48 protein-coding genes are annotated in these 44,491 nt (G+C 67.3%); 23 read left to right on the top strand and 25 right to left on the bottom strand.

All coding sequences use genetic code 11. The features are described 5' to 3' along the window. Positions 1 to 393 (top strand): MspA family porin (locus ACNJ7E_RS28325; protein ID WP_418341550.1); only part of this gene is annotated, 393 nt, incomplete at its 5' end. 65 nt (positions 394 to 458) lie between these two features. Continuing rightward, positions 459 to 1,154: an MspA family porin gene (locus tag ACNJ7E_RS28320; RefSeq protein WP_418341549.1), complete on the top strand. Its 696-nt coding sequence runs from the start codon at positions 459 to 461 to the stop codon at positions 1,152 to 1,154. A 31-nt stretch (positions 1,155 to 1,185) separates the two neighbouring features. On the opposite strand, the gene ACNJ7E_RS28315 is transcribed toward ACNJ7E_RS28320, so the two are convergent. From ACNJ7E_RS28315 to ACNJ7E_RS28305, 3 genes are all read right to left on the bottom strand, one after another. Continuing rightward, entirely contained in the window at positions 1,186 to 1,599 is a 414-nt protein-coding gene (locus ACNJ7E_RS28315) for a heme-binding protein (protein ID WP_418341548.1), read from the bottom strand. A gap of 36 nt (positions 1,600 to 1,635) precedes the next feature. Beyond that, positions 1,636 to 2,550, bottom strand: a complete 915-nt coding sequence (gene kdgD / locus ACNJ7E_RS28310; protein ID WP_418341547.1) for a 5-dehydro-4-deoxyglucarate dehydratase — start codon at positions 2,548 to 2,550, stop codon at positions 1,636 to 1,638. 180 nt (positions 2,551 to 2,730) lie between these two features. Further along, complete coding sequence (locus ACNJ7E_RS28305) at positions 2,731 to 5,070, bottom strand: transketolase-like TK C-terminal-containing protein (RefSeq protein ID WP_418341546.1); 2,340 nt, start codon at positions 5,068 to 5,070, stop codon at positions 2,731 to 2,733. Positions 5,071 to 5,404: 334 nt separating this feature from the next. Between ACNJ7E_RS28305 and ACNJ7E_RS28300 the strand changes: the two genes are divergently transcribed. Continuing rightward, positions 5,405 to 6,487 carry a M48 family metallopeptidase gene (locus ACNJ7E_RS28300; RefSeq protein WP_418341545.1) on the top strand — a complete coding sequence of 361 codons (1,083 nt, stop codon included), beginning with the start codon at positions 5,405 to 5,407 and terminating at the stop codon, positions 6,485 to 6,487. A gap of 51 nt (positions 6,488 to 6,538) precedes the next feature. On the opposite strand, the gene ACNJ7E_RS28295 is transcribed toward ACNJ7E_RS28300, so the two are convergent. Then, positions 6,539 to 8,902: an arylsulfatase gene (locus ACNJ7E_RS28295; RefSeq protein WP_418341553.1), complete on the bottom strand. Its 2,364-nt coding sequence runs from the start codon at positions 8,900 to 8,902 to the stop codon at positions 6,539 to 6,541. Positions 8,903 to 9,223: 321 nt separating this feature from the next. Between ACNJ7E_RS28295 and ACNJ7E_RS28290 the strand changes: the two genes are divergently transcribed. Then, positions 9,224 to 10,369, top strand: coding sequence for an FUSC family protein (locus tag ACNJ7E_RS28290; RefSeq protein WP_418341544.1), 1,146 nt, complete (start codon positions 9,224 to 9,226; stop codon positions 10,367 to 10,369). An 8-nt stretch (positions 10,370 to 10,377) separates the two neighbouring features. Here the strand turns inward: ACNJ7E_RS28290 and ACNJ7E_RS28285 are convergent, their stop codons facing one another. Further along, positions 10,378 to 10,773 (bottom strand): VOC family protein, encoded by a 396-nt coding sequence (locus tag ACNJ7E_RS28285; RefSeq protein ID WP_283333154.1) that lies wholly within the window; start codon positions 10,771 to 10,773, stop codon positions 10,378 to 10,380. A 38-nt stretch (positions 10,774 to 10,811) separates the two neighbouring features. Here ACNJ7E_RS28285 and ACNJ7E_RS28280 point away from each other — a divergent pair, with 38 nt between their 5' ends. Continuing rightward, the gene (locus tag ACNJ7E_RS28280; protein ID WP_418341543.1) at positions 10,812 to 11,648 is read left to right on the top strand and encodes a nucleotidyltransferase domain-containing protein; all 837 of its coding nucleotides are present in this window, start codon (positions 10,812 to 10,814) and stop codon (positions 11,646 to 11,648) included. A gap of 12 nt (positions 11,649 to 11,660) precedes the next feature. Here ACNJ7E_RS28280 and ACNJ7E_RS28275 read toward each other — a convergent pair whose 3' ends face one another. From ACNJ7E_RS28275 to pdhA, 7 genes are all read right to left on the bottom strand, one after another. Continuing rightward, positions 11,661 to 12,095, bottom strand: coding sequence for a VOC family protein (locus ACNJ7E_RS28275; protein WP_418341542.1), 435 nt, complete (start codon positions 12,093 to 12,095; stop codon positions 11,661 to 11,663). A gap of 99 nt (positions 12,096 to 12,194) precedes the next feature. Then, positions 12,195 to 12,611 carry a TIGR03667 family PPOX class F420-dependent oxidoreductase gene (locus ACNJ7E_RS28270; RefSeq protein ID WP_418341541.1) on the bottom strand — a complete coding sequence of 139 codons (417 nt, stop codon included), beginning with the start codon at positions 12,609 to 12,611 and terminating at the stop codon, positions 12,195 to 12,197. 116 nt (positions 12,612 to 12,727) lie between these two features. Beyond that, entirely contained in the window at positions 12,728 to 13,870 is a 1,143-nt protein-coding gene (locus ACNJ7E_RS28265) for an RNA-guided endonuclease InsQ/TnpB family protein (RefSeq protein ID WP_418341540.1), read from the bottom strand. A gap of 145 nt (positions 13,871 to 14,015) precedes the next feature. Next, entirely contained in the window at positions 14,016 to 15,389 is a 1,374-nt protein-coding gene (gene lpdA, locus ACNJ7E_RS28260) for a dihydrolipoyl dehydrogenase (RefSeq protein ID WP_418341539.1), read from the bottom strand. Then, positions 15,389 to 16,621 (bottom strand): dihydrolipoamide acetyltransferase family protein, encoded by a 1,233-nt coding sequence (locus tag ACNJ7E_RS28255; protein ID WP_418341538.1) that lies wholly within the window; start codon positions 16,619 to 16,621, stop codon positions 15,389 to 15,391. The genes lpdA and ACNJ7E_RS28255 overlap by 1 nt, the downstream gene beginning before the upstream one ends. Then, positions 16,618 to 17,622: an alpha-ketoacid dehydrogenase subunit beta gene (locus ACNJ7E_RS28250; RefSeq protein WP_280779501.1), complete on the bottom strand. Its 1,005-nt coding sequence runs from the start codon at positions 17,620 to 17,622 to the stop codon at positions 16,618 to 16,620. The genes ACNJ7E_RS28255 and ACNJ7E_RS28250 overlap by 4 nt, the downstream gene beginning before the upstream one ends. A 4-nt stretch (positions 17,623 to 17,626) precedes the next feature. Beyond that, positions 17,627 to 18,763 (bottom strand): pyruvate dehydrogenase (acetyl-transferring) E1 component subunit alpha, encoded by a 1,137-nt coding sequence (gene pdhA, locus ACNJ7E_RS28245; protein ID WP_317569379.1) that lies wholly within the window; start codon positions 18,761 to 18,763, stop codon positions 17,627 to 17,629. A 135-nt stretch (positions 18,764 to 18,898) separates the two neighbouring features. On the opposite strand from pdhA, the gene ACNJ7E_RS28240 reads away from it, so the two are divergent. Together ACNJ7E_RS28240 and ACNJ7E_RS28235 are read left to right on the top strand one after the other, a co-directional pair. Beyond that, positions 18,899 to 19,375, top strand: coding sequence for an Lrp/AsnC family transcriptional regulator (locus ACNJ7E_RS28240; RefSeq protein WP_280779499.1), 477 nt, complete (start codon positions 18,899 to 18,901; stop codon positions 19,373 to 19,375). Between the two features lie 21 nt (positions 19,376 to 19,396). Then, positions 19,397 to 20,065, top strand: coding sequence for an AIM24 family protein (locus tag ACNJ7E_RS28235; protein ID WP_418341537.1), 669 nt, complete (start codon positions 19,397 to 19,399; stop codon positions 20,063 to 20,065). Between the two features lie 30 nt (positions 20,066 to 20,095). Here ACNJ7E_RS28235 and ACNJ7E_RS28230 read toward each other — a convergent pair whose 3' ends face one another. The 4 genes from ACNJ7E_RS28230 to ACNJ7E_RS28215 all read right to left on the bottom strand — a co-directional run bounded on the left by ACNJ7E_RS28230 (position 20,096) and on the right by ACNJ7E_RS28215 (position 24,693). Further along, positions 20,096 to 21,556, bottom strand: a complete 1,461-nt coding sequence (locus tag ACNJ7E_RS28230) for a PepSY-associated TM helix domain-containing protein (RefSeq protein ID WP_418341536.1) — start codon at positions 21,554 to 21,556, stop codon at positions 20,096 to 20,098. Between the two features lie 215 nt (positions 21,557 to 21,771). Continuing rightward, a complete protein-coding gene (locus tag ACNJ7E_RS28225; protein WP_418341535.1) occupies positions 21,772 to 22,302 on the bottom strand; it encodes a hypothetical protein in 531 nt (176 codons plus the stop codon). Beyond that, the gene (locus ACNJ7E_RS28220; protein ID WP_418341534.1) at positions 22,299 to 23,333 is read right to left on the bottom strand and encodes a hemolysin family protein; all 1,035 of its coding nucleotides are present in this window, start codon (positions 23,331 to 23,333) and stop codon (positions 22,299 to 22,301) included. Before ACNJ7E_RS28220 ends, ACNJ7E_RS28225 begins: the two co-directional genes overlap by 4 nt. Then, entirely contained in the window at positions 23,326 to 24,693 is a 1,368-nt protein-coding gene (locus ACNJ7E_RS28215) for a hemolysin family protein (protein ID WP_418341533.1), read from the bottom strand. The genes ACNJ7E_RS28220 and ACNJ7E_RS28215 overlap by 8 nt, the downstream gene beginning before the upstream one ends. 418 nt (positions 24,694 to 25,111) lie before the next feature. On the opposite strand from ACNJ7E_RS28215, the gene ACNJ7E_RS28210 reads away from it, so the two are divergent. From ACNJ7E_RS28210 to ACNJ7E_RS28175, 8 genes are read left to right on the top strand one after another with little or no spacing between them, the layout of a single operon-like run. After that, a complete protein-coding gene (locus tag ACNJ7E_RS28210; RefSeq protein ID WP_280779493.1) occupies positions 25,112 to 25,636 on the top strand; it encodes an MSMEG_0572/Sll0783 family nitrogen starvation response protein in 525 nt (174 codons plus the stop codon). 10 nt (positions 25,637 to 25,646) lie between these two features. Then, positions 25,647 to 26,705 carry an MSMEG_0568 family radical SAM protein gene (locus tag ACNJ7E_RS28205; RefSeq protein ID WP_418341532.1) on the top strand — a complete coding sequence of 353 codons (1,059 nt, stop codon included), beginning with the start codon at positions 25,647 to 25,649 and terminating at the stop codon, positions 26,703 to 26,705. Position 26,706: 1 nt separating this feature from the next. Further along, entirely contained in the window at positions 26,707 to 28,140 is a 1,434-nt protein-coding gene (locus tag ACNJ7E_RS28200) for an MSMEG_0567/sll0787 family protein (protein ID WP_418341531.1), read from the top strand. Then, on the top strand, positions 28,137 to 29,093 hold the full coding sequence (locus tag ACNJ7E_RS28195; RefSeq protein WP_280779490.1) for a carbon-nitrogen hydrolase family protein: 957 nt from the start codon (positions 28,137 to 28,139) through the stop codon (positions 29,091 to 29,093). The genes ACNJ7E_RS28200 and ACNJ7E_RS28195 overlap by 4 nt, the downstream gene beginning before the upstream one ends. Beyond that, the gene (locus tag ACNJ7E_RS28190) at positions 29,086 to 29,388 is read left to right on the top strand and encodes an MSMEG_0570 family nitrogen starvation response protein (protein ID WP_280779489.1); all 303 of its coding nucleotides are present in this window, start codon (positions 29,086 to 29,088) and stop codon (positions 29,386 to 29,388) included. The genes ACNJ7E_RS28195 and ACNJ7E_RS28190 overlap by 8 nt, the downstream gene beginning before the upstream one ends. Beyond that, on the top strand, positions 29,388 to 30,644 hold the full coding sequence (locus ACNJ7E_RS28185; protein ID WP_418341530.1) for an MSMEG_0569 family flavin-dependent oxidoreductase: 1,257 nt from the start codon (positions 29,388 to 29,390) through the stop codon (positions 30,642 to 30,644). The genes ACNJ7E_RS28190 and ACNJ7E_RS28185 overlap by 1 nt, the downstream gene beginning before the upstream one ends. Positions 30,645 to 30,649: 5 nt before the next feature. Then, positions 30,650 to 31,498, top strand: a complete 849-nt coding sequence (locus ACNJ7E_RS28180; RefSeq protein ID WP_418341529.1) for a carbon-nitrogen hydrolase family protein — start codon at positions 30,650 to 30,652, stop codon at positions 31,496 to 31,498. Between the two features lies 1 nt (position 31,499). After that, positions 31,500 to 32,579, top strand: a complete 1,080-nt coding sequence (locus tag ACNJ7E_RS28175) for an MSMEG_0565 family glycosyltransferase (protein ID WP_280779486.1) — start codon at positions 31,500 to 31,502, stop codon at positions 32,577 to 32,579. Position 32,580: 1 nt separating this feature from the next. Here the strand turns inward: ACNJ7E_RS28175 and ACNJ7E_RS28170 are convergent, their stop codons facing one another. Continuing rightward, positions 32,581 to 33,021, bottom strand: coding sequence for an Lrp/AsnC family transcriptional regulator (locus ACNJ7E_RS28170; protein ID WP_005254660.1), 441 nt, complete (start codon positions 33,019 to 33,021; stop codon positions 32,581 to 32,583). 77 nt (positions 33,022 to 33,098) lie between these two features. Between ACNJ7E_RS28170 and ACNJ7E_RS28165 the strand changes: the two genes are divergently transcribed. The 3 genes from ACNJ7E_RS28165 (at position 33,099) to ACNJ7E_RS28155 (ending at position 34,488) form a co-directional block, all read left to right on the top strand. Continuing rightward, positions 33,099 to 33,842 (top strand): AzlC family ABC transporter permease, encoded by a 744-nt coding sequence (locus tag ACNJ7E_RS28165; RefSeq protein WP_280779485.1) that lies wholly within the window; start codon positions 33,099 to 33,101, stop codon positions 33,840 to 33,842. Continuing rightward, positions 33,835 to 34,164: a branched-chain amino acid transporter permease gene (locus ACNJ7E_RS28160; protein WP_280779484.1), complete on the top strand. Its 330-nt coding sequence runs from the start codon at positions 33,835 to 33,837 to the stop codon at positions 34,162 to 34,164. Before ACNJ7E_RS28165 ends, ACNJ7E_RS28160 begins: the two co-directional genes overlap by 8 nt. 87 nt (positions 34,165 to 34,251) lie before the next feature. After that, the gene (locus ACNJ7E_RS28155) at positions 34,252 to 34,488 is read left to right on the top strand and encodes a hypothetical protein (RefSeq protein ID WP_005254663.1); all 237 of its coding nucleotides are present in this window, start codon (positions 34,252 to 34,254) and stop codon (positions 34,486 to 34,488) included. Positions 34,489 to 34,519: 31 nt separating this feature from the next. Here the strand turns inward: ACNJ7E_RS28155 and ACNJ7E_RS28150 are convergent, their stop codons facing one another. Next, positions 34,520 to 35,650, bottom strand: coding sequence for a helix-turn-helix transcriptional regulator (locus ACNJ7E_RS28150; RefSeq protein WP_418341552.1), 1,131 nt, complete (start codon positions 35,648 to 35,650; stop codon positions 34,520 to 34,522). Between the two features lie 102 nt (positions 35,651 to 35,752). Here ACNJ7E_RS28150 and ACNJ7E_RS28145 point away from each other — a divergent pair, with 102 nt between their 5' ends. Together ACNJ7E_RS28145 and ACNJ7E_RS28140 are read left to right on the top strand one after the other, a co-directional pair. Then, the gene (locus tag ACNJ7E_RS28145) at positions 35,753 to 36,223 is read left to right on the top strand and encodes a grhN (protein WP_280779483.1); all 471 of its coding nucleotides are present in this window, start codon (positions 35,753 to 35,755) and stop codon (positions 36,221 to 36,223) included. Between the two features lie 11 nt (positions 36,224 to 36,234). Then, entirely contained in the window at positions 36,235 to 37,038 is an 804-nt protein-coding gene (locus ACNJ7E_RS28140; RefSeq protein ID WP_418341528.1) for an MBL fold metallo-hydrolase, read from the top strand. Positions 37,039 to 37,223: 185 nt separating this feature from the next. Here the strand turns inward: ACNJ7E_RS28140 and ACNJ7E_RS28135 are convergent, their stop codons facing one another. From ACNJ7E_RS28135 to ACNJ7E_RS28110, 6 genes are all read right to left on the bottom strand, one after another. Continuing rightward, positions 37,224 to 37,871, bottom strand: a complete 648-nt coding sequence (locus ACNJ7E_RS28135; protein WP_418341527.1) for a CG0192-related protein — start codon at positions 37,869 to 37,871, stop codon at positions 37,224 to 37,226. A gap of 53 nt (positions 37,872 to 37,924) precedes the next feature. Continuing rightward, positions 37,925 to 38,455, bottom strand: coding sequence for a pyridoxamine 5'-phosphate oxidase family protein (locus ACNJ7E_RS28130; RefSeq protein WP_418341526.1), 531 nt, complete (start codon positions 38,453 to 38,455; stop codon positions 37,925 to 37,927). A gap of 113 nt (positions 38,456 to 38,568) precedes the next feature. Further along, on the bottom strand, positions 38,569 to 39,453 hold the full coding sequence (locus ACNJ7E_RS28125) for a carboxymuconolactone decarboxylase family protein (RefSeq protein ID WP_283333177.1): 885 nt from the start codon (positions 39,451 to 39,453) through the stop codon (positions 38,569 to 38,571). Then, complete coding sequence (locus ACNJ7E_RS28120) at positions 39,450 to 40,685, bottom strand: RNA polymerase sigma factor (RefSeq protein ID WP_418341525.1); 1,236 nt, start codon at positions 40,683 to 40,685, stop codon at positions 39,450 to 39,452. The genes ACNJ7E_RS28125 and ACNJ7E_RS28120 overlap by 4 nt, the downstream gene beginning before the upstream one ends. Further along, complete coding sequence (locus ACNJ7E_RS28115; protein ID WP_280779756.1) at positions 40,682 to 41,059, bottom strand: YciI family protein; 378 nt, start codon at positions 41,057 to 41,059, stop codon at positions 40,682 to 40,684. The genes ACNJ7E_RS28120 and ACNJ7E_RS28115 overlap by 4 nt, the downstream gene beginning before the upstream one ends. Positions 41,060 to 41,203: 144 nt before the next feature. Further along, positions 41,204 to 41,911, bottom strand: a complete 708-nt coding sequence (locus ACNJ7E_RS28110) for a TetR/AcrR family transcriptional regulator C-terminal domain-containing protein (protein WP_280779477.1) — start codon at positions 41,909 to 41,911, stop codon at positions 41,204 to 41,206. A 225-nt stretch (positions 41,912 to 42,136) separates the two neighbouring features. Between ACNJ7E_RS28110 and ACNJ7E_RS28105 the strand changes: the two genes are divergently transcribed. From ACNJ7E_RS28105 to ACNJ7E_RS28095, 3 genes are read left to right on the top strand one after another with little or no spacing between them, the layout of a single operon-like run. Continuing rightward, entirely contained in the window at positions 42,137 to 42,331 is a 195-nt protein-coding gene (locus tag ACNJ7E_RS28105) for a CsbD family protein (RefSeq protein ID WP_280779476.1), read from the top strand. Between the two features lie 51 nt (positions 42,332 to 42,382). After that, positions 42,383 to 42,538 (top strand): DUF6131 family protein, encoded by a 156-nt coding sequence (locus ACNJ7E_RS28100; RefSeq protein ID WP_280779475.1) that lies wholly within the window; start codon positions 42,383 to 42,385, stop codon positions 42,536 to 42,538. Between the two features lie 42 nt (positions 42,539 to 42,580). Next, positions 42,581 to 43,783 (top strand): fatty acid desaturase family protein, encoded by a 1,203-nt coding sequence (locus ACNJ7E_RS28095; RefSeq protein ID WP_418341524.1) that lies wholly within the window; start codon positions 42,581 to 42,583, stop codon positions 43,781 to 43,783. Between the two features lie 41 nt (positions 43,784 to 43,824). Here ACNJ7E_RS28095 and ACNJ7E_RS28090 read toward each other — a convergent pair whose 3' ends face one another. After that, complete coding sequence (locus tag ACNJ7E_RS28090) at positions 43,825 to 44,064, bottom strand: WhiB family transcriptional regulator (protein WP_418341551.1); 240 nt, start codon at positions 44,062 to 44,064, stop codon at positions 43,825 to 43,827. Between the last annotated feature and the right edge of the window lie 427 nt (positions 44,065 to 44,491).

Genomic DNA, 44,491 nt, shown 5'->3' with positions numbered 1-44,491 from the left:
GGCCGCGTCGCATGGGTGTCGGGTGACGTGTTCGCCGAGCTCGGTGGCGAGGTTCCGGAGGAAGGCGCGACGCTGACCACCGGTTACATCGTGGGCTGCCAGGCCGACATCACCGGTCTCGAGGGTGGTCTGAGTGCCGATCTCGGTCTCGACTCGCTCGGCCTGGGTGGTTCGCTGTCGATTCCGATCAGCGCCGGTGAGGTGAAGTTCGCGAAGGTCAAGTCCAAGACGGACCTGAAGCCGGGCGTGTCTGCGATTCAGTACCGCGACCAGCAGATCGAACTCCAGGGTTGCGGCGGGTATGCGCAGGCTCGTGCGTACACGGTCCTCGAAATTCCGGGGAACCACTACGTCAAGTCGACCCTCTACGGGCAGCCGTTCAGCATCGGCTGATTGCTCGTAAGCAGATCCCACTTCACGACTTCTCGCATAAGCGACATTCACCCTAGAGGGGAACAATGAACAGCAAGACCCTGCGCCACGGCGCCAAGGCTGCCGGCGTGGTCGCCGCGGCCACCGTCGCGATCGGCCTTTTCTCCACCGGTGCGGCCAACGCCGACACCTTCGTTCCGTTGCAGGACGGGACCGTCACCCAGACGCTGCTCGACGGCACCGTGGTGACCGTGCGTCAGACCGGAAACACCGCGAACATCAGCCCGTCGATGGGTTCGACCCCGCTGCACCGCAACGTGTGGGCGTCGGGCACCATCGACGTCTCCATCGACGGCGGCACCGCCAAGGGTGGAAACATCGACGCCGGTTACATCGTGGCCTGCCAGCTCGACTTCGGTGGCGAAGCCAGCGGTGGCGCCGCGGCCAATGCGGGCTGGGACGCGATCCAGGCCGGTACCGTCGGCAACCCGATCAGCACGGGTGACACGGCCGTCGGCGGCGGACTCTCCATCGCCCCCGGCCAGGCCGTCAGCGTCCCGATCCTCGACGTCGAGTACACCGACAGCTACGGCGCCGAGGCGCACACCAGTGACTTCGATTTCGAAGGCAACAGCGGTGGATTCACGTACTCGGACGAGACGTTCGGTGTCTCCGGTTGCGCCGGCTACGCGCAGGCACGCTCCTACGCGACCGTTTCGGTCTCGACCGACTCGGTCGACGGCACCGTCACCCTGTGGGGACAGCCGTTCAGCCTCGGCTGACCGCCGGGCACGGTCGCTGTCGGGGCCGGTGTCACGAAATGTTGCGGCGGTGTCGCTCGTCGAACCGGTGGATCTCGTCGATGACGGTCGCGACGATGCGTGGCCCGGCACCACTGACGGAGGTCGCGACCGCGAGTATGCCGACCGCACTGGGTTTGTCGGCCGGGTGGGGTGTCCACGCGGGGACCATCCCGCAGTCGACCGTCGCCCCGGGCACCGGCTCTACCCCGCGCCCATCGGTCGTTCCCGACATTCGCCGGGCGGTGCCGAGCGCAGTACGGGTCGCGGAGTCCAGCAGTTCCGCGGCGGCGCCGTCGGTCCGGGAGCAGCACATCAGATCTCCGGCGTCGTCGGCAACGCTGACGGCGACGGCCGTGTCGAGTGTCGCGGCATGGCGCCGCGCGAGGTCGAGGGCGAGTTGTGCACGTGCTGCGGTGAGTGTCATGGCGTTCTCCGATGATGAATCCGCGGACGGTGCGGCTCAGCTGACCTTCTTGATCAGGTCGGCGAGTTCGGCCAGTTCGACGGCGTCGAGGTCGGTCAACGGCGCGCGGACCGGGCCGGCGGGTCGGTCGATCACCGTCATGCCGGCCTTGATGATGCTGACCGCGTAGCCCTGTTTCTTGTTGCGCAGGTTGCAGTACGGGATCACGAACTCGTTGAGCGCGTTGATGACGAATGCGTTGTCTCCGCTGCGGAGCGCGTTGTAGAAGTCGAGCGCGAACTTGGGCACGAAGTTGTAGATGGCCGAGGAGTACGTGGTGACGCCCAGCGCGAGATACGGCAATGCGAACATCTCGGCGGTGGGCAGTCCGCCGACGTAGGTCAGCCGGTCACCGAGACTCGCGTAGATGCGGGTCATCTGCTCGATGTTGCCGACCCCGTCCTTGAACCCGACCAGGTTCGGGCAGCTGTCCGCGAGCTCCGCGACAGCGGCCTCGGTGTAGACGGCGTTGGCGCGACTGTAGATCGTAACCCCGAGAGTGGTTGCGGCACACACTTCTTTGACGTGGGCGACGAGTCCGTCCTGGCTCGCCTCCGTGAGATACGGGGGCAGCAGCAGGATGCCGTGCGCGCCGACGTTCTCCGCCGACCGGGCCATCTGCACGGCCGTGGCCGTGCCGTAGCCGGCGGGCGCGATCACCGGGAGACCGTCGGGTGCCTCCTGCACCGCTGCCCGGACCACCTGCTCCACCTCCGGCGGGGTGAGCGAGAAGAACTCGCCCGTGCCACCTGCGGCGAACAACCCGGAGGCGTCGAACTGCCCGAGCCAGCCGATGTTCTCGCGATACGCGGCCTCGTCGAACGAGTGGTCATCCTTGAAGTGGGTGACCGGGAACGACAACAGACCGGAACCGAGTTTGTGAGCGATCTCGTGGGGGGACGCAGTGGCCATGGGTTTCGTTCTCCTCGTTCGCAATCGCGCCGCCGTCGGTGCGCGCTGTGTCCACAAGGCTAGGAGCGTCAACCATTCAAGTCCAACACTAGTGATGGATCTTCTGATACCCAAAAGGTATTGCGCTCCCTGGACCAACGGGACGCTCGTTCGATCTGACGCAACGAGCGTCCCGTTCGTTCAGGAGAGGTCGAGTGCGGCGCGGACGATGCTGTCGGTGTCGATGCCGTGGTAGCGGTAGACGTCGTCGAGGGAACCGACCTGCCCGAACTTGCTGACACCGAGCGCAGCACCGGGAACGTGGTTGATCCCGGTCAGGAATGCGAGGGTGTGCGGGTGGCCGTCGAGGACGGTGACCATCGGTGCCGCCCGGTCGGCGGGGAACACCTGGTCGAGGATCCAGGACGGGCCGTCGGCGAGGCCGCGGCGCGCCTGCACTGCCTCGAACAACAACCCGGGACTGGTCACGCACACGACGTCGGCGGCAATCCCCTGCTCGGCCAACCGGTCGGCGGCGGTGAGGGTTTCGGTGATCACCGCCCCCATGCCGACCAGCGTGACCGCCGGGGTGTCGGTGTGCCGGAGGGTGTAGGCCCCGGCGACGACCTGACGGCGGCGACGTTCCCGAGCGGCGGGATCGGTGGGGACGGCGGCAAGGGTCTGATCGACCGGGCGGGTCGAGAGCCGCAGATACGACGAGGAGCCGTCCGGGCGGCCCAGCCGGGAGATGCTGTCGAGCAGCGTCCACTCGACGTCGATCGCGAAGGCGGGCTCGTAGCTGACACAGCCGGGTTGCTCGAGGCCGATCGACGGGGTCTTGATCGACTGGTGCGCCCCACCCTCCGCGGCGAGGGTGACCCCGGACGGGGTGCCGACCAGGATCGACTGCCCGCCCGCATAGATCCCGTACGACCACGGCTCGAGGGCGCGTTCGACGAACGGGTCGTACATCACCCCGATCGGGAACAGCGGCTGGCCCCAGCGACTCCAGGTGGCACCGAGTTCACCCATCAACCCGACCAGGTTCGTCTCCGCGATGCCCAGTTCCATGTGCTGCCCGGTGGGCTTTTCCCGCCAGTGCATGATCGTCTCGGCGTCGTCGTCGAACCAGTTGCGCCGCTCGTTCGGTGACCACACCCCCACCTTGTTCAGCCACCCCGCCAGGTTGGTAGTAGAGCTGACATCGGGGCTGACCGTGACCACCCGCTTCGCCGCCTCCGGGGCCTCCCTGGACAGATCCAGCAACACCCGACCCAAGGCGGCCTGCGTTGTGGACGTCCCGGACGGGGTGCGGCCGATGTCAGCCGGCACCGCGGGCGGCGTGCCCAATTCGACCGTCTTCCGCCGCAACCGGTCCGCGGTCGCCGCACACACCCGGCCCGCCGCACTGTCGGCGTCGAACCTAGACCACGGATTCGCCGGGTCCATGCCCAGTTCCGCGGCGAGTTGCTCGTACTGCTCCACGGTCAGCAGCGACGAATGATTCTGCGGATGCCCCTGCGTCGGCAGGCCGCGGCCCTTGATCGTGTAGGCGATGATCACAGTCGGGCGGGTGTCGTCGATCTGCCCGTACGCGGCGCGCAGTGCGTCGAGGTCGTGCCCGCCGAGGTTCCGGATCGCCCGCAGCAGGGTGTCGTCGTCCAACTCGGCGATCAGCGACGCGATCGCGGCGGCGTCGGGGCCGTCGCCGGGCAGCCGCACCCGCACCTGCTCGGCGTCGCAGCGCAGCAGCCGCTGGTATTCGGGGTTGGGCATATCCAGGATCCGGGTCCGCAACGCCGGCCCACCGGTCCGGGTGAACAGCGACTCGAGCAGGGTCCCGAATTTCACGGTGATCACCTGCCAGCCGGCGGCCGAGAACATCGCCTCGAGCCGGCCGGCGGCGATGTTCGGCACCACCCGGTCCAGGGACTGCCGGTTCAGGTCGACGATCCACACGATCTCGCCGAGTTCGGAGACGGAGGTGTCGAGGATCGCCTCCCACACCGCGCCCTCGTCCAGTTCGGCGTCACCGACGAGGGAGTACTGCCGACCCGTGCCCGCCGAACCGATCTGGGTGTTCACGTAGCGGCGGGCGATGGCACCCCAGATCGGGGCGGTCGCGCCGATGCCGACCGAACCGGTCGAATAGTCCACCGGATCCGGATCTTTCGACCGGCTGGGGTAGGACTGCAGACCCCCGAACTCCCGCAGCGTCGTCAGATACTTCTCGTCCAGCTCACCGAGCAGGTAGTTGATGCCGTGCAGCACCGGCGAGGCATGGGGTTTCACCGACACCCGATCCCCCGGCCGCAACTGCTCGAACCACAACGACGTCATGATCGAGACCATCGACGCGCACGACGCCTGATGCCCACCGACCTTCAACCCCGTCGGATTCAGGCGAACCCGGTTGGCGTGGTGGATCATCGACGTCGCCAACCAGAGCACACGCTTCTCGATATTCACGAGCGCTTCCGGAGTGGCCGCGCGCGGGGTGAGCTGCGCCGTGTGGTCGTCGATCGTGCGGGCGTCGTTCATCGTTTCGTCCTTGCCTGTGAGTTCCTGGCACCGAATCCGATCCTCCTCGGCCCAGTTCGTGAGCGAGGCGGATCGGCGGTGACGGGCAGGCGGACCTGTGGGAACCGACCTCACCGCATCTTCGAGGTCTCGTGTGCAGATCTCGCACAACAGTCGACCACCGGAACGCACTTTGAGCAATACCGAGCGTCACGTTTGAGCATCGTGCGCATGTTCGGAGCAGCCGCCGTGGTCGGCGGTTGGCAAAATGCCCAGCACGACCGCCGCCGCTACCCTCCGGCGCTACCCTGACCGGGAGGGCTCTGCACCGCGCACACCGACCCAGGGGGAAAGCTTGACCACCACACCAGACCGCGTTCGCACGGCGTTCCCGGACATCAGCTCGCGTGCGTGGGAGCATCCGGCGGATCGCGCGGCGCTCGTCACCCTGCGCACCTTGAAGGGGTTCGACACAGTCTTCCGAACCATCTCGGGTCTGTTGCAGGAGCGCCAGCACCGGCTGATGTACCTGGCCACGTCCGTGCGCGTCGACGAACGGCAGTTCAGCGATCTCCACGACCTCCGCAGCGACTGCGTGCGGATTCTCGGCGCCGACGAGACGCCCGAGCTGTTCGTGCTACAGACCCCGGTCGTGAACGCCTTCACCATCGGCATGGACCGTCCGTTCATCGTGGTCACCACCGGAATGCTGGACGTGATGAATTACGAGGAGCAGCGGTTCATCATCGGCCACGAGCTCGGGCACGCGCTCTCGGGGCACGCGGTGTATCGCACGATCCTCATGCATCTGATGCGCCTGGCCGGGACCATCGGCTGGATCCCGATCGGCGGGTGGGCGCTGCGCGCGATCATCGCCGCGCTCATGGAATGGCAGCGCAAGTCGGAACTGTCCGGCGACCGTGCCGGTTTGCTGTGCGGGCAGGACGTCCACACCGCCCTCCGCGTTCAGTTGAAGCTGGCAGGCGGCTCTCGGGTGAGCGAAATCGATACCGACGCCTTCCTGGCCCAGGCCGCGGAGTACGACGCCAGCGGCGACCTGCGCGACGGCGTGCTCAAGCTCCTCAACATCGAATTGCGCACCCATCCGTTCTCGGTGCTGCGCGCCGCCGAGTTGAAGAAGTGGGTGGACAGCGGCGCCTACGCAGCAATCCTCCGCGGGGAGTACCCGCGCCGCGGCGAGGACGACGACGCCAAGATCAGCGAAGAATTCCGTAAGGCCGCGAAATCGTACAAACAGAATTTCGACACCTCGAACGACCCGCTGATCCGCATGCTCCGTGAGATCGGCAGCGGACTGGGCACCACCGTGGACGCCGTCGGCAACGGCGTCGGCGACGTCGCGGCGGACATCAAGGAGCGCTTCACCCACTGGCGCAGAAATTCCGACGGCAAGAAGGATTCCGACGGCGACAGCTGACCGGTAACCCAGCGGAGGTCGGGCGGGTTCTCGCGCGCCCGACCTCTTCGGTCAGTCGGCCATGGCCTCGGCCAGCTCCTCGACCTCCTGGATGACCGGTTCGGGCACCCGCACGGGCCCGGGGGTGTAGGTGACCGACCGCAGCCTGCCGGTGAATCGGAACGTTCCGCGGCGTTCACGCAGATCCCACACGACGGGTCCGCGGGCGTCGACGCCCACCGAGATCCCGGTCCACGGCGCCATGCCGACCAGCTGGAACTGGTCGACGAGGGTGGCCACGTCGGTGCTGACCCCGGCCGAGTCGGTGAGGGCGACGGTGAAGTTCCACCGGACGGATTCGGTGGCGTCCGCCCGCACCTGCACACCCACCACATCCGTGCCGAGGGGCGCGGAGGTGTGCGCGACGCGGCCGTAGCTGTTGACCGCGAGCACGATCCGGCCGTCCTCAACGTAGAGCACGTATCCGCCGTGGGGGTCACCGTGCGCGACGAGGACACCTTCGTCGCCTGCGGCGATCGGGTGGGTGGCGACGTCGATGGTGAAGTCGCGGTACTGGATCAGCACACTGGACCGATAGCGTTCCAGCGTCGGCGTGCCCGCGAGGATCTTCACCGGCTCCGCGAGGCGACGCTCGTCGGGTCGCCGCTGCACGGCCTTGCGGTCGTTGAGGATCGGGAACACGGTGTTGTGCCACGCCGCCCGATCCCACGCCTCGGCGAGTTCGCGGACCTTCTCGGGGAAGAGAGGCGCGACGTCCGTGGTCTCGGCCGGGTCGGATTCGACGTCGAACAGCTGCCATTGTGGATCGTCGACCCGGGTCGGATCCGTGTGCAGCGACAGCAGTTTCCAACCGTCTCGGTAGAACCCGCGGTGACCACCGAACTCGGCGTACTGCTCCGTGTGCGGGGTGGGCTGTGCGGCGTCTCGCAGAACGTCGGCGATACTGACACCGTCACGCTCCTGGGCGGGAAGCCCGTTCCGGTGGCTCGGAGTTTCGAGTCCGGCGAGATCCAGGAGCGTCGGCGTGATGTCGGTGACGTACGAGTACTGCTTGCGCAGTCCGGTGTCGCCGTCGGCACGCCCGAGTCCGGCCGGCCAGGACAGCAGGAACGGCACCCGGACACCACCGGCGAACGTCTGGCCCTTGTAGAACCGGAACGGGGTATTCGACGCCTGCCCCCAGCCGCGCGGGTAGTGGACGCCGATCCTCTCCGAGCCGATCAGTTCCTCGTCGTGCGGAACGTCGCGCACCCAGTCCGACGGGACCGGTCCGTGCACGAATTGGCTGAAGTACGACCGCGTTCCCGCCGCGCCGCCCTCGGCGGTGCCGCCGTTGTCGGACGTGAACACGATGATGGTGTTGTCGGTCTCGCCGAGTTCGTCGAGGGTGTCGAGCACCCGCCCCACGCTCTGGTCGATGCTGTCGACCATCGCGGCGTAGACCTCCTGGTACCGGGCGAACCGCAGCTGCTCCTCTTCGGTGAGCTCGTCCCACGGCGGCGCGTCGTAGCCGGGTTCGGTGTTGCGTTCGGCCATCTGGGTGCCGGGCGGGAAGAAGCCTGCCTCGAGCTGCGCGTCGAAGCGGCTGCGTCGCACTGCGTCCCAGCCCTCGGTGTAGCGGCCGCGGTACTTGGCCAGGTCTTCGGGCTTGGCCTGGTGCGGTCCGTGCATTGCGATGTGCGAGAAGTACAGGAAGAACGGCTTGTCGGCGTCGTGGGCGCGCAGGCTCTTGATCCGCGAGACGGCCTTGTCCGTGATGTCATCGGTGACGTAGTAGTCCGACGGATACTCCTCGACGTCGACCACGGAGTTGTCCGAAATCAGCTCGTTCGGGTAGTAGAACGAATTCAACCCCTCGAGCGAGCCGTAGTAGCTGTCGAATCCACGCTGCAGGGGCCAGGAATCGCGGGTGCGACCCGGCGCGAGGTTGGTATCGCGCGCGAGATGCCATTTGCCCACCGCGTGCGTGGCATAGCCGTTCGCGCGCAGAATCTCCGCAAGGCTGAGCGCGTCGTCGGCGAGTTCCATCCGCAGCCCGGGGAAGCCGGGATCGAAGTTGGCCACGCTGCCGTAGCCGGCGCGGTGCGGGTTCAGGCCGGTGAGCAGCGCCGCGCGAGCCGGTGAGCAGACCGAGGTGGTGTGATAGTTCGACAGCCGGTAGCCGCTGTCGGCGAGCCGGTCCAGGTTGGGGGTGTCGATCTCGGAGCCGAACGGCCCGATGTCCGAGTAGCCCATGTCGTCGATGAGGATGACCACGATGTTCGGCGCACCGGCGGGGGCTTTCGTCTCCGGCGCCCACCACGGCGTCGACTCCGCACTCGTCCGCCCGATATGTCCGCCGAATCCGTCGTACCCTCGCGCGCCCGGAGGGATCTGCTGCTCGCTGTCGATACCGCCGGTTCCGTTACTTCCCACTTCGGGCACGCGCGCAAATCCCTTCACTCACGGGGAGGGTTTCCCCATGCATTTAGGGAAATAGTACGGTCGCCCGCGAGACCTTCGAGTGGTTTGAATCACGTGGATTTCAAAGCATGTTCGGCAGGGACGGTTGTGACCTGCGTCGCGCCGAGGAGGCCTCGGAACGTGATCTGCGCTATGAAAGCGGCGACTTTTACACGGGCGTAAGAAATCCAGGACAAGCTTTGCGGAGGCTTGTCCACCGGCGATCGTCGACCGCGGCGGGCTCTACAGAATGTGCTCCTGCCCACGTGTGACCGTCCAGAAAGCTGTACCACTGTGCTCCAGCTCATCTCGATACTCGCCCTTCTCAGGAAGGTCGGTTCCACCGCACTGCCGTCAGTGCGCGCCGCGTTGCTTCGCTTCGCGGGGTACCTGGTGCCGATTGCGCAGACGGCGGTCACCGCGGGGGCGGCGTGGTGGGTGTCGGTCGAGGTGGCCGGTCACGAACAGCCGCTGCTGGCTCCGTTGGCGGCGGTCGTGTGCCTGAGCGTCGCGCGGGGCGCCCGCAGCCGCCGGGCCGGCGAGTTGATCGCGGGCGTCACCATCGGAACGATCGTCTCGGACGTCGTCGTGCGATACATCGGCAACGGGCCGTGGCAGATCTGCCTCGTGGTAGCGGTGGCGATGTCTTTCGCGGTGCTCCTCGACGGTGGTTCGGTGATCGTCCTGCAGGCGGGTTCGTCGGCGGCGTTGGTCGCAGCCATGGCATCCGCTACGAGCGCCCACCCGTTCGACCGTGTCGTGGACGCACTGATCGGGGGTGCGCTCAGCCTGGTGGCGCTGTCCGTGTTGCCCACCGACCCGGTGCGCCGGACACGCCGGTGCGCCGCCGCTGTGCTGGACAGCGTGGCCGCGGCCCTCCGTCAAACGTCGAAGGGCCTGGCCGCGGGTGACGTCTCCGCTCTGGAGGATGCTCTCGCACTTGCCCGTTCGACGCAGTCGACCATCGACAGCATGCGCGTCGAACTCCGCTCCGGATCCGAGGTGGCCCGGATCTCGCCGATTCACTGGCGGGGACGTCGCCGCATCGGCCGGCTGGCATCGATCGCCGACCCGATCGACAACGCCGCACGCAACACCCGGGTCCTGGTGCGGCGCGCCCTGATCGCCACGTACGACGGCGAGCGAGTCGACCCGCAATTGGCGGACGCCGTCTCCGATCTGGCGCACCTCGCCGACCGGATGCGGCTGATGATTCTCGCGACTCCCGCGAAGAAACCCAACGAAATCCAGATCAGCGACGAACTCGAACGATTCGCCCGCTCACTGCCGCAGCAGGAGGTCTCGGCGGGGTTCTCCGCAGCGGTCGTCTCCGCGCAGGTCCGATCCATCGTCATCGACTTCTTCGAAGTGTGCGGCATCCCGCGCGCCGTCTGCCGGCCGATGCTGCCCCGCCCCGCCAACTACGCGGGTGCCGCGTAGCGCAAGACTCAGGACATCTCGAGCCGGCACTGTTCCGGCGCGCGAGAGTTGTCGATGACGCAGAACCTGTTGCCCTCGGTGTCCTCCAGCACCACGAAGTCCGAGTCCTCGGGGTACCGGTCCCACGGCACCCGCTGCGCGCCGAGACCGACGAGCCGTTCGATTTCCGCGGCCTGGTCCTCGCTGTCGCGGGCGTGCAGGTCGAGGTGCAGCCGAGGCTCGGGTTCCGCGTCGTGTTCGCTCTGCTGGATCGCCAGCAGTGGTCGGCCGTCGGGCAGCGTCAGGTTGGTGAAGTCGTTGTCGCCGACGGGCGGGAGCGCAGTCAATCCGAGTGCCTCGGTCCAGAACCTGGTTGCACGCCCGATGTCGCGTGCACCGATCACGGTCGTTCCCAAGATGAGCATGAACCGAATTTATCCGCTGCGCCGGGTCGGGGTGGACGATGTGGGGTGTGGAATTCGACGACCCGGTGTTGCGTCCCCTGGCCGAACGCTTGTGCGGCATCGACGGCGTCGTCGGCGTCACCCTCGGCGGCAGCCGCGCCCGAGGAACGCACACGCCGGAATCCGATTACGACCTCGGGGTCTACTACCGCGGTGCCCTCGACACCGACGGACTGACCCACCTCGCGCAGGAATGCGCCGGCGCCGGGGCATCGGCGACCCGGACGGGTGAGTGGGGACCGTGGGTCGACGGCGGGGCGTGGCTGTCCATCGACGGCCGGGCGGTGGATTGGCTGTACCGCGACCTCGACCGGGTGACCGCGGTGTGGCAGGACACCCAGCAGGGTGTGTACGGGTTTCACGCCCAGACCGGTCACCCGTTCGGGTTCGCGGACTTCGCCTACGCGGGCGAACTCGCGTCGGCGGTGATCCTCGCCGCTCCGTCCGGACGTATCGCTGCTCTTCACGCCGACATGCAGCACTACCCGGACCCGCTGCGCGAAGCCCTGGTGCGGCGACTGTGGGAGGCGGACTTCGTCACCGTGCTGGCCCGCAAGGCGATCCCGCGTGCCGATGCGACGTATGTGGCGGGATGCCTGTTTCGCGCGGTGTGCCTGTGCGCCCACGCGCTCCACGCGCACGCTCGGCGCTGGGTGATCAACGAGAAGGGCGCCGTGGCTGCCGCCGGTGCCCTGCCGAACGCACCCACCGATTTCACCGCTCGCGCTCACGCCGTCCTCGGCCGGCTCGGAACGACGCCCGACGAACTGACCGCCGCCCTCACCCTGGCCGAACAACTCGTCGAGGACACCCGGAACGCCTGTCCCCTGACGTGAGCGTGCGAACCCTCAGCCGTTCTCCCCGAACCGCCCCCGGTCCTCGACCGGAATCAGCGGCTTCTCCGCCCGCGCCTTGATCTGCTGGACCGCCCACGTATTGCCGTCGGGATCGGCGAATCCGAAGAAAGTTCCCCCGTCACGCTCGTCGAACACGGTGATCTCGCTGACCTCGACACCCCGATCGAGCAACTCCTGGCGGGCCGCGGCGGCGTCGGCGACCACCAACTGCAGTCCCCTCATCGACCCGGGTGCCATCTCCGTCTGCGACGGGAGGTTGCCGATCACGATCGAGCAGCCCGAACCGGTAGGGGTCAGCTGAACGACGTGCATGTGCTCGTTGGTGGTGTCGTGGTCGAGATGGAAGCCGAGCTTGTCGCGGTAGAACGCGACGGAACGATCGATGTCACTGACGGGCAGAACGACCACTTCGAGTGTCCAGTCCATGATGCGAGTTCCTCCGTATAGGTGGGGAGCGAGATTGCTCCGCATCAGATGGTGGCGCATCCGGCACGTTGTTGCCGTCGTTCTGCTGAGAGATCGGTGCTACCAGCCGCGCAACCGGTCCGGGGTGACGCGGACGAGCGTCGAGTAGTCCTGCCGGAATTTCTCGGGCGTGTAATCCAGACCGGCCATGTCCTCGTGGTACTTCTCGACGTAGGTCTCCCACTCCTCCGGCGACGGACCGTCCGCGTCGACGCGGGCTTTCCCGGTGAACACCGACACGTCACCACCCGTGGGGCTGCTGTTGAAATTCAGCGCGACCTGCGGATTCCTGCCGATGTTCGCCAGCTTGGCGGTGCCCGGTTGGCTGAAGATCAGGAACTCGGTGCCCGACCAGCTGAACCACACCGGGGTCGGAACCGGTGTGTCGTTGCGACCGATGGTCGTCAGCCACACGATGGATTCGCGGGCCAGCCGGTCTGCGACGGATGCGGTGATCGCGGACGCTGAAAGAGTCATTGCGTTCTGTTGTGTCGTTTCCGATGTTGACTTCCTCCCGGCCGTGAACGACCGAGAATCCCCTCGAAACTCGGGTCCCGAGGTTCCTGTTTCACCGACAGTCGCCGCCCCGCACGTTATGTGCGGGGCGGTCTCACACCGTCTCCGCAGGCTGCCACCGTCAGTCCGACGGCCAAAATGTTCCTTGCCGCGTTCACATCCCGATCGTGAACGGCGCCGCATCGGCACGTCCACTCCCGCACGTTCAGCGGCATCGCCGAGGCGATTGTCCCGCACACCGAGCAGGTCTTCGACGACGGATAGAACCGGTCGATCACCACCACCCGCCGCCCGCACCAGTCGGCCTTGTACTCGAGCATCGACCGGAACTCGGACCAACTCGCATCGGAGATCGCCCGAGACAACGACCGATTCTTCACCATGTTCCGCACACTCAGATCCTCGATGGCGATCACTTGATTTTCGCGCACCAGTCGAGTGGAGAGTTTGTGCAAATAGTCGCGGCGCCGATCGGCGATCCGGCCATGAATCTTCGCGACCTTCAGTCGGGCCTTGGCCCGGTTCCGGGATCCCTTCTGCTTCTTGGCCAGCACCCGCTGCGCCTTCGCCAGCCGCTCACGGTCCGTGCGCTCGTGTCGCGGGTTGGTGATCTTCTCCCCCGTCGAGAGCGTGTAGAGGCTGGTGATTCCGGCGTCGAGCCCGACCACCCGATCGGCCGGCCCGAGTTCGGGAATCGTGTCCTCGACGAGAATCGAAATGTGGTACTGACCACGAGCGTTACGCGACACCGTCACCTGCGACGGCGTGGCCCCCTCCGGCAGTGGCCTCGACCACCGAATATCCAGGGGTTCGGACTGCTTGGCCAACCGGATCTGCCGGCCGCGGTAGGTGAAGCAGTTCGAATAGTAGGTCGCCGAATCCTTCGACTGGCCCTTCCTCTTGAACTTCGGGTAGCCGGCCTGCGTGCGCCAGAACCTGTCGAACGCACCCTGCAACTGCCGCAGCGCCTCCTGCAACGGCCCCTTCGACGGCTCCGACAACCACTCCGTCTCGGCATCACGCTTCCATCCGGTGAGCATCTTCGAGGTATCCGCATAGGTCACCCGACGCCGCTCCTGCGACCAGGCACGCGTCCGCTCCGCCAACGCCCGGTTGTAGACATACCGGGTGCACCCGAACGTCCGAGCAAGCTGTTCCGCCTGCACCGCAGTCGGATAGAAACGGTACTTGAACGCCCGCCTCACCACCCTCCCCGCCATAACCCAGACACTAGCCACACAGTCCGACAAAACCAGATCGGCTCACCCGGACCTGAAGGACCGGGTTTGCGCCGAAAGACTCACGGATCAACCGGTTTCAACCGCGGACCGGTGCGCGATCTTCCCCGACGCGGATCGAATGCGTTCAGCCGTGCGCGTGCAGCGGCTTTCCCGACAACGCCAGCATCGCTTCGCCCAGTGCTTCGTTCTGGGTGGGGTGTGCGTGGACGAACGGCGCGACGTCGGTGGGCAGGGCCTCCCAGGCAACGGTCAGCTGGGCCTCGCCGATCAGCTCGCCGACGCGGTCGCCGACCATGTGCACACCCACCACCGGGCCGGTGTTACCGGCGCGGACGACCTTGATTCCGCCCGACGTCTTCAGGATCTGGCTCTTGCCGTTGCCCGCAAGGTCGTACACGACGGACGTGACGTCGCCGTACCGTTCGCGGGCGGCATCCTCGGTGAGTCCGACGGACGCGACCTCGGGGTGCGAGAACGTCACCCGCGGAACGAGATGCTCGGCCACGGGAACGGGATCGAGGCCGGCGATCTCTTCGGCAAGGAACACACCCTGCTGAAAGCCGCGGTGCGCCAGTTGAAGTCCGGCCACGATGTCGCCGACGGCGTACACACCGTCGACGGGGGTGCGCAGCCGCTCGTCGGTGACGACGAACCCACGGTCCAGGGTGATGCCGTGTTCCGCGAACCCGCTGTCACCGGTGCACGGTCCGCGCCCCACCGCCACCAGCAGGATCTCCGCCTCGAGGGTGTCGCCGCCGTCGAGTTCCACGAGAACGCCGTCCGCGGTTTCCTTCGCCGCCGCGACCGTCACCCCAGTGCGGGCGGCGATACCGCGCTTGCGGAACGCGCGTTCGAGTTGCTTCGAGCACCACGGATCCTCCGCCGCGACCAGGCGGGGGAGCGCCTCGACGACAGTCACTTCCGCACCGAACGAGGCCCAGACGCTGGCGAACTCGACGCCGATCACGCCACCGCCGAGAACGATGGCCTTCTTCGGGACGAACCCGAGATTCAATGCGTCGTCGCTGTTGACGATGCGCTCACCGAGTTCGATGGACGGCACCGTCCGGGCGTAGGAGCCGGTCGCGAGAACCATGGACGTCCCGGTGTAGCGGGTGCCGTCCACCTCGATCGTCCTGTCTCCGAGATACTTTCCGTGCCCGCTCACGACGCTGATCTCGAGCTGGGCGACCAGGCCCTGCAGTCCCCTGTGCAACCGGTCGATCGTGTCGTTCTTGTACTGGTGCACCGCCTCGATGTCGATGCCGTCGAACGTCGTTCGCACGCCGAACGCGGCACCGGTCCGCGCGGTGTCGGCGACCTCGGCGGAATGGAGGAGCGCTTTGGTCGGGATACAGCCCCGGTGCAGGCAGGTTCCGCCGATCTTGTCGGCTTCGATCAGTGTGACCGACAGGCCGAGCTGCGCGGCTCGGAAGGCGCAGGCGTAACCGCCGGAACCGCCACCGAGGATCAGGACGTCACTGTGGGTGGTGGTCATCAAAGCCTCCCCAGCACGGTGATCGGGTTCTCGAGGTAGTCGGCGAACAGTCTGAGGAACCCGCCCGCGACACCGCCGTCGCATACGCGGTGATCGAAGCTCAGCGACACCTGGGTGACCTTCCGAACGGCCAACTGCCCGTTCACCACCCACGGTTTGTCGATAATGCGGCCGACGCCGAGGATCGCGGCCTCGGGATGGTTGATGATCGGGGTCGAGCCGTCCACACCGAAGACGCCGTAGTTGTTGAGGGTGAACGTGCCACCGGTCAGTCGTGCCGGCGGGAGCGTCCCCTCACGGGCCAGCGCCGTCGTGTCCCGCAGTTGCCGGGCCAGTTCGACGGTGGTGAGCGAGTCGGCCTTTTCGATCACCGGGACGACCAGGCCGCGCGGAGTCTGCGCCGCGATGCCGAGGTGGACGTGTCCGTATCGGACGATCTCGTTGCGTTCGGTGTCGACGGTCGAGTTCAGTTCCGGGTACTGCTTCAGCGCCGCGAGGGCCAGACGCGCGAGCAGGGCCATCAGGCTCACGCCGGCGTCGGCGTCGAGAGTGGCGTTGATTGCCCGGCGGGCGGCGAGGAGGTCGGTGGCGTCCACGTCGACCCAGGTTGTCGCGTCCGGGATTTCGCGTCGGCTCGTCGAGAGCTTGTCGGCGACCGCTTTCCGCAGGCCCTTGATCGGAATCCGCTGCGCGTCGGCTGTCTCGGGTGTGGCGGCGAGTGCCTTCTCGACGTCGGCGCGGTTGATCACACCGCCGGGACCGCTCCCGGACAGCCGCGACAGGTCGAGATCGTTCTGCCGCGCGAGGTTGCGGACGACCGGCGAGATGACCCGTGGCGCAACACCGGCACGGTTCGGTTCCGGTCGTGTGACCTCGCGTGTCACGCCGACCCGTCGGCGACGCCGGCGCGTGTCCTCGCTGGTGCCGTACCCGATCAGGACGTTGCCCGAGCCGGCTTTTTCTTCTTCGCGGTACTGCTCGTGCGCGGCGGGGGTTCCGCTGACGGTGATCAGCGGGGTGCCCACCTGCAGCGTCGAGCCTTCGTCGCCGTGCAGGGAGATCACCGTGCCCTCGAAGGGAATCGGCACCTCGACCGCCGCTTTCGCGGTTTCGACCTCGACGACCACCTGGTCGATGGTGACGGTGTCGCCGACCTTCACTTTCCATTCGGCGATGTCGGCCTCGGTGAGTCCCTCGCCGAGGTCGGGGAGCAGGAAGACCTGGTTGCTCATGCGGTCACCGCCCAGCGGGTGTCGACGTCATCGTTCCACTGCAACCGGTCGACGCAATCGAGGACACGGTCGACACTCGGCAGGTGGAGGCGTTCGAGTTTCGGTGCCGGGTAGGGGATGTCGAATCCGCTGACCCGCAGCACCGGCGCGTGCAGGTGGTGGAAGCAGCGTTCCTGGACGCGGGCGGCGATCTCGGCGCCGACACCGGCGAACCCCTGCGCCTCCTGAATGACGATGCAGCGGCCGGTCTTCCGGACCGACGCCATGACGGTCTCGTCGTCGAACGGCACGATCGACCGCAGGTCGATCACCTCGATGTCGTGACCCTCCGCCGCGGCCGCTTCGGCGGACTCGAGCGCGACGGTCACCGACGGCCCGTACGCGACGATGGTCGCGTCCCGGCCGGGACGCCGGACGGCGGCCTGTCCGATCGGTGCGCCGACCGCGAGGTCGACGTCGGCGCGGGAGAAGTACAGACGTTTCGGTTCGAGGAAGATCACCGGGTCCGGGTCGTCGATCGCCTCGCGCAGCAGGGTGTAGGCGTCCTCGACGGTGGACGGGGCCACGACCTTCAGCCCGGGGGTGTGGGCGTAGTAGCCCTCGCTGGAGTCGCAGTGGTGCTCGACCCCGCCGATGCCGCCCGCGAACGGGATCCGGATGACGATCGGCACGGACAGCGCACCCTTGGTGCGGTTCCGGATCTTCGCGACGTGGGAGACGATCTGCTCGAACGCCGGGTAGGCGAACGCGTCGAACTGCATTTCGACGACCGGCTTGAACCCGGACATCGCCATGCCGATCGCGAAGCCGATGATGCCGGATTCAGCGAGCGGGGTGTCGAAGCACCGGTCGGCACCGAAGTCTCGGGTCAGGCCGTCGGTGACGCGGAAGACGCCGCCGAGGGCGCCGACGTCCTCGCCGAAGACGACGACGTTCTCGTCGGCGGTGAGGGCGTCGCGCAGTGCGGTGTTCAGGGCCTGGGCCATGGTGAGCACGGGCATGGTGTCAGTTCTCCTCGGACTCGGCGGCCAGTTCGGCTTCCGCCTGCGCTTGCTGCTCTCGAAGTTGCGGGGTCTGTTCGGCGAAGACGTACCGGAACAGGTCCATCGGGTCGGTGGGCCGGTCGACGTTCATGCCGGCACGCAGCGCGGATGCGGCGGCCTCGGCGTCCGCGGTGAGGGCCTCAGACGATGCGTTGTCGAGCAGGCCCTTCCCGCGCAGGTACTTCTCCAGCCGGGCCAGCGGGTCGCGGCCGAGCCACTGTTCCACCTCGGCCGAGTCGCGGTAGCGGGTGGCGTCGTCGGCGTTGGTGTGCGCATCGATCCGGTAGGTGTGGGCTTCGACGATGACGGGACCGTTGCCGGCGCGGACGAAGTTCGCGGCCTCGTCCATCACGGCGAGCATGGCGACCGGGTCGTTGCCGTCCACCTGCTCGGAGCCGATTCCGTAGCCGACCCCCTTGTGCGCCAACGTGGGCGCCGCGCTCTGCCGGGCGAGCGGCACACTGATCGCGAATCCGTTGTTCTGTACCAGAAACACGACCGGCGCCTTGAACACGGCGGCGAAGTTGAGGGCTTCGTGGAAGTCGCCCTCACTGGTCGCGCCGTCGCCGCAGAACGCCAGGGCGATCGTGTCGTTTCCCTTGCGGTGTTCGCCGTAGGCCACACCCGTCGCGTGCAAGAGCTGGGTGGCCAGCGGGGTGCACTGCGGGGCGCTGCGGTGGGCGGCGGGGTCGTAGCCGCAGTGCCAGTTGCCGGCGAGCATGCTGAGGATCTCGACCGGATCGATGCCGCGGGCGGCGAGCGCGACCGAGTCGCGGTACGTGGGGAACATCCAGTCGCCGGGTTGCAGGCTCATCGCCGCCGCGATCTGGCAGGCCTCCTGACCACGCGAAGACGGATAGACGGCGAGCCGGCCCTGCTTGGTCAGAGCCGTCGCCTGCTGATCGAAGCGCCTGCCCAGCACCATGTTCCGGTACATCTCGATCAGACGATCGTCGCTCGGCCTCGGATACCGGGCCTCGCTTTCGGTCAGCTCACCGGCCGCGTCCAGATACTGCACCGCGCACTCGGCGGGAAGGAACTTCCGATACGGCGTCGCCAGGGGCGGCTCTACGAGCGTCACGTCTACCTCCAGATGCATTGTGTTCGTCAATGCTCGCAACTGAACGACCTATCGACAACGACAAGGCGGAATCAGAGACGAACGGTCTAGAATCGGCTCATTGAGGGCAGAATGTCTCACCGGAGTGTGAGCGACCACAGTAGGGATGGACAGATGGCCGGCGGCACAGCGGACACGTATGAACTCGACGCGATCGACCGGCGCATCATCAAGGAACTGGTCGCCGACAGCCGCATCTCGATGCGGGCGCTGGCGGAGAAGGCGCACATCTCCCGCGCGCACGCCTACGTCCGAATCGAGCGGTTGCAGGAGGCGGGGATCATCGAAGGCTTCACCACCCGGATCTCGCACTCCAAGGCGGGACTCGGCTCGTCCGCGTTCATCGCACTCTCGATTCGGCAGGACTCGTGGCGGGGGATCTCCACCCAGCTCCGGACGCTGCCCTTCGTCGAGCACTTCTCGCTGTTGGGCGGCGATTTCGACGTTCTCGTCCTGGTGCGCGCACCGGACAACAGCGCACTGCGCCATGTCGTCCTCGAACGGTTGCAGAGCCTTGAGGGTGTGCAGTCGACCAAGACGTGGCTGATCTTCGAAGAAGACAACGGGCCCGGACCGGAATGGGTTCGTTGACGGGACGGATAGGATTCCGTCATGCGCAGCGACCTGATGAAGAACGCGGAACGCAGTGGTGACCCGGGCACCTTCGTGCTACAGAATCCCCGAATACTCAAGGTGGACTTGGCCGGAACCAGCGGTCACTTCTTTGCCCGGCAGGGATCGATGGTCGCCTACCAGGGCGACGTCGACTTCGCCTACCAGGGCAGCGGCGGTGTCGGGAAGTTCTTCAAAAAGGCATTCACCGGTGAGGGCATGTCGCTGATGAAGGTCTCCGGCAGCGGCGACGTGTTCCTCGCCCGCGACGCCGACGAGATCTTCCTGCTCGAACTCGAGGACGAGTCGGTGACCGTCAGCGGTTCCAACGTCCTCGCGTTCGACAGCTCCCTCAGCTGGGACATCAACCGCGTCGAGGGGGCGTCGATGCTCAGCGGCGGCCTGTTCAACACCACGTTCACCGGCCGCGGTGTCCTCGCCGTCACGATCTACGGCACTCCCGTCGTCCTGAACGTGGACACCCCCACGTACGTCGACATGCAGAGCGCGGTGCTGTGGTCGACCGGCCTGCACTCGACGATCCGCAAGACCGCGAAGATGGGCGCCGCGATCGGCCGCGGTTCCGGTGAGGCATATCAGCTGTGCCTCACCGGAAGCGGCATCGTCGTCGTCCAGGCCTCGGAGGGGCACCCGGTTCCCAAGCCGTAACCGCCGCGGCTGCACGGGTGCCCCGGTCACTCACCCTGCCCGGGTGCGGGCGAGGGCGCCGACCGCGACGTCGACGAGCAGGAACGCGAGGAGGCTGACGCCGAGCAGCGGAACGAACCAGCCGACGAGGACGACGCAGGAGGCCCCGGCCACCGCCGCGGCCGGGTGGATTCGGCGCCAGGTGCCCCGCACCGGCGGCCTGCCCACCGCCCGGGTGGTGCCGCGGGTGGGCCTTCGGCGCCACCACAGGAGGTAGCCACGGACGATCACGGCGAGCAACGCCACCGCGAGGACGGCCAGGACCAGCTGGTTGAGCAGGCCGAACAGCAACCCCATGTGCAGGGCGATGCCCCAGGACGTCAGCTTCGCCGCGAGCGGCCAGTCACCGAATCGCGACACGTCCGTCACCGCACCTGTGGCCCCGTCGACCGCGATCGAGTCGGTCGAGAACTGCCACGGTTCGCGGGTCTGCGTGACGGTGAACGCGGTGCCCGCGTCGGCGGGAACGGTCGCCTCGACAGCGCCGGTGACACCGCTCTGCCGAGCCACGTCGAGGACGGTGTCGAGTTCGCCCACGTTGCGGTCGAGGGTTCCCGGATCCGACGCGGGTGTGTGCCCTGCGCCGTGCCCGTCGTGACCGCCCGATGCGGCGGCGCCGGCAGCGGGCGCCGAGTCCAGCTTCTTGTCGATCTCGGGGGTGGTCCAGCTCAGGGCGGAGCGGAGTTCGCCGACGTTCTCGCCCGCGTACCGCGACCAGGTCAGGCCCGTGGCCGAGAGGAACACCAGGCCGACCGCGATCCAGATGCCGACCACACCGTGCCAGCTGAGGGTGCGGTTGCGTCCGCGGCTCGACCGGTCGAGCGTCCACAGCTTGGCGGCGTCCGCGTTGCGGGCGCGGGTGGTGCGGTAGCGCTGCACCCACAGGTACACGCCACCGAGCGCGATGACCCACAGCCACGACGCGGCGAGCTCGCTGTAGATGCGGCCGGGCTCGCCCAGGTGCAGGTGCCGGTGCAACTGCGAGATCCAGGTGCGCATCGGCAGCGCCCCGCTGCTGCCGTAGACGACGAGCTCGCCCACCGACTCCGCGGTGACGGGATCGACGAAGACCGCGCGGCGCTCGGACTCGCCCAGGGTGGGATCGGTGAACATCACCTGCGTCGTGTCACCCGCTTCGGTCGCCGGGCGCACGGCGGCGACGGCGAGGTCGGGGCGAACCTGCTGCGCGGCCCGCACCTGTTCGGACATCGGCAGGTCCGGGCCGGTCGAATCGACGTGCAGGTAGTCGCGGTAGACCAGCTGCTCCACCGACGGCGCGAGCGCGTAGAGACCGCCGCTGACGGCGGCGATCACCAGGAACGGGGCCACCAGGATCCCCGCATAGAAGTGCAGGCGCAGGATCAGTGGCCGGAAACTGCGTGGCGGCGGGGAGACCTTCGACGCCGGGGAGGACGCGACCGGTGTGTCGCGTTCGAGGTCAGGGATGGACATGACGATCTCGCTTCGAATCGGGTGAGACGAGCACCCAGCGCCGTCGAGGCCGCGCACGTCCGGGGTGCGCTGGGCAACTCGAGGTCAGGGATGCGCCGACTCAGGAAGGGACCGGCACCGGGACCCGCCGGGAGTCTGCTGGTGCCGTGTGAGAACACGCCGGACCGGCGACCACACGTCTGGTGTGCACCGGGAGGCGGTGAGAAAGGATTCGACTAGACGAGAGCGGGTGGTCCGCGGGTGCCGGCGCCCGCGGCGACCAGCAGCCACAACGACAGCTTCGCGCGGTAGACCGGGGTCGCGGTCCAGGTGCCGGTATCGACCTGCAGCGGGGCCAGGACGGCGAGAACGATCCGTGACAACGCCGCCAATGCCCTGAGGCAGGCGCGTTCGGCGGACCGGACCAGTACAGCGGCCACCGCGATCGCGGCGAGGTGCGCGGCGATCATCGGGGTGGAAAGCCCCAGCCCATGGGAATGATCGGCGGCCAAGGCCAGTGTGGTGTGGCCGATCAGCTGGCCCGCAGCGAGCACCGACAGCACGAACAGCCATTCCCGGGTGGCCACCCGGACAGCGGCGACCGACGCCCCGACCGCGGCGCACGCCGCGAGGAGCAGCACCACCGAGCCATCGCTCGGGGGCATTCCGCCTCCACCGATGCCGTGCGTGGCGATGCTGACCGCGCCGGACAGTGAACCCACGACGGAGCCGCGCACCCGCGCGACCACATCCAACCGTGAATTCACCCCGCGAGGGTACCGCTTCCGTGGCCCACCCCGGCCGCGGGGCGCAGTCGCGCGAGGACGTCGGTCAGGGTGACGACACCGATCAGTTGCTCGCTGTGGGTGACGATCGCGAGATGGCTGCGAGTCTCGCGCATGGTGCGCAGTGCGTCGTACACGGCGGCGTCCGCATCGAGGGTCAGCACCGGGCGCATGAGGTCGGCGGCCGTGGCTGCGTCGCCGGCCCGCAGGCTGTCACGAACGTGCACCACCCCCTTGATCCCGTCCTCGTCGCGCACGAGCAGTCGGAGGTGGCCGCTTCGATCCGCGACCGCCCTGATCTCGGTCGCAGACGCGTCCGGGGCGACGCTGCTGGGGGCGGTGTTCGGCCGCACCATGTCTCGCACGGCGAGCGATTGGAGTTCCAGGGCGCTGGTCAGTTGACCGTGGTACCGATCGTCGAGCGTGCCGACGGTCGCCGAGTGCTCGACGAGGTGCCGCAGCGCGTCGGGATCCTGCCCGGCCCCCACCTGGTCGACCGGTTCCACGCCGAACTTCCGCAGACACCGATTGGCCATCCGGTTCAGCACGAGCAGCAGCGGGCGGGTGGCCCACATGAACCCGCGCATCGGGATCGCCAGCAGGGTCGCCGATTTCTCCGGGTGCGCGATCGCCCACGACTTCGGTGCCATCTCACCGACGACGAGATGCAGGAACGTGACGATGATCAGAGCGAGGATGAATCCGAGCACGTCCGCCAGCCACAGCGGGGCACCCCAACCTGCGAAGGCCGGGGTGAGCCAGTGATGCACGGCCGGCTTCGTGACGGCGCCGAGCGCGAGGGTGCAGACGGTGATGCCCAGCTGGGATCCGGCCAGCAGCACGGACAACTCGGAGGCGCTGCGCAGAGCCGCGCGGGCGGCCCTGCTGGTGGGGGCGGCGTCCTCGAGCCGGTGGCGGCGGGCGGCGATCAACGCGAATTCGATCGCCACGAAGAACGCGCTGGCCGCGATCAACCCGACGGTGACGAGCGCGATGACCCATGGATTACTCATCGGTCGAGTCACTCTCCAGGACGCGGAGCCTCACGAACAGCGAGGATGGGACGTGCTTGTCGACTGCCCGCACCTCGGCGTCAAGGCTGCGGACGGGCGGGTCGGCGTCATTGATCAGGTCGGCCGGATCCGGGTTCAATCGGATCGCGACGACGTCACCGACGACGGGGAGACCGCCGAACTCGGCGATGACGGCACCCGCGAGCGTCTCGAAGTCGCCGGGCGGCAGGTCGTGTCCGAGGATGCGCTCCGCCTCGTCGATGTGCAGATCGCCGGGCATCGTCCAGCCTTCGGACTCCGAGCCCGTCACGGACGCGTCACCGTCGGGATCGTGCTCGTCGGCGATCTCACCGACGAGTTCCTCCGCGAGGTCCTCGATCGTGATGACGCCGGCGAATCCGCCGTACTCGTCGACGACGAGGGCCATTTCGTCCCGGGCGGACGTCAGCTGTTCCAGCACGTCGGGCAGCGGCAGCGACGACGGCACGACGACGGCCGGACGGGCCCGGGACGCGGCCGGACCGTCGGCCTGCTCGCCGAGCAGGTCGTGGAGGTGGATGACGCCGCGCAGATCGTCGGACGAACTCCCGACCACGGGGTATCGGGTGTGGCCCGCGCCCATCTTCTCGCGAACACTGCTCAGGGAATCGTGGGCCCGGACGGTGTCGACGTGGGCGCGGGGAATCATCGCGTGCCCGGCGGTGCGGGTGGGAAAGTCGAGGATCCGGTCGAGCAGGGTCGAGAGTTCCCGCGGCAGCTCACCGGCGTCGCGGGATTCGGCGACGATGTGTTCGAGGTCCCGCACCGTGGCCGAGTGTTCGACGTCGTGGACCGGCTCGATCCGCAGCGCGCGCAGCAGCAGGTTCGACGACTGGTCGAACAGCCAGATCAACCAGCCGAACAGTTTCAGGTAGATCGTCGTCGACAGCGCGAGCCAACGCGCCACCGGTTCCGGCCGGGCGATCGCCAGGTTCTTCGGGAAGAGCTCCCCGAAGAGCATCTGGACGAAGGTGGAGAACAGGACGGCGAGGACGGCGCCGACACCGATCCCGACCGCGGTCGGGATGCCGACGCCGCCGAGGAGCTCACCGAGGCCGCGTCCGATCAGGGGTTCGGCGACGTAACCGACGAGCAGGCCGGTGACGGTGATGCCCAGCTGGGCGCCGGAGAGCATGAACGAGGTGCGGCGAGTGACGCCGAGGGCGCGGGCGGCGCCCGAGTCTCCCGCCTCGGCCCGGGCTTTGAGCCGCGAGCGGTCGACCGACATGTACGCGAATTCCTGGGCGACGAAGTAGCCGGTCAGGGCGGTGATCAGTAATACGACGACGACGCCGAAGCCGATGCTCAGGACGGTCACCATGCGTTCACCCGCGCCCTGCATCCGGGACTGCGGTGATCACTCTGGGGCGGGCTGGGTCTTCGGGGGCGCGAAGCGCTGGTCATGGCTCTCTCTGTATTCGGGATATGAAACACCCATAGTAAAGGACTCTTTACTTTTGCGACCGGCGGGTGCGCAGAGTCACACGGGTCGGTGTTACGACCGGATTTCCGGATTCGGGCCGCGGTGAGGGTTACGAAACCTGAGCTTGTTCCGCGCGTGACCATTCGGAAATCACCGAACCGTGTACTTGTTTCAGGTCGACGGAGTGCGCAACGCACTCTCCCCACGCAGAGCGAACAGACATCGAAGTCTACGCCCGGGCCGTCACCCACAGCATCTCATCAGCGCGTTCAGGCCCTTCGGGCGCCTCCGCCCCACGACCGACCAGGAGTCCCCTGTGACCGACATCGACAACACCATCGCCGCGAACATCCAGAAGTCGCTCGGCGAGATTCCCCACCCGGCGCTGCCCAAGGGCAGCAACATCTACGGGTCGACGAAGATCTTCCCGGACTACAAGGCCGAGGACGGCGAATCCTACTTCACGCTGGTGCACGGCATCGCGCACGAATCCTCCGTCAGCTTCGTCGCCGTCCTGCAGGCAACCCGCGCACTGCGCAAGGGTTTCGAGTCCGCGATCTACTTCTACGGTCCCGGAGCTCTCAACTGCCTTGCGACACGCGGCTTTCCGACCACCGGCGACAACGGGTTCCCCGGCGAGCAGAACATCAACGACGCGCTCGCGACGTTCATCTCCGAAGGTGGAACCGTCTTCGCGTGCCGCTTCGGTCTCGCGCTGCACGGGGGCAGGGAAGAGGACCTGATCGAGGGCGTCGTGCCCGCACATCCCCTCGATGTGCAGGACGCCATCATCCACTACTCCCGCAAGGGCGCCATCATCAACTCCACCTACATGGTCTGAGGTGTGAACGATGAGCGATCTCTCGACACGAGTTGACGTAGCAGTACGTGGGATTCGGTCACTGAACGTCCCGGTCACCCGGACTTCCGGCGCCGGCCCCAGCGACGACGGTCATGTACTGATCGGCGGGATCGGCGGCGCCATCCCCATCCGGTCCGACAGCCCGTACGAAGTTAGTGGAAACCGTCTGCTGTTGAACGGCACCGACATGGGGGTGGAGATCGAGCCGGTGCGCCGGCCCCGGTTCTACGACCTGGACACCGCCGACGGCATCTCCTACGAGAAGATCGCCCGGCTGCACGGGACGAACGTCCTCGCCACGACAGTCGTCCAGACCTGCATTCGGTACGACCCGCAGCAGCGGTGCCGGTTCTGCTCGATCGAGGCATCACTGCAGTCCGGCTCGACCATCGCGGTGAAGAAGCCCGAACAACTCGCCGAGGTCGCCGAAGCCGCCGTCCGTCTCGACGGCGTCACACAGATGATCATGACCACGGGCACGTCCGCGGCCAAGGATCGCGGGGCCCGTCACCTGGCGCGATGCGTCACGGCCGTCAAGGCGATGGCCCCGGATCTCGCCGTCCAGGTGCAGTGCGAACCGCCCGGCGATCTCGGGACCATCACGGATCTCCGGAACGCGGGAGCCGATTCCATCGGCATCCACGTGGAGTCCCTGGACGAGGAGGTTCGGCGGCGCTGGATGCCGGGCAAGGCGACGGTGCCGCTGGACGAGTACCGGGCGGCGTGGCGGGAGGCGGTACGGGTCTTCGGACGGAATCAGGTGTCGACCTATCTGCTGGTCGGATTGGGTGAAGATCCCGACGAATTGGTCGCGGGCGCAGCCGAATTGATCGACATGGGCGTATACCCGTTCGTCGTCCCGTTCCGGCCGCTCGCCGGCACGCTGGCGGTCGAGGACGGGGCGCAGGCGCCGTCGCCTGCCCTGCTCGCCGACGTCACCTCGCGGGTGGCGAAGGAATTGCAGGCGGGCGGCATGCGCGGCGCCGACCAGAAGGCGGGCTGCGCGGCGTGTGGGGCCTGCAGCGTCCTTCAGAACGCAGGAGGCTGACATGTGGGACCTGCCGACCGCCGAGAGCACTCCTTCCGATTTCGCCGTCCTCACCGGGCCGTCGGTTCAGGAGTCTCAGTGGAGTTTCCTCGTGCAACCCGCCACCGGTCGGGTGATGATCGAGGCGTACCGGCGACTGCGGCGTGAGACGTTCGTCGTGGAACAGGGACTGTTCACCGCCAGCGACCGCGACGACGTCGACGACGATCCCCGAACTCTGGTGCTCGTGGCGATCAACACTACGGGCGAGGTGCTCGGCGGTGTTCGCCTCGCACCGATGACGGACGGCACCGATCTCGGGTGGTGGGCGGGAAGCCGACTCGTGGTGGGTCGAAACGTCCGGAACAGCAGGGGAATCGGGAAGGCGCTCGTGCGTGCCGCCTGCGCCCACGCCGAATCCCGCGGCGGGTTGCGGTTCGACGCCACCGTGCAGAGCCGGAACGAGACGATGTTCGCCCGCCTGGGCTGGACGCGGATGGGCGACGTCACGGTGGCGGGCGCGCCGCACGTGCACATGACGTGGCCGATCGATCGCGTCGAGCGTCTGGTCCAGAGCACGAAGTCCTGTCTGGCCCACACCCTGGCACCCTTCGGCACGCACGGTGATGCGCTCGGCGGCAGCGGGTTCCGCGGCGACGACGGCGCACCGGTTCCGGGCAGCGACCTGATCGCGGCGTGTGACGCCATCCTGCCCGCCATGGTTCAGCGCGATCCCGAGTGGGCCGGATGGTGCGCCGCCCTCGTCAACCTCAACGACCTGTCGGCGATGGGTGCCGTCCCGGTCGGGATGCTCGACTCCGTCGGCGCACCGAACACGTCGATCCTGACGAAGGTGATCCGTGGGCTCAGCCGGGCTGCGGAAGCGTGGGACGTACCGGTTCTGGGCGGCCACACCCAGCTCGGTGTTCCCGCGGCGCTGTCGGTGACGGCACTCGGACGCACCGCGGATCCGGTGCCCGCGGGTGGTGGCCGGGTCGGCGACGAGCTCACGCTCACGGCGGACCTCGACGGGCAGTGGCGACCGGGATACACCGGACAGCAGTGGGATTCGACGTCCCACCGCAGCTCGGACGAACTGCGGGACATGGCCTCGTTCGTCGCCCGCACCCGCCCCGCCGCGGCGAAGGACATCAGCATGGCGGGGATCGCCGGCACCACCGGGATGCTCGCCGAGGCGAGCGGACTCGGCGCCGTCCTCGACGTCGCATCGGTCCCCAGGCCGCCCGGTGCGACTGCGGGTGACTGGATGACGTGCTTCCCCGGGTTCGCGATGATCACCGCCGATCGGCGGGGTAGCGCGGTGGCGCCCGCCGGGCCGGCCACCTCGGCCGTCTGCGGGGAATTGACATTTGAGCCGGGGGTCAGCCTTCGCTGGCCCGACGGCGTAACGACACGCGTGGTGCACTCCACGGTCACAGGATTGGGAAGAGCATGACTGACATCGGAATCTCCGTTGCGGCAGCCGAGTTCGGCCGAGACATGGAACAGGCGTATCGCACGATCGGGGAACTGATCGAGCAGGCGCGGGCAGCCGGGAGTGCGCTCCTCGTGCTTCCGGAGGCCTGCCTGGGCGGTTACCTGCCCAGCCTGGGCGGAGGCGACGAAACCGAGGAGCAGCGGCAGCGTCGGCTCCGCAGTCTCCCGCCCGCACTGGAATTGGACGGGCCCGAGGTCCGGCGGGTCGTCGACATGGCCGGCGACCTGGTGATCACCCTCGGATTCTGCGAGGCCGACGGCGCCGACCGGTACAACGCCGCGGTGACACTGCACGGCGACGGGATACTCGGCTCGTACCGCAAGGTGCACCAGCCGCTGGGGGAGAACCTCTGCTACCGCGCCGGCGACAAGTACGAAGCGTTCGACACACCGGTCGGACGGATGGGCATGCAAATCTGTTACGACAAGGCGTTTCCCGAGGCCGCGCGGACGCTGGCCCTCGACGGCGCGGAGATCATCACGTCGCTGTCGGCGTGGCCCACCGCCCGCACCAACCGCGTCGAGAATCCCGAAGACGACCGGTGGAAGCAGAGATTCGACATCTACGACCGCGCGCGGGCCACGGAGAACCAGGTGGTCTGGGTGGCGTCGAATCAGGCGGGAACGTTCGGATCGCTCCGGTTCGTGTGCAGCGCGAAGATCGTCGGCCCGGGCGGCGAAATCCTCGCCACCACGGGCGTGGAACCCGGCCTCGCCTCGGCCACGCTGGATGTGCAAGCCGAACTGGACGCGATTCGCAGCGGCGGGATGTACAACCTCCGGGACCGCCGGCCGGAACTGTACGGCGACGTCGTCGCGGACAACCGGGTGAGCGGCACCCGGCTCGACGCGACGGCGCGACCGTCGTTCCTCCGCAGCACGACAGCCGAACTGGAGCCCGTCGATGCCTGAGATGACGTTCACGGTGCGCTGGCCGGACGGAAGCACCCAGTCCTGCTACTCGCCGTCCCTGGTCATGCACGACCACCTGGTGGCCGGTGCGGACTACACGGTCGCCGAATTCCTCACACGCACCACGACGGCGCTCACCGAGGCCAGTGAGCGAGTCCGCGCCAAGTTCGGGATGTACTGCACGTCCGCGTCCGAGCAGATGCAGGAACTCGAACGCGCCGGCCGCACCCTCGACCCCCAATCCCTCGTCCGGGTCCTCGAGATGAACCCGGCTTCACTCCCCGGAGAGTCGTGATGACCGAACAACACACAGTCGTCGTGATCGGCGGCGGCCAGGCGGGCCTGTCGATCAGCTGGCATCTGGTGCAGCGTGGAATCGACCACGTGGTGCTCGAACGAGAGTCGATCGCACACGAGTGGCGCGACAGTCGCTGGGACAGCTTTACTCTCGTCACTCCGAACTGGCAGTGCACCCTTCCGGGATACACCTACTCGGGCGGCGATGCCGACGGGTTCATGAACCGCGAGCAGACCTACCAGTTCGTGCGCGGGTACGCCGACACCTTCGATCCTCCTGTGCGCGAGGGGGTCGCGGTGGTCGCGGTCCGGCAGTCGGATTCCGGAGGGTTCGACGTGGACACGACGGAAGGCCCGATGCACGCCGACCACGTCGTGGTCGCGGTCGGCGGGTACCACACTCCGGTCGTTCCCCGGTTCGCCGAACGGCTTCCCGCCGACATCACGCAATTGCACTCGTCGCAGTACCGGAGCGCCGGCGCGCTGCCCGCGGGCGAGGTTCTCGTGGTGGGCAACGGCCAGTCCGGCGCCCAGATCGCGGAGGATCTTCACCTGGCGGGTCGCACCGTCCACCTCGTGACCGGTGGGGCGCCGCGGGTCGCGCGGTTCTACCGCGGCCGGGACTGCGTGGCCTGGCTGCACGACATGGGCACCTACGACGTCTCGATCGCCGATCACCCGGGCGGTCTGGGCAAGCGCGAGAACACCAACCACTACGTCACCGGCCGGGACGGTGGCCGCGACATCGACCTCCGTGCCTTCGCGCTCGCGGGAATGCGTCTGTACGGGCGGCTGCTCGACGTCGCGGACGGCGCCCTGCGGTTCGCGCCCACCCTGGAGTCGTCGCTGGATGCCGCCGACGCCGTGAGTGAGAGCATCAAGGACTCCATCGACGCCTACATCGACCGCGCGGGAATCGATGCGCCGCGCGAGGAACGGTACGTTCCGGTCTGGCGTCCCGAACGTGAGATCACCGAGTTGGAACTGCCGACGTCGGGCATCACGTCGGTGGTGTGGTCCATCGGTTTCCGGACCGACTACCGGTGGCTCCGCGCGGGAGTCTTCGACGGTGAGGGCCACCCCACCCACAACCGCGGCGTCACCGCTGTGCCCGGGCTGTACTTCCTCGGCCTTCCGTGGCAGCACACGTGGGGTTCGGGACGGTTCGCGGGAGTGGCGCGGGACGCGGAGTATCTGGCGGACCGCATCGAACTCGAAGCGGGTGTGTTGCCGGCGACGGCGACACTAGCCTGACGCCTATGGTGACGACACGGTTGGCAGCGTTGGCGGGGCACTTCGGCCGCGACATCGATCGCGCGCTCCTGAAGTTGCAGGCGCTGATCGAGAGTGCGACGAACGACGGCGTGGACCTGCTGGTCCTGCCCGACGCCTGCCTCGGCGGCTACATCTCGGATCTCCGGCGGCCGGACACGGATGAACTCCCGCCCGCGCTCGCCGCGGACAGCCCGGAGCTGGGGGCCGTCGCGAAGATGGCGGGCCGCATGACGGTCTGCATCGGGTACACGGAACTGTGCGACGGGGTGCGCTACAACGCCGCCGCCTGCGTGACCGGCGACGGGGTGCTGGGCAGTCACCGCAAGGTGCATCAGCCGGCCGGGGAATCCCTGGCGTACGCAGCGGGTGACTCCTTCACCGCCTTCGACACACCGGTGGGCCGGATCGGGATGCTGATCGACTACGACAAGACGTTCCCGGAATCCGCCCGCACCCTCGCGCTCGACGGCGCGCGGATCATCGCCGCGTTGTCCGCGTGGCCGGCCAGCATCACGGACCGGGCGGCGCGCATGACGCAGGACCGGCAATCACGCCTGTTCGATCTCTACGACTCGGCCCGGGCCGCCGAGAACCAGGTGGTCCTCGTGTCGTCCAACCAGACCGGAATTCAGGGTGGACTGCGATTCCTAGGTCAGGCCAAGGTGGTGGGCCCGGGCGGCGACGTGCTCGCGCGAACGGGAACGAAGGGTGGCCTCGCCGTCGCCGAACTCGACGTCGACTACGAGGTGAATCGGGCCAGGAAGGTGCTTCGGCACCTGGAGGAACGCCGCATCGACACCTACCGGAGACTGCTGGACCGAGGAGAAAACTGACGTGCGGATCGCGCTGTTGACCTATTCGACCAAACCGCGCGGGGGAGTCGTGCACACGCTGGCGTTGGCGGAGGCCCTGGCTCGGCAGGGCGCGGACGTGACGGTCTGGACTCTGGGCAGGCACGGCGACGCCGCTTTCTTCCGTCCGGTCGACCCGACTGTCGCTGTGCGGGTGGTGCCGTTCGCACACGTCGACGACGAGACCGTCGGTGAGCGGATCCTCCGATCCATCGAGACGATGCGCGCCGCCTTCACACCGGAGGCCTACGACATCGTCCACGCGCAGGACTGCATCAGTGCCAACGCCGTCGGACGGTGCGTGCGAACCATCCACCATCTCGACCAGTTCACGACGCCCGCGCTCGCCGCCTGCCACGAGCGCGCGATCGTGGATCCGTACGCGCGGATCTGCGTGTCCGCCGCCGTCGCCACGGAGGTCTCCGCCGGGTGGGGTCTCGAGTGCGCCGTCATTCCGAACGGCGTGGACGCCGCCCGATTCGAGGAAGCACGCGAGGACACCGAGCGCCGCCGCAGGTGGGCCGGTGAACTGGGCGACTACGTGTTGGCGGTCGGCGGTATCGAACCGCGCAAGGGCAGCATCGACCTGGTGGAGGCCTACGCACTGCTCGTGAAGGAACAACCCGAACTGCGGCTGGTGTTCGCCGGCGGCGAGACCCTGTTCGACTACCGGGGGTACCGGGACGAGTTCGACCGGCGGGCCGCAGAGCTGGGTGTGACACCGACCATCCTCGGAACGATCGACGACGCCGAACTCCCCTCGCTGGTGGCCCAGGCGCGCTCGTTCGCCTTCCTCTCCACCAAGGAAGGATTCGGGCTGGCCGCGATGGAAGCCCTGGCGGCGGGCGTTCCCGTCGTCGCACGTGACCTGCCGGTCCTCCGGGAGGTCTTTCGCGGGACGGTCCGGTACGCGTCCACCCACGAGGAGATGGCACGCGCCCTGACCGAACCTGCCGACGGCGCCTCCCTCGACGAGGGGCGCGCCTTCGCTCGCTCACATCGATGGGACGACGTCGCGCAGAAACACCTCGAGTTCTACCGGGAGGTCGCGGCGCACCGCTGACTCAGTCGGCGCTCTTGATGGTCTTCATCGTGATCAACGACGTGACCCGCGAGACCGCGGGGAGCCCGCTGAGTTTGGTGGCCATGAAGTTCTCGTACGTCGCGAGGTCGCGGACCGCCACCCGGATGAAGTAGTCGGGGATCCCGAACAGCCTCCGGCATTCGATCACTTCGTCGAAGGCGGCGACCCGGGACTCGAACTGTTCGATGGTCGCCTGGTCGTTCACACCGATCTCGGCGGTGACGATCACCTGGAAACCCCGATCGAGCGCTTCCTGGCTGACGATGGCGCGGTAGCCGGTGATGACGCCGTCCGCCTCGAGCTTCTTGACCCGGCGCAGGCACGGGGAGGGTGTGAGACCCACGAGATCCGCCAATTCCGTGTTGGTCAGACTGGAGTCGTTGCGCAGATGGTCGAGAATTGCGTGATCTATGTCGTCCATTGAACTATTATTGCGCAGACTATGCCGAATGGGCATTCTCTCGCAATCGCGCACCTGGATGGTTGCTATAGATTTGCGTGGTGATCGATCCAGCTACCCTCGCGACGACCGCAGTCGTCGACTCCGACCCCCGGCAGGCCCCGGAGTGGCGTCGCGCCCTACAGGCGTCGCTCCCCGTCGGAATCGGGCTGGTTCCGCTAGGGATCGCCCTCGGGGTGCTCGTCGTCCAGCAGGGGCTCAACCCGTGGTGGGCGATGGTTTTCACCTCGCTGATCTACGCCGGTTCCCTCGAATTCATCGCGGTCGGCATGGTGGCCGCGATGACGCCTCTCCCGTACATCGCGCTGACCGCGTTGCTGGTGAACTTCCGGCACGTGTTCTACGCCTTGAGCTTTCCCCTCGACAGGGTGAAGGGCCGGCTTGCCCGCTTCTACAGCATGTTCGCGCTGACCGACGAGGCGTACGCCATGACGGTCACCGGCGACCGGAAGTCGATGTCCGGCCGGGTGATCGTGTACTCGCAGTTGTATCTCCACGCGTACTGGATCGGTGGAGCGATGCTCGGAGCGACCGCGGCGCAATGGATCCCGGAGAACATCGTCGGCCTCGACTTCGCGTTGACCGCGCTGTTCGTCGTGCTGTCCATCGAGGCCATCCGGGCCCAGCGTGGTTTCGCGGTTCCCTCGATGGCCGTGATGTGCGCGCTGATCGCGCGACTCGTCGACCCCGAACACATGCTGCCGATAGCGATGGGCGCCTTCGTGAGCCTGCTCGTCATCCGCTACCTCGTCACCCGGCGAAAGGTGCGCACCGATGCCTGACGCCGGTTACATCCTCGCGGCCATCGCGATCATGGCGATCGTCACGTTCGCCCTGCGCGCCGTTCCCTTCGCGATCGTCATGCCGTTGCGCTCGTCCGCACTCGTCGGCTACCTCGGTGTCTACCTGCCCGCCGGGATCATGCTGATCCTGGTGGCGTACTCCCTGAAGAACGTGTCCGTCACCGCCCCGTCGCACGGGATCCCCGAACTGATCGCGGTGGCGGCGACGGCCGCGGTGCACCTGTGGCGCAAGAATGCGGTGCTCTCGATCGTCCTCGGGACCGGGCTGTACGTCGTCCTGATGAACTGGGTATTCGCCTGAGCCCGGCGCGCCTCACGTTTACGATGCAACCACACGGGTAGGCAGGAACCACAAGACAGTCGGCCGTTTCTCGGGAAGGACGCACTGATGAGTGAACAAGATGCACGCTCGGTGACCGGTGTTCGGGACAAGGACTACAACCTGATTTGGTTCGTCGAAGCGTCACTGAGCAACGCTCTGCGTCTGGAGGGCTACATCTCGGATGCCGACATGGACGGCGACGCCGAGTTGGCCGACTTCTTCCGCCGCGCCCAAGCCGTGAGCCGGAAGGGTGGCGATCTGGGCAAGGCCATGCTGGCCGCCCGCCTGAAGAAGGAACAGTAGGCCCCCGCCCCCTACTGGCCCGGATCGGAACTCAACCGCTCTGCGTATGCCAGGGATCGCCGCGGACAGGCCTGCCCGCGGCGGTCCGCTTTTCGTTGTCGCGAAACCGCGGCTCGTAGTGATGGAAGAACACCTTGCCGACCAGGTCGCGTCGGCTGTGCACGCCGGTCTTGTCGAAGATGCTCTTCAGATGTTGCTGCACGGTCTGTGCCGACACGTGTAGTTCGGCGGAGATCTGCGAAGTCGACGCCCCCTGCAACACCATCGACGTGACCTCCTTCTCGCGCTCGGTCAGCCCGTACGCCGACATCAGCAGCGGATACAGGCGGCTCGGATGCGCCGGCTCCACGATCACCGCGATCCGCCGCCTGCCCGTCGACGTCAGGCATGCCCCATGCAGCACCAACCACGCCCCCGACCTCGACAGCACCCGCGAGATGGCCACGTCGCCCAGCCGGTCGCGGTCTTCCACACACCGCAATACACGACCGGCGAGAGTGATCACCGCGGCCGGCAACTCCCCCCGATCCCAGTCCCCGCCCGGCAGATCCACCATCCACCGGTCGACCCCGGGCGTCGCGGATTCGATGTTCCAGTTCTCGTCGAGGACGAGCAAACCCGGCGAATCGGCATACTCCGGTTCCTCGGCCTGCCCGTACAGCAGTGCGCGGCGGGCACCGCCCGCGAGGACCGGCGCGATCTCCTGCACGAACGACGTCTCGGTTTCCGAGAACATCGGCATCCCCTCGTCGCGATAGAGGCTCAGCGCTCCCCACGTTTCTCCCGAGCGCGTGCGTAACCGCGCAATCAGCTCCTGGTCGCCGCCGAGTGTCCGGTTCCGGCGCCAGCGCGGACTTCCCGACGGATCACCGTGCGCGGCTTCGTGCAACGTGGAAATCCCTTCGGCCGAACGCATTACGTCGGGGACGGACTGAACGTCGTCCTCGTAATACTCGGCGGCCAGCCATTCCCCGGGAAATTCGTCCATGCCGAAGTGATAGTGACTGGTCATCAGCATGGACACGGGGTCGAGAGTGAACCAGCACGGCGTCCAGTAATACGGGACGACACCGGCGACGACGTCCGACGCGTCCCGCCACAGCGACACCAGGCCGCGTGGTGCGGCGCACAATCGTGCGACCTTGTCTGCCGCGCACTGCACGGAATCCACGCTCACGAGTCAATCGTACGAGCGCGGATCGGCGCCGGAAATACCAGAATTGTGGAATGGTGCGCCCGCTCCATCGCTCCTAGCGTCGGTGACATGTCCAAAATCGATACCACGAATGTGCGGCTGAGCCCGCCGCCACCCCAATTGATGCGGCTGGTCAACCCGTTGGTCCGGCGGGTCCTCACGACCCGGTCACTGGGGCGGCGCATCCGGCGCCAAGGGCTGATCGAGTTCACCGGCCGTCGTACCGGGCGCACCCTGCGGGTGCCGGTGTGCCTGCACGACGTCGACGGTCAGACGCTCGTGTTCACCGAGCGTCCGTGGCGGCGCAACTTCGCCGGCGGCGCACCCGTGACGGTCACCCACCGGGGCCGTGTCCGCCGGGGCCGGGCCCTGCTACTGGAGGCCACCCCCGCCGAGGCAGGCGCCGCATTCCGTGCCGCGCTCGACGACGGGGCCACCCCATTCGAACTGGGCCTGAAGGTCCCGCGGGGATACGAGCCGACCGAAGCCGACCTGGCCACGATCGCCCGGTCACTGATCCGCGTCGACTACGACGACTGAGGAGAGTTCCCATGCGTATCAACAATATCCGACGTGATATCACCGCTCTCAGTGACGAACTGGAAGTACCGGGGATCGGGCACCTACCGGTGAACGCGTACGTTCTCCACGCCGCCGAACCCGTCGTCGTCGACACCGGACTCAGCCTGCCCGGACGCGGCTTCATGGAAGCCCTGGGCTCGGTGCTCGATCCCGCGGACGTCGAGTGGATCTGGCTGACGCATCCGGACCGCGATCACACCGGCGCGTTGTTCGACTTGCTCGACGCGGCGCCGCGCGCCCGCCTGATCACGACCTTCGCGGGCGTAGGCATCATGTCCTGCGCACGGCCCGTCCCGATGGACCGGGTCTACCTGCTCAATCCGGGTCAATCCCTCGACGTCGGCGATCGGACACTGACGGCGCTACGGCCCCCGCTGTTCGACAATCCCAGCACCGTCGGCTTCTACGACGACCGCAGCGAGGCCTACTTCTCGTCGGATTGCTTCGGGGCGCCGATGGAGACCGCCGAACTCGCCACCGCCAACGACGTCGGGTACTCCGCACCCAACGCCGTCCGTTCCGCGCAGCACCTGTGGGCCACCGTCGACAGTCCCTGGGTGCATCTGGTGGACGAGACGAAGTTCCTGCGCACCGTCGCCGCGCTCCGAGCGCTCGACCCGCGATGGATCCTCGGCACCCACCTCCCCCCGGCGGACGGACGCACCGCCGAGTTTCTGGACATGCTCGCCGAGGCACCGAAGTCAGACCCCTTCATCGGGCCCGACCAGGCCGCACTCGAGCAGATGCTGGCCGGATTCGAGCCTGTCGGGTGAGGTCCACCGCAGAACGAAAACCGCCGGCACCACATGGTGCCGGCGGCTTCTGCGACGGTGCCGTCATATCGCCTCTCGGCAAGTGGTCGCTCTCGGCGACAATTTTAATGTGGTACCCGGGGTATGTCCGACACCGTCGACGGGTTCAACAGTACCGTCCTCGGAGATATTCCGCCCCTCCGGCGTCACACCTCATGGTTCGCCGTCGGATGCGCGATCGCGAGCAGCGCCGGCGCACCTCGGCCCGGCCAGGTGCCCTCCAGAGTGTGCGAGCCGAGGTCCGCGACCCGATCCGGATCGATCACGCGGAACACCCGCACGCCGATCCGGTCCGTCGTGATGACGGTGGTCGTTCCCTCATTCGCACAGTTCACGGCATCGACGACCGGCACGGTCGAGCCCGGTGAGCCGCTACCCGACACCTTGGTCGTCACCTTTCGGCGCTCGCCGGGTATGTCGAACTGGAGTTCCGCCTCGGTCCCTCCCGTCAGGATCGCCGTCACGAGCGCATTCGCGTACACCGGGTCGGCGCACGCGTCGTAGACCCAGGGCTCACCCAGCACGGAATGCTGCATCGTGGTGATCAGCGACGCCTCCGCACCGGCCATCGGGGCACCGCGATAGGTCACCGGCACCTGCACGACCTGCCCGTCCGCCGTCCGGACCAGGTGGGTTTCGATGCCGACATCCCCGGCCGGATCGTCGAACCGGTACGCACCGACGACCTCGACGGACGACGCGTCGGCGGACCCGATCCAGGGCTGGCGCGGAACCCAGTCACCGAGCATCTCGGCCTTGGACGGGGACAGCTGAGCGTGATGGATGAGAGCCACGCGGCCGACGGTACCGCGTCACCCGGCAATCGGTGCTGGGTCGACAGTGCCGATCAGGACCGCGGCGCCGCGGTGAGCTTGGCGAGGTCAGCGGCGTAGACGGTCATCCAGTGCGGATGCAGCCGGTAGTAGACCACGTCGTTGTCCCAGTCGAAGAAGTCTTCGCCGTAGAAGTCTTTGAAGTAGGCGAGCAGGTCCGGCCAGTCCGCGGCCGGCTCGCCGTCCTGGGGGTTGAGGATCTCCACCGTCCCGTGCGTGAACACACCCAGGTCCTCACCGCGCAGGTGCGCAGCACTGACGGCGGGACGGGCGGCGAGGTGGCGGGCCTTGGCGGCGCCGCGCGCCGTGCCGAAGTGCCACTTCCCGTGCAGGAAGTGCCCGTCGACACCGCTGATCCGCGGTTCGCCCTTCGTCGTGACGGTGGACAGGGCGAGGGTGCACATGCCGGTGACGATCTGGGTGAGCTGTTCTGCGGTCAGGGTGCTCTCGGTGTTGATGATGGAACGCAGGTGTGCGGTGGAGCGGGACAGGGAGGCGTCGAGGAGGGTTTGGAGCTCGTCGAGCTCTTCTCGTGTTTCGCGCATGGAGGTCCTTGTCTGTGTCGATGTCGATCCGGGGCCCGGCGCCGAACGGTGAAACCATGCTCGCACCGAGACCCTGACATCCTGTGTCAGGTTTTTCCGTCGATCTGCTCGGTTCAGCTCGTGGACGTGTGTCCCAGTGCGGACATTCCGGCATCGAAACTCTCCAGGGCCGCGCCGACCGCCGCGGCGACGGTGACCTCGAAGACCTGATCCTCGTTTGGTCCGGCGGCGAGAAGTTTGTCGATGTCGCTGTCGGTGATCGTGTAGGAGGCGTCGCGGACCGCCGCCGCGTAAGCCTGCCACGGTTCGGGAAGGGGGTCGCCGGACGCGGCGGCGAGACGCAGGGCGGGGGCGGTGGTGGCAGGCCGGTGCAACACCGAGTGGCGGAGGTCGGCCACGGCATCGTCACTGCCGTCGGGTCTCGCGCCGTCGGCGAGCAGGAATCCGGGGAAGCGATAGCCGAATCGGTGCAGGGCGCGGGTACCGCTGTGCAACTGGCCTTCTCGGAGGGTGAAGCCGAACGCGTTGGCCAGGCGGTTGACGATGTTCCACACCAGGTTGACACGCAATGCCTCCACCAGCGCCTGTTCGGGCAGGTCGGCGACTCCGGCGGGGTCGGCACGGTCCGGCGTGCGGCTGATCGTGTCGAGGAACTCGCGGACGGCGCTCAGTGGGGGCCGTGCCGACGCGGGACGATCCGGGTCGATCTCACCGTGGCCGGCGATGCGGGTGAGTTCGGCGTGCGTGTCGATGCAGAACGGACAGCGGTGCAACTGCGCGGTGCACATCGCGAGGTACTCCCGTTCCGCGGCGGTCCAGTACGACGGCCCGCGCATCGCGTCGGCGGTGAGCTCCAACAGCGGACGGGTGAGGAAGCCCGGCCGGTACAGCAGGAGCTTCACGATGTCGGGGCTGTCCACGCGCGACATGGTGGACGTGAGCGTGAGGAACAGTTTGGTGCGTCGGCTGTGGCCGTGGTCGAGAATGGACAGTCTCATGGGGACTCCGTGAGGTCGAGTTCGAGCAGACGTCGGGCGAGGAATCGCCGGTCTGCGGGATTGCCGGCGAGTTCGTGTGCTCGCCGGTAGGCGATTGCCGCCTCCGTGGTGCGGCCGAGACGGCGCAAGAGATCGGCTCGTGCCGCATGAAGCAGGTGGTAGCGGTCGATTCCGTTGATTTCGTCGATCAGCGCGAGCCCCTCCTCCGGGCCGGTCGCCATTGCCGTGGCCACGGCGTGGTTCAACGCCACCACCGGTGACGGATCGACCGCGAGCAATTGGGTGTACAGGGCGGCGATGCCTGGCCAGTCCGTGTGATCGGTCGAAGCAGCCTGGGCGTGCAACGCGGCGATCGCGGCCTGCAATTGGTACGGACCCGGGCTGCCGAGGCGTAGCGCCCGGTCCAGTACGCCGATCGCTTCGGTGATCTCGGCGCGATCCCATCGTGAGCGGTCCTGATCCGACAGCAGCACCACGTCGCCGGCGGGATCGTAGCGGGCGGCGCGGTGCGAGTGTTGCAGCAGCAGCAACGCGACCAGTCCGAGCGCTTCGGGTTCGTCGGGCATGAGGGTGGCGACGAGCTCGGCGAGCCTGATCGACTCCTCGCACAGCGTGCTCTGCTCGAGCCGCACCGCCGCATAGCCCTGGGTGAAAATCAGGTACACCACCGCGAGAACGCCGGAAACCCGCTCGGACAGTTGGTGATCGGCCGGGACTTCCAGGACGATGCCGGCGTCGCGAATCTTGCGTTTCGCCCGCACCAAGCGCTGCGCCAGCGTCGACTCGCCGATCAGAAACATGCGGGCGATCTGCCCGGCGGTCAGCCCGGCCACGGCCTGCAGGGTCAGGGCGACCCGCGCGTCCTCGGCCAGGGCGGGATGACAGCACGCAAAGATCAGGCTCAACCGCTCATCACCCATGCGCAGCAGGCTGTCCTCACCGACGTCCGTCATCACCGTCACCACCCTGGACTGTTCACCCACCTGGGCGAGCTTCTCCCGGCCGAGCCGCGCCCGCCGCAGCCGGTCGATCGCGCTGTTGCGGGCCGCAGTGAGCAGCCAGGCCACGGGGTCGTTCGGTACGGTGTCGCCCCACTTGCGCAATGCGAGCGCACACGCATCCTGCAGCGCATCCTCGGCGAGTTCGAAGTCGCCGAGCACGTGGATCAAGGCTGCGAGCATCCGGGCCCTGTGTTCCAGGTAGACCTGCTGCAGCCCCGGTTCGACGTTCATTCCCCGCCGACTGTCACATTCGCCGGACGGTGATCCAGGCCCGGCACATCGACGATGGGCCGCACCTCGATCGACCCCTGCTCGGCCAACGGGCACAAGGCGGCCAGCTCCAGGGCTTCGTCCAGATTGCGACAGTCGAGGACATAGGCTCCGCCGAGGTGTTCATGGGTTTCGGCGAACGGGCCGTCGGTGATCAGCGTCCGACCGTCCCGAACGCTGACCGTGGTGGCGGTGTGTTCCGGCTGCAGGGGGTGCCCGGAGACGAAGACTCCGCGGCGGCGGCACTCGTCGGCGAATGCGTTCACCCGGGCAAGCGCATCGGCGAAACCCGGATCGCCCGGTTCGGGCCGCTCACAGTTGTAGATCAACAGCATGTACTGCACAGGTCCTCCTCTCACCCGTGAAAACTCGGCTGTAGAGAATGACGAACGAGCCAACCCTATCTCGACTTTTCGGCCCACTCGGTTTCGATGTCGATGCCCTCGACCGAACCGGCTCGACGTCCGGGCGCGTTCATATCACCGGTCCGGAGGAGAGTCGGGCTGCGTCGACGTCGCGGTCAGGCCCGCGAGGAGGATGTCGACGCCACGTTCGAGTTCGGCGGCGCCGTCGTAGGACGCCAGCACCGGCGCCAGGCCCCGGATCAGAGGGAACTCGGCGATCGGCAGGCGGTGAAGGCCGAGGCGCAGAAGGTCGTCGGACTCGTCGGGACGCTCGACGAGTTCCTGCAGTTCGTTGAGGACGTGGCCGTAGAGGAAGCCGAACAATGCCCGATAGACGTGCAAGGCATCGGCGCCGGTGAAACCCGCCTTGGTGAGCAGGGCAAGGATGTTCTCGAGGGGACGCAGGGTGCCGAGCGGCCTGAGCCCGAGCGGCGTCGACAGCGGCCGGGTGACCAGTAGCGGTACCACCTGGGGATGGGCGAGGGCCAACCGGCGGAACCCCCGCGCGACCTGCCGTAGCTGGGTGGCCCAGTCGCCGTCGTCGGTGTCGACCTCGAGTTCTTCGAGGACACGCTCGGCGACCCCGTCGAGCAGCGCGGCCTTGTTCGGGGCGTGGCGGTACAGGGTCATCGGGTCGCGGCCGAGTGCTTTGCCGAGGCGGCGCATGGACAGACCGTCGATGCCGTCACCGTCGATGATCCCGAGCGCGCACTCGAGTATCCGCTCACGGGTGATCGGGCCATCGTCGGAGTGGATCGAACGACGCTCGGGCATCTTCGCCACCTTCCCTCGCGTTCAACTGTAGGCCTAAACCGTAGATCTACAGTGTTGACTTGCGACGGAATCCGGCGTTGACTTGATTATGCACCGTGGGCCACAGGAGGCCGTCATGATCGTCCGAGATCGTCGGAGGCGCAAGCGTGTTGAACTCCAGCGGCGACGCATTCCCGCTCACGTACGACGCCTGATCCGCACCCGCCGCGTAACCGAGAAACGAGAAGCATCGCCATGAGTATCGGGAAAAAGCTTCGGCACAAAGCTGAAACCGCTGAAGGCGCCGCCAAGAAGACCGTCGGGAAGGCGCTCGGAAACGAGCGCATGGAGGCAGAGGGACGTGCGCAGGAAGCCAAGGGCAAAGCCAAGCAAGCCGGCGACCAGATCAAGCAGGCAGGCCGGAAGATCAAAAGAATCTTCACACGCTGACCCTCCACACCAGTCCGAATCTCGACCCCCGTCCCGAAATCAGGCCTCATCATGATCATTCTCGGCATCATCCTCGCCATAGTCGGCTTGGTCCTCGGCGTCCCAGCGCTCCTGTACATCGGGATAGCGCTCATCATCATCGGAGTGGTGCTCGAGGTCATGGGGATGGCCGGGCACGCGGTCGCGGGCCGACGCCACTACTACTGACGCACAGCCGGTCCGGCGTGGGTCCGGAATCTGGAGTAGACCATGGCGATATCCGATATCAAGGAATACGCGCACCTCACAGCGGAGGACGTCGAGGCGCTCAGCACCGAACTCGACGCGATCAGGCGGGACATCACCGATTCGCTCGGTGAGCGCGATGCCACCTACATCCACCGCACGATCGCCTTCCAGCGCGGGTTGGATGCCGCTGCGCGGCTGGTGATCCACGCAAGCCGGACGCGCGTCGGATGGGCGCTCGGGACCACGGCTCTCGCCGTGGCCAAGAGTGTGGAGAACATGGAGATCGGGCACAACGTGTCCCACGGCCAGTGGGACTGGATGAACGACCCGGAAATCCACTCCAGCACCTGGGAGTGGGACATGGCGGGCCTGTCGTCCCAGTGGCAGTACTCCCACAACTATCGCCACCATGTGTTCAGCAACGTGATCGGGATGGACGACGACCTCGGATTCGGCGTCATCCGCATCACCCGCGACCAGCCGTGGAAACCGGACAACCTGCTGCAACCGCTGCGGAACCTGTTGCTGGCGGCCACGTTCGAATGGGGCATCGCCCTGCACGGGTTGTATTCCGAACAGGAGCGCGCCGGCACCGCCGCCGAGAAGTCCGGCCATACCCGAGCGCTGATCGGCAAGATCGTCCGGCAGACCGGCAAGGATTACGTACTCTTTCCCGCCGTCTGCGGGCGGCGGTGGCGACGGACGCTGAAGGCGAACCTCACCGCCAACTTACTGCGTAACCTGTGGGCCTACGTCGTGATCTTCTGCGGACATTTCCCGGACGGCGCAGAGAAGTTCACCCCCGCCGAACTGGAAAACGAGACCCGGGCGGAATGGTATCTACGCCAGATGCTCGGCACCGCCAATTTCCGAGCCGGCCCGGTGCTCGCATTCCTCAGCGGCAACCTCTGCTACCAGATCGAGCACCACCTGTTCCCGGACCTCCCCAGCAACCGCTACCCGGAAATCGCGACGCGGGTCCGCGTACTGTGCGAGAAGTACGATCTGCCCTACACCACCGGTTCGCTAGCCAAGCAATACCTTTTGACCCTGCGCACCATCCACAAGTTGGCACTCCCGGACCGGTTTCTGTCCGCGACCGCCGACGATGCTCCCGAGACCGCGTCCGAACTGAAATTCCGCACAGCACCCACCACGCCCGCCGACGGAGGCACCGGACGGCGCGCGGGACTCCGCACCGCGCTGCGCGCGGACCAGCGTTGAGCCGATACAGGGCGAGCGGAGACGCCGCGGACATCCCGCAGTCATGAGCGGTATCGACCGAGTCGCGGCGGCCGAAGATACCGGCGGTCCTTCTCCGTCGTGCCGCCCCAGACGCCGAATTGTTCACCGGTGATCAGTGCGTGATTTCGGCACTCGGTCCGGACCGGGCAGGGCTCGCAGACATGCTTCGCGGCTCGTTCTCGACGAATGCGTGCGCCCTGCCCTTCGCCCTCGTACGGGAAGAAGAGCTCTGTGTCCATGGACCGGCAACGCGCGTGCATCCGCCAATCCCAGTTCGACGCGGAGGGCGCGACCGGCCGGAGTTCGAACCTGTGCTGAGACATCCTGGTCGCCTCTTTCGTGAGAAACGGTGTTCGCTCGACGCGAGGTGTTGGCGACCGCTGGGGTACTTGCGTCCCTTCAGTATGTGAAGGGACGGTAAATACGGCCATTAGGTCGGTCGACGCCTGTAGTCGCGTTTCTAGCCTCTGAACAGCGGATATGGTGCCGATCCGGACTAGATGGTGGCACCGATCGCGGGTGGATGTCAATGCGGGTCTTGACGGGAGCATACATATCCGAGAATATGGCCGTACAAATGTTGTGCGAGTGTGAGTGCGAGGTGGAGTGATGGGCAAGCTGAACGAGGAAGAGGCGTACCTGGTCGAGACGGTGCGCGCCTTCGTCGACCGCGACGTGAAGCCGACG

The organism is Rhodococcus mengyinensis (genome assembly GCF_048381435.1).
Taxonomy (GTDB): Bacteria; Actinomycetota; Actinomycetes; order Mycobacteriales; family Mycobacteriaceae; genus Rhodococcus_F; species Rhodococcus_F opacus_D.
The sequence above is the reverse complement of the archived record's forward strand: the minus strand, read 5'-3'. Positions and strand labels throughout refer to the sequence as shown.

Excerpts from the sequence above, each read along its gene's own strand:
- ACNJ7E_RS28270 (WP_418341541.1), bottom strand. The coding sequence starts at position 12,611 with ATGACTCTTTCAGCGTCCGCGATCACCGCATCCGTCGCAGACCGGCTG.
- ACNJ7E_RS28105 (WP_280779476.1), top strand. The coding sequence starts at position 42,137 with ATGAGTATCGGGAAAAAGCTTCGGCACAAAGCTGAAACCGCTGAAGGC.
- ACNJ7E_RS28235 (WP_418341537.1), top strand. The coding sequence starts at position 19,397 with ATGCGCAGCGACCTGATGAAGAACGCGGAACGCAGTGGTGACCCGGGC.
- ACNJ7E_RS28090 (WP_418341551.1), bottom strand. The coding sequence starts at position 44,064 with ATGCACGCGCGTTGCCGGTCCATGGACACAGAGCTCTTCTTCCCGTAC.
- ACNJ7E_RS28205 (WP_418341532.1), top strand. The coding sequence starts at position 25,647 with ATGAGCGATCTCTCGACACGAGTTGACGTAGCAGTACGTGGGATTCGG.
- ACNJ7E_RS28125 (WP_283333177.1), bottom strand. The coding sequence starts at position 39,453 with ATGAGACTGTCCATTCTCGACCACGGCCACAGCCGACGCACCAAACTG.
- ACNJ7E_RS28200 (WP_418341531.1), top strand. The coding sequence starts at position 26,707 with ATGTGGGACCTGCCGACCGCCGAGAGCACTCCTTCCGATTTCGCCGTC.
- ACNJ7E_RS28220 (WP_418341534.1), bottom strand. The coding sequence starts at position 23,333 with ATGAGTAATCCATGGGTCATCGCGCTCGTCACCGTCGGGTTGATCGCG.
- ACNJ7E_RS28140 (WP_418341528.1), top strand. The coding sequence starts at position 36,235 with ATGCGTATCAACAATATCCGACGTGATATCACCGCTCTCAGTGACGAA.
- ACNJ7E_RS28275 (WP_418341542.1), bottom strand. The coding sequence starts at position 12,095 with ATGGACTGGACACTCGAAGTGGTCGTTCTGCCCGTCAGTGACATCGAT.
- ACNJ7E_RS28195 (WP_280779490.1), top strand. The coding sequence starts at position 28,137 with ATGACTGACATCGGAATCTCCGTTGCGGCAGCCGAGTTCGGCCGAGAC.
- ACNJ7E_RS28160 (WP_280779484.1), top strand. The coding sequence starts at position 33,835 with ATGCCTGACGCCGGTTACATCCTCGCGGCCATCGCGATCATGGCGATC.
- ACNJ7E_RS28095 (WP_418341524.1), top strand. The coding sequence starts at position 42,581 with ATGGCGATATCCGATATCAAGGAATACGCGCACCTCACAGCGGAGGAC.
- ACNJ7E_RS28315 (WP_418341548.1), bottom strand. The coding sequence starts at position 1,599 with ATGACACTCACCGCAGCACGTGCACAACTCGCCCTCGACCTCGCGCGG.
- ACNJ7E_RS28100 (WP_280779475.1), top strand. The coding sequence starts at position 42,383 with ATGATCATTCTCGGCATCATCCTCGCCATAGTCGGCTTGGTCCTCGGC.
- ACNJ7E_RS28305 (WP_418341546.1), bottom strand. The coding sequence starts at position 5,070 with ATGAACGACGCCCGCACGATCGACGACCACACGGCGCAGCTCACCCCG.
- ACNJ7E_RS28130 (WP_418341526.1), bottom strand. The coding sequence starts at position 38,455 with ATGCGCGAAACACGAGAAGAGCTCGACGAGCTCCAAACCCTCCTCGAC.
- ACNJ7E_RS28265 (WP_418341540.1), bottom strand. The coding sequence starts at position 13,870 with ATGGCGGGGAGGGTGGTGAGGCGGGCGTTCAAGTACCGTTTCTATCCG.
- ACNJ7E_RS28190 (WP_280779489.1), top strand. The coding sequence starts at position 29,086 with ATGCCTGAGATGACGTTCACGGTGCGCTGGCCGGACGGAAGCACCCAG.
- ACNJ7E_RS28145 (WP_280779483.1), top strand. The coding sequence starts at position 35,753 with ATGTCCAAAATCGATACCACGAATGTGCGGCTGAGCCCGCCGCCACCC.
- ACNJ7E_RS28230 (WP_418341536.1), bottom strand. The coding sequence starts at position 21,556 with ATGTCCATCCCTGACCTCGAACGCGACACACCGGTCGCGTCCTCCCCG.
- ACNJ7E_RS28185 (WP_418341530.1), top strand. The coding sequence starts at position 29,388 with ATGACCGAACAACACACAGTCGTCGTGATCGGCGGCGGCCAGGCGGGC.
- ACNJ7E_RS28215 (WP_418341533.1), bottom strand. The coding sequence starts at position 24,693 with ATGGTGACCGTCCTGAGCATCGGCTTCGGCGTCGTCGTCGTATTACTG.
- ACNJ7E_RS28115 (WP_280779756.1), bottom strand. The coding sequence starts at position 41,059 with ATGCTGTTGATCTACAACTGTGAGCGGCCCGAACCGGGCGATCCGGGT.
- kdgD (WP_418341547.1), bottom strand. The coding sequence starts at position 2,550 with ATGGCCACTGCGTCCCCCCACGAGATCGCTCACAAACTCGGTTCCGGT.
- ACNJ7E_RS28255 (WP_418341538.1), bottom strand. The coding sequence starts at position 16,621 with ATGAGCAACCAGGTCTTCCTGCTCCCCGACCTCGGCGAGGGACTCACC.
- ACNJ7E_RS28285 (WP_283333154.1), bottom strand. The coding sequence starts at position 10,773 with ATGCTCATCTTGGGAACGACCGTGATCGGTGCACGCGACATCGGGCGT.
- ACNJ7E_RS28240 (WP_280779499.1), top strand. The coding sequence starts at position 18,899 with ATGGCCGGCGGCACAGCGGACACGTATGAACTCGACGCGATCGACCGG.
- ACNJ7E_RS28280 (WP_418341543.1), top strand. The coding sequence starts at position 10,812 with ATGTGGGGTGTGGAATTCGACGACCCGGTGTTGCGTCCCCTGGCCGAA.
- lpdA (WP_418341539.1), bottom strand. The coding sequence starts at position 15,389 with ATGACCACCACCCACAGTGACGTCCTGATCCTCGGTGGCGGTTCCGGC.
- ACNJ7E_RS28180 (WP_418341529.1), top strand. The coding sequence starts at position 30,650 with ATGGTGACGACACGGTTGGCAGCGTTGGCGGGGCACTTCGGCCGCGAC.
- pdhA (WP_317569379.1), bottom strand. The coding sequence starts at position 18,763 with ATGCATCTGGAGGTAGACGTGACGCTCGTAGAGCCGCCCCTGGCGACG.
- ACNJ7E_RS28320 (WP_418341549.1), top strand. The coding sequence starts at position 459 with ATGAACAGCAAGACCCTGCGCCACGGCGCCAAGGCTGCCGGCGTGGTC.
- ACNJ7E_RS28155 (WP_005254663.1), top strand. The coding sequence starts at position 34,252 with ATGAGTGAACAAGATGCACGCTCGGTGACCGGTGTTCGGGACAAGGAC.
- ACNJ7E_RS28250 (WP_280779501.1), bottom strand. The coding sequence starts at position 17,622 with ATGCCCGTGCTCACCATGGCCCAGGCCCTGAACACCGCACTGCGCGAC.
- ACNJ7E_RS28120 (WP_418341525.1), bottom strand. The coding sequence starts at position 40,685 with ATGAACGTCGAACCGGGGCTGCAGCAGGTCTACCTGGAACACAGGGCC.
- ACNJ7E_RS28170 (WP_005254660.1), bottom strand. The coding sequence starts at position 33,021 with ATGGACGACATAGATCACGCAATTCTCGACCATCTGCGCAACGACTCC.